This window comes from Blastococcus tunisiensis, from assembly GCF_900112815.1.
GTDB lineage: Bacteria > Actinomycetota > Actinomycetes > Mycobacteriales > Geodermatophilaceae > Blastococcus_B > Blastococcus_B tunisiensis.
The window spans coordinates 1-50502 of record NZ_FOND01000024.1 but is presented as its reverse complement, the minus strand read 5'-3'; the positions used below and the strand labels follow the sequence as shown (position 1 = coordinate 50502).

Here is a 50502-nt window from a genome sequence, read left to right as displayed (position 1 = left end):
CGGCGTCCTCCCCCACCGCACGGCGTCCTCCCCCACCGCACGGCGTCCTCCCTCACCGTGCACCGTGGGGGAGGACGCTCGATGATCAGGTTCCCTGATCATGGCCGGGTCGGGTCAGCGGCCCCGCCAGACGGGCGGACGGCGCTCGGCGAACGCGGCGGACCCCTCGCGGGCGTCCTCCGACGCGAACACCGGACCCACGATCTCGTCCTGCCGGTCCCAGATCTCCTGCGGGGCCCACGAGGGAGCGGACTGCACGATCGCCTTCGTGGCGGCCACCGCGAGCGGCCCGTTGGCCGCGACGACGCCGGCCAGCTCGACGGCCGCGTCCAGCGCCGTCCCGTCGTCGACGGCGCGGTTGACCAGCCCGACGGCCGCAGCCCGCTCGGCGTCCACGGGCTCCCCGGTCAGCAGCAGCTCCAGTGCCAGCGCCCGGGGCACCCGCTCGGGCAGCAGCAGTGCCGCCCCACCGGCCGCGACCAGCGAGCGCTTCACCTCCGGCACCCCGAAGCGCGCCGTCCGGCCCGCCACCACCAGGTCGCACGCCAGGACCAGCTCGAACCCGCCGGCGAGCGCGCCGCCCTCGACAGCGGCGATCAGCGGCTTGCGCGGTGGTGTGCGGGTGATCCCGCACAGGCCGCGCCCGGCGATCGCCGGGGTCTCGCCCCGCAGGAAGGCCTTGAGGTCCATGCCGGCGGAGAAGAAGCCGCCCGCGCCGGTGAGCACACCGGCCCGCAGGTCGTCGTCGGCGTCCAGCTCGTCGACGGCGTCGGCCACCCCGCGGGCCACGGCCGCGTCCAGGGCATTGCGTGCCTGCGGCCGGTTGATCGTGACCACCTGCACCGCACCGCGGCGCTCGACCAGGACGACGTCGTCGGACATGCGCTCTCCTCGGGGTGGAACGGGCTGGGGCCCGGGCGCCGCGCGGGCGTCCCGGGCCCCAGTGGCTGCTACGCCTTCGGGCCGCCGGCGGCGTAGACGACCTGGCCGGACACGAAGCCGGCGCCCTCGCTGACGAAGAAGGACACCAGGTGGGCGATGTCCTCGGGCTTGCCCGTGCGGGCCACCGGGATCTGCGCGGCGGCACCCTTGACGAAGTCGTCGAACGGGATGCCCATGCGCTCGGCGGTCGCCTTGGTCATCTCGGTCTCGATGAAGCCGGGGGCGATGGCGTTGGCGGTGACGCCGAACTTGCCCAGCTCGATCGCCAGGGTCTTGGTGAAGCCCTGCAGGCCGGCCTTCGCCGTGGAGTAGTTGGCCTGGCCGCGGTTGCCCAGCGCCGAGGTGCTCGACAGGTTGACGACCCGGCCCCACTTGGCCTCGATCATGTGCTTCTGGGCCGCCCGCGTCATGAGGAAGGCGCCGCGCAGGTGCACGTTCATGACGATGTCCCAGTCGCTGTCGGACATCTTGAAGAGCATGTTGTCGCGCAGGACGCCGGCGTTGTTCACCAGCACCGTGGGGCCGCCCAGCTCGCTCGCGATCCGCTCGACGGCGGCCTCGACCTGCGCCGAGTCGCTCACGTCGGCGCCCACGGCCAGGGCACGCCCGCCGGCGGCCTCGATGGTCTCGACGGTGCCCTTGGCCGCGGCCTCGTCCAGGTCCAGGACGGCGACGGCGAACCCGTCCTGCGCCAGGCGCACGGCCGTGGCCGCACCGATGCCGCGCGCGGCCCCGGTCACGATGGCCACCCGGGTGGCGCTTGCCTCGCTCATGAATGTTCCCCTCACGTCGGATGCGGCAGCCGTCCGCGGGTCCTCCCCGCGACGGACCGAGAGCTGCCCCCGACACGTTACTGGCGGGTACCGCGCCGGCCGTCACACGGTCCGGGTGACGCCGTCCCTCCGCGCGCCCACGGCGTCGGTCAGGGCCAGATCGAGGCGACGATGATCGCGGCCACCGCCAGCTGGACGGCCGCGCTCACCAGGCTGGCCGGGTGGAAGTCGCGGTCGGTCAGGTGCGCGCCCAGCCGGCCGGGGGTGATCAGGTCGAGCACCAGGAACGCCACCGCCTGCAGCAGGACGCCGAGGACGCCGAACACGACGGTGTAGAGCAGCGCCTCCCCGAAGCCGCTGGTGGCGTTCGTCCAGATGCTGGCGAAGACGATGGCTCCCTGGCCGAGGAACCCGGCGGCGAGGGTGAGGGCGGCGTTGACCGACCGGTCCTCGTAGATGTGCCGGCCGAGGTGGCCCGGGGTGAGCAGGTCGAGGGCGTAGAAGCCCAGGACCAGCAGCGCGATGCCGACCCCGGTGTAGGCGCCTGCATAGCCGATGCTCTCCAGCACGGGGAGGACCTCCTGGTGGGAACGGGATCGGGCCTGCCAGGTCTACCGCACGGCACGGGCCGGTGCACGGACCGGGGGCGCTCACCCGCCCGGCGCCGCCCCGTCCGTACCGGCGTCCCCACGGACGACGTCCACCCGGTCGAGCCCCTCGTCCGCTGCGGGCGGCACGAACCACCCGGTGCTGGCGGGCCTCCCGGCGCCGGTCAGTCCGGATCGGTGCCCGACGGCGTCACCGGGCGACGGGGGTGGTGCGCCCGGCGGACCGAGGCGAGCGCGGCGCGGCGGGCGTGCATGCGGCGCTTGGCCCGCATCGTGCGTGGGGCCCGCGGCTCCTCCCGCAGCAGCGCGTCCAGCCAGTGCCCGCGCGGGTCGACGTCCACCAGCAGCGCCTTGACCAGCAGGGTCAGCGGGATGGCGAGCAGGGCGCCGAGGGCACCCAGCACCCACCCCCAGAACAGCAGCGCGAGGAAGGTGACCGTCATCGACAGCCCGACCGAGTCGCCGACGAACCGCGGCTGGATGAGCGTCTGGACGACGAAGTTCAGCAGCGAGTACACGACCACGATGGCGACCAGCTCGCCCCACCCGCCGGCCAGCAGCCCGAGGATCGCCGGCGGCACCACGCCGAGGACGAAGCCGATGTTGGGCACGTAGTTGGTGAGGAAGGCCAGCAGCCCCCAGAGCCCGGCCGCCGGCACGCCGATGATCGCCAGCGCGATCCAGTCGCCGACGGCCACGATGGCGCCGAACACCGTGCTGACCAGCAGGTAGCTGCGGGTGCCCTGGCTGAACAGCGTCATCGCGACCGGCAGGTGCGGGCGGTCCTCCCCCACCAGCGCCATCCGCCGCGGGAAGCCGCTGGACTCGATGGCCATGAACACCAGCGCCGACAGCAGCAGCACCAGTGTGCTCGCGGCGCTGGTCAGCCGGCCCAGCAGGTCGGTGGCCAGGCCGACGAACTGGCCGTAGTCGATCTGGCGCACCAGGTCGGAGAGCTGCCCGGAGACGATGCCCGCGTCGTTGAGCTCCCGGACGACGTCGTTGATCAGGATCTCCGCGCGGTCGGCGTAGTCCGGCAGCAGCGCGGCGAACTGGGCGACGGAGACGATGAGCATCGTCACGAAGGCCAGCAGCACCGTCCAGACGAGCAGCAGCAGCACCGTCGTGGCCAGCCACCGGGGCACGCCCAGCCGGCGCAGCCAGCTCTGCACCGGAGCGAGGGCGACGACCACGACGAGGGCGAGGAGCACCGGTGCGACCAGCCAGGCGATCGCCCGCACCCCCGCGACGGCGATGGTGGCCGCGGCGAGGCCGGCGAGCAGGAGGAACCAGCGCGGGATGCCCGACGGGGTGAGCGGGGACTCGATCGGCGCGGCCCCACCGGCGCCCGGAGCGCGGTCCCCGGTCGGCGCGGCGTCGCGGTCCCCCTCGACGGGCAGGTCGTCGGCCGGCAGCTGCCGCTCGGAGTGCTCCGTCGTCCGCGGGTGGGCAGGACCGGCGTCCGGTCGTACCGCCATGCCGCCTCCCCTCCGGTCGCCCCCGACCACGCCGTCCACCGTCCCCATGCTGCCGGGTGCGCACACCCGGGCGGCGCAGGTGCTACGTCGCGTCGAGCAGCTCCGCCATCGCCGGGAGCTCGAAGAACTGTGCCGTCGCCCGGGCACTGGGACCGCCGGCGTCGGGATCGGCGCCCGCCGCCAGCAGCCGGGTCACCGTCCCGGCGGACTGCCGGAAGACGGCGGCGGCCAGCGCGGTCTGCCCGCGGTCGTTGGCGCGGGAGTGGTCGGCCCCGCGGTCGAGCAACGCTCCCACCGTCTCTGGGTGCCCGTGGTAGGCGGCCAGGATCAGCAGGGTGTCGCCCTTGTCGTTGGTGAGGTTCACCGGGACCCCGGCGTCGAGGTAGCCGGCCAGCTCCTCGGTGTGCCCGCCCCGGCCCAGGTCGAACACCCGCCCGGCCAGTTCGATGACACCCGGATCGATCGGCTCACCAGTCACCGCTCCAGCCTAGGTCGGGCGGGGCGGTCGGCTGCCGCCCGCGGTCACGGGCGCTGCGCGACGCGGTCGGTCAGGGCCAGCACGTGCTCCCAGGCGTCCCGGCAGGCATCGGCCCACTCGCCGTACGCCCGGTCGAAGAACGAGTGCGGTGCGCCGTCGTAGACGACCGCGTCGACGTCCGCCCCGCCCGAGCGCATCGCGTCGGCCAGAGCGAGCTGGTCGGCCACCGGCGTCGCCGCGTCGTCCCCGGCGATCACCATCACCGTGGGCAGGTGCGCCCGGCCCGCGGCGTCCCCGACGAGCGAGGGCCGGCCGTAGAAGCCGACGCAGCCGGCCAGGTCGAGGTCTCCGCCGGCCTGCCGCCAGGAGATGCTGCCGCCGAGGCAGAAGCCCACGGTGACCACGGGGAGCCCGGCGCCGGCCCGCTCGCGCAGGTAGCCGATCGCCGCCGCCAGGTCGGCGTCCACCCCTTCGGGGGTCATCGCCTCGACGTGCGGCTGCCACTCGAAGCCGGCCTCCCGGACGCCGCTGTCCGCCACCCCCGCCGTGCGGCCGAAGTAGTCGATCGCGACGGTGGGCAGCCCCGCCCGGGCGAACTCGCCGGCGAGGGCCACGTAGAACGGGTGCAGCCCCCGGACGTCCGGGAGCAGCACCACGCCGGCACCGGCGGGTGCGGCGGGTGCGGCGTAGGCCGCGGAGAAGGACGTGCCGTCGGCGGCGGTCAGCGACAGGACGCCCCGTTCGGCGACGTCACCGCCGCGCGGTGGTGGGGGCGGGCGGCTGTCGTGGTCGTGGCACATGGCTCGTTCCTAGCGGTAGCGCGCGTGGTCCGCGTCCCGGTCTCAGTCGTGGGCCGCCTCGTCGGCGGCCTGCGGCCGGCCACCGAACACGTCGGCGGCCACCTCGCGGCGGGCGTGGGTCAGCCACTCGTGCTGCCGGTTGGCCTGGTCCACCAGCCGGTCGACCAGCTCGCGATCGATCCGGTGGTCGATGTCGGCGACCTCGCGCAGGGTCTCGAAGCCGCTGCGCTTGGCCCGCACCGCGGACGCCAGGAACTCGAACTCGACCAGCGAGCTCAGCGGCGAGCGCGAGATCAGCCGGCCGTTGAGCTTGAGCCGGGAGATCTTCTCCCCCACCCAGAGGCCCAGCTGCTTGTACCGGCGGACCGGCATGCCCATCCCGGCCATCTGGCCGGCCAGGGCGTCGTTCTCCTCGTGCAGCTCGGCCAGCAGTGCGCGGAGGGGCTCCTCGTAGCGGGACCCCCGGTGCAGGCCGAGCATCCGCTTGACCAGCTGGATCCCCCCGACGGACGCCGCCAGGTGGTCGTTGCAGTAGATCGTCAGCAGATCGCGGTTGCGGATGCCACCGCCGGCGGACGACTCGGACACGGGGCCTCCCAGAACGGCGTCGGAACTGCCGGTGATTCTGCGGGTCCGCTGCCGGTCCCGCTCGGCGTACCCGCGCTCAGGTGCGGACCAGCACGGCGACGCCGACGCAGGCCGCCGCCCAGAGGGCGCTGGCCAGCGTGCCGAGGATGAACCTCTCGGACGCCGCCGGGCTGCGCAGTTCCGCGTACCGCCCGAGCCCCTTGACGGCCAGGACGACGACCAGTCCCTCCGCCGAACCGGCCAGCAGAGAGGCGGCGACGGCGGCCCGCTCCAGGATGCCGATCCATGCGCCGCCGCGGAGGATCTCCGGGTCCTGCGGGCCGCCGCGGACACCGGCTTCCGCCGGATCGGCCAGCTGGAGGACCGCGGTGGCGACCGGACCGCCGCCCCCCACGGCGGCGAGGACGCCCGCGACGGCCGCCGCCTCGGACAGGCCGGCGGAGGCGTCCCCTCCCGCCCACGCGAGCGCGCCGGCCAGCGCCAGCAGGGCGCCCGGGACGACGGCGACCCACGCGGGCCGGGCACGCTCGCCCCAGGCGGTGAGCAGGAGTCCGGCGGCGGCGGTGAGGCCGAGCAGCACGACGACGGCGGCATTCATGGCCGGTTCATCCTGCCGCGCGGGTCAACAACCGGGCCGCCGTCGGGCGCAGGTCACGTTCGAGGTCCCACAGGCCGGCGGCCAGCCGCTGGCCGACCGCCTGCCGTGAGATGCCGAGCTCCGTCGCCGCCTGGGCCTGGGTGCGCCCGTCGCTCACCAGCCCGATCGCCTCCCAGGCCTGGTCGCTGCGCCGGTCGACGACGACGGCGAGGGCGCTGAGCACCGCCTGGGCGTCACCGGCGTCGCCCGGCTCGGCTCCCCGGACGGCCAGCCGGGCGGACCGCTGCTTCGCGGCGTCGACCGCTCGCCGGGCGGACAGGAAGGCCGGACCGGCACCGGCCCGGGTGGTGGGCGGCAGCGGTGTCTGCACCGGGCCCGCTCCGATCCCGATGCTCCACCCGCCGGCGCGGACCAGCCGGAGCACCACGTCGACGACCTCGTCCGGGTCCGCCAGGACGCCCTGGAACTCGTCCCCCGCCGTCCGCTCGAAGCCGAGGAGCGCCGGGACGGCGTCGTTCAGCTCGCGCAGTGTCTCGCCGACGCGGTCGGGACTGCGCCGGCTGGCCTTCTGGTCCACGGTCAGCACGTACGGCATGCGTAAAGTCTGGCACCTTTCCCGGGTCCGAGCAAGGCTCACACCTTGTCGACCACCTCGGGAGGGAAACCACCCGTCGCGATCGGGCCCCACCCGGTGATCGTCACCCGGATCAGGGACTTCCCCTGCCGGCTCATCGCCGCCCGGTACTCGTCCCAGTCCGGGTGCTCCCCGCTGATGGAGCGGTAGTACTCGACCAGCGGCTCCACCGAGTCGGGCAGGTCGAGCACCTCCGCCTCGCCGTCCACCTGCACCCAGGCGTCGTTCCAGTCCGGCGACAGCACGCAGAGCGAGACGGCGGGATCCCGGCGCACGTTGGCCACCTTCGCCCGCTGTGGATAGCTGGAGATGACGATCCGCCCCTCGCCGTCCACCCCGCAGCTCACCGGGGAGAGCTGGACGCCCCCCGACCGGCGACGGGTGACCAGCACCGCCTGGTGGCGGGGGCGCAGGAACTCGAGGAGGGCGTCGCGGTCCACCCGGTCGGCGGTTGCTGTCTTCGGCATGCCGCGACGCTACGACTTCCTCACAGTGATCGTTTCCGACCGGTCCGCCCGCACCTTCTGTGCTGGAATCGGCCCATGAGGCTCCGCATCCCCGGCCGTCCCCCCGCAGAGCCCGAACGCCCCGGAGCCCGCGAGGACGACGTCTCGGAACCCGAGCCGCGCGCGAGCGCCCCCGCTCCGACCTTCCAGCGCGCCGACCGCATGCGGTCGGCCTCGCGGACCCTGGCCCTCGCCTCGGCGCAGCTGCTCCTCATCGCCGCGGCGCTGGTCCTGATCGGGTACGTGCTGGGCAAGCTGTGGGCCATCCTGCTGCCGATCGTCCTCGGCCTGCTCATCGCGACGGTGCTCTGGCCGCTGACCCGGTTCCTGCGCAACCACGGCTGGCCGCCGGCACTGGCCGCCGTCACGGTCCTCGTGGCCTTCCTCGCCGCCCTGGGCGGTCTCGTGGCGGCGATCGCCCCGCAGGTGGCCGACCAGGTGACCGAGCTGGCCGACGCCGCCACCGCGGCGCTGCAGGACGTGCAGGAGTGGCTCAGCGGGCCGCCGTTCAACCTGCAGGAGGGCCAGTTCGACGACGCCGTCGACTCGGTGATCGACTCGATCCAGGGCAACGCGCAGAACATCGCGTCCTACGCCCTCACCGGCGCCTCGGCCGTGGGCAACGGCCTGATCACCCTGGTGCTGGCCCTGGTGCTGGTCTTCTTCTTCCTCAAGGACGGGCCGCGCTGGGTCCCGTGGCTGGCGGCCCAGACCGGCCCCCGCGCGGCACCGCACGTGGCGGCGCTGTCCTACAAGACCTGGGCGACCCTCTCGGAGTTCATCCGCCAGCAGGCGCTGGTCGGGTTCATCGACGCGTTCTTCATCGGCATCGGCCTGTGGATCCTCGGCGTCCCGCTGATGATCCCCCTGGCGGTCCTCACGTTCTTCGGCGCGTTCATCCCGATCATCGGTGCCTTCGTGGCGGGCGCGTTCGCGGTCCTCATCGCGCTGGTCAGCAACGGCTTCACGACGGCGCTGATCGTGCTGGGGATCGTCATCCTCGTGCAGCAGATCGAGGGCAACGTGCTGCAGCCGATCATCCAGGGCCGCGGGTTCAACCTGCACGCCGCCGTCGTCATCCTGGCCGTCACCGCCGGCAGCAGCCTGGCCGGCATCATCGGCGCCTTCCTCGCGGTGCCGGTCGCGGCCCTGATCGCCGTCATCTACCGGTACGTGCGTGACGAGTTCGACGGCAAGTCGCCGGAGGTGTTCGACGACGGCACCCGGGCGAAGCTCGCCGACGACGAGGAGGGCACCACGGTGGTCCGCGAGCAGGTGGCACCTGCCGAGGAGCCGGACGCCTGACCCCCTCGGGGGAACCATGGAATGCCGGAGCGTCCTCCGGGGCTGAACCGGCCAGCAGCGGCCGCACCGGCCGCCCGAACGCGCCAGGAGGTCCGACCGTGCCGCAACGACCGGAGGAGCTCGTCGAGCTGCTCCCCGGGGCCGAGCCCTTCCTCGCCCGCGAGGCCGCGGTCGGCGCGCCCGAGGAGCGCGCCGGACTGGTGCTCGTGCACGACCTGGCCGGCGACTTCGACGCCGCGCACGCCGGGACGCTGGCCGGCGCCCACCTGCTGGCCAGCCTGCCGCACGAGGTGATCGCGCGCTTCGACGCCGACAGCCTGGTCGACTACCGGGCGCACCGGCCCCGGATGACCTTCAACAGCGACCGGTACGAGGGGTTCGCCGCGCCGGAGATCCTGCTGCACGCCGTCGAGGACGACGCCGGCAGCACGTTCCTGCTGCTGCACGGCGCCGAGCCGGACTACGCCTGGGAGCGGTTCGTCGCCGCCGTCGCCGGACTGGTGGAGCGGCTCGGGGTGACCAGCGTGGTCGCGCTGCAGGCGATCCCCATGCCCGTGCCGCACACCCGGCCGGTCACCGTCACCGCGCACGCGACCCGGCGGCAGCTGATCGAGAAGTACCCGGTGTACTGGGGCGAGATGCGCATCCCCGGCAGCGTCTCGGCGCTGCTGGAGCTGCGGCTGGGCGAGGCCGGCGTCGACGCGCTCGGGGTCGCCGCGCACGTGCCGCACTACCTCGCGCAGGCCACCTACCCGGCGGCGTCGCTCACCCTGATCGAGCACCTCGGGGAGCTGACCGGCCTGCACCTGCCGGGCGAGGCGCTCCGCGAGGCAGCGGAGGCCAACCGGACCGAGATCGACGAGCAGATCGCCCGGTCGCCGGAGAACACCGCGGTCGTGGCGGCGCTGGAGCAGCAGTACGACTCCTTCGCCGCCGCCCGCGAGGGCACCGACCTGCTCTCCGGCGGCGAGGTGCCCAGCGCCGAGGAGATCGGCGCGGAGTTCGAGCGCTTCCTGGCCGACCAGGACCGCAAGCGCCCCCGCGACTAGGCGATCGGGCCGACCCCCCCGATCGCCCTCGTGCGCAGGAACGCGGTCCTGCCGAGCCCACAACCGCGCTCGTACGCATCCGGGCGGATTCGACGGGCTCCACACAGCTCGAAGAGCGCGGGGGCGACGGCGGGCTCGATCCGGCGGCCGGGTCTGCCGGTGCTCGACGTCCTCTCCGGACACCCCCACGGGTGTTCTTGGACTAGTCACGACAACGACCTTCGACGTCCCCCTTCCGGGCCCGGCCACGATCAGCCTCCCTGATCGTCGGGCGTCCTCCCTCACGGTGGGCGGTGAGGGAGGACGCCCGATGATCAGGTCAGCTGATCATCGCGGCGGCGGGGGTCAGAAGGCGGCGAAGAGGCGGTCCACGATCTCGACGCCCAGCAGACCGAGCGGGACGACGGCGACGAGCAGCCCCGCCACGACCAGCCGCTCCCGCCACGACCGGCCGAGGACGACGACCAGCGCCACACCGGCAGCTGCCATGAGGACGCCCGAGGGGCCCTGCCACGGGAAGCGGACCGCCCGCACCAGGCCCTCGCTCACCAGCACGCCGGCGAGCACCGCCACCGACGCGGTGCTGCGCGGGGGGCCCGACGCCCGCCACCACGCACCGGCCACGCCGAACACGATGCCCGCCACGATCCCCGCGAGCGCCCACCCGACCGCCGTCGCGGTCGCGTGCGGCACCCCCTGCGCCGACTGGGTGACGTAGTAGCCGATCACCAGCAGCAGTTCGACGACGACCCCCGCGACCGCCGCGACCCGCGGACGCACCGCCAGCGCCCCCACGGCGAACGCGACCAGGCACCAGGCCGCCACCGAGTTCGCCCACATGGCCCACGGGTCGTCGAGCACCCCCTGCAGGTGCTCGGTGAGGGCTCCGCCGCCCAGCCCGACCACCAGCACGACGCCGGCGAGCGCCCACCACGGCAGCGGTTCGGGACGACGGAGGGACGGCGACGCGGCGACCGGCTCGGCGAGCATGTCCCCAGGGTGGCCCCGTGGGGCGGCCCCGTCGTCGGACCTGCGTCGGATCCGTGGGTCAGCCTGCGGGAGGACTCAGGCCTCCGGCAGCGGGGCGCGGGTGGCACCGGCGACGTCGAACAGGTCCCCGTACTCCTCGACCCGCGCCAGGACGTCGTCCGTGCTGAAGCGCAGCTCCGCCGGGTCCAGCGACCCGTCGCGCACCGCGTCCACCTCGTCCCAGCCGATCGGCGTCGACACGGTGGCGCCCGCGCGGGCCCGCAACGAATAGGGCGCCACGGTCGTCTTGGCGGGGTTGTTCTGGCTCCAGTCGATGAGCACCTTGCCCGGCCGCAGCGCCTTCTCCATCCGCCAGACGACGTCGTCGGGCGTCTCGGCCGAGAGCTCCTGGGCCAGCTGCCTGGCGTATCGGCTGGGGTGCTCGCGGTCGATCGGGGCATCGATGGGGGCGTAGACCTGCATGCCCTTCGAGCCCGACGTCTTGACCACCGGGTCCAGCCCGTCGGCCTGCAGCCGCTCCCCCAGCCGCTCGGCCACCAGGCAGCACTCGAGGATCCCGGTCTCCGGCCCCGGGTCCAGGTCCAGCACCAGCAGGTCGGGCAGCTGCGGCACGCCGTCGTCGTCCACCTGCCACTGGGGCACGTGCACCTCCAGCGCGGCGAGGTTGGCCGCCCAGGCCAGGTCCGCGGTCGACTCGAGGACGACCATGTCCAGGGTCTCGCGGCCGCGCGAGCTCCCGGGGCTGGGGATGGTCACCCGCCGGACCCACTCCGGCGCGTGCCGGGCACTGTTCTTCTCGAAGAAGGTCTGCCCCTCGACGCCGTCGGGCCAGCGGGTGAACGTGACCGGGCGGCCGGCCAGGTGCGGCAGGAGGACGGGCGCGACCCGGACGTAGTAGTCGATGACCTGCGCCTTGGTGAACGACACCTCCGGGAACAGCACCTTCTCCAGGTTCGAGACCTGCAGCGTCCGCCCCTCGATCTCGACCCGCTGCTTCGCCGGGCTCATCGGGTCACCGGTCCGCTCCCGCGGTGCGCCGGTTCCTCGCTGCGATGCTCACACCCCTGTCCGCTCACGGCTCGACCACCACGTCGTCGGGCTCCAGGTCCTCCCGCACGCCCCGCCACACCGGGTGCCGCAGCCGGTTCTCCGCCGTCCGGACCGAATAGGCCACCTCGCCGACGAGGTCGGGCTCGACCCACTGCGCGTCGCGGGTGATGTCGCGCGGCAGCGTGCCGTGGAACGGGGACGTCGTCCGCGTGGTCAGCGTCCGCTGCAGCTCGCGCAGGTCGGAGTCGCTGAACCCCGTCCCGACGTGGCCCACGTAGACCAACCCGCCCGCGTCGTCGGGCACACCGACGAGCAGCGAGCCGATGGTCCCGGCCCGCCGGCCCTGGCCGGGCCGCCAGCCGCCGACCACGACCGACTGGGTGCGGAACGTCTTGATCTTGCGCCAGTCCGGGCTGCGCAGGCCCGGCCGGTACGGCGACGCCAGCCGCTTGGCGACGACGCCCTCGAGCCCGTTCTCCTCGCTGGCGGCGAGCACGCCGGTGCCCACCCCGGACCCGTCGCCCTGGAACCAGGGCGTGGACACCCAGCGGTGCCCCGCGATGCCGAGGGCGTCCAGCCGCCGGCGGCGCTCCGCGTAGGGCGTGTCGAGCAGGTCCTCGCCGTCCCAGGCCAGCAGGTCGAACACCAGGTAGGTGACCGGCTTGGCCGCGGCCAGCCGCGGCACCTCCGGCCCGGTGCGGTGCATCCGGTTCTGCAGCGCGCCGAAGTCGGGGCGGCCGTGGGGGTCCATGGCCACGATCTCGCCGTCGACCACGGCGTCGTGCCCTGCCAGCGCGGCGGGCAGCGCCGCCAGCTCCGGGTACCGGACGGTGATGTCGGTGCCCTTGCGCGAGGTGAGGCCGAGTTCCCCGCCGTGGACGGCGGCCACGGCGCGCACGCCGTCCCACTTGAACTCGTAGCCCCAGCGGTCGTCCTCGGCCGCCGGCGGCAGCTCCCCGGCGGTGGCCAGCATGGGCAGCGGCACCTCGACGGCGGCGCGGTCGTCATCGGCAGCGACGGCGGCGGGCGGCTGCGTGGCGTCGAGCTTGCGGATGTTCCAGGCGCCGTCGCCGACCGGGAACATCGCGTACCGCCCGGCCAGCCGGCGTCCGTCGAAGGTCACGATGATGTGCCGGTCGTCCCACTTCTCGGTCGCGTACCGGCCGGCGTCCCAGATGGTCACGTGCCCGCCGCCGTACTCGCCGGCGGCGATCGTGCCGCTGAACGACGCGTACTCGAGGGGGTGGTCCTCGGTCGGGACGGCGAGCCGGCTGGGCCCCCGCTCCGTCGGGGGACCCTTGGGCACCGCCCAGCTCTTCAGGACGCCGTCGCGTTCCAGCCGCAGGTCCCAGTGCACCCGCTCCCCCGTCGCCCCGCGCGGGGTGTGGTGCTCCTGGACGACGAAGGTGTCGTCGTTCCCCTCCGGCAGCGGGCTGCCGGCCGGCGGGACGGGCTCGGCCGTGCGCTCCGGGTCGCGCTTGGCGCGGTACTCGGCGAGCGGGTCCTCCTGCCGGCCGCGCGGACGCGCGGGCACGTCAGGCGCTGCGGCGGGCGCGCTTGGCCGGCGGCTTGTCGGCAGCCTTCTTCGCCGCGGGCTTGTCCGACGCCGCCGTCTTCTTCGCCGTGGTCGCCTTCTTCGCCGCCGGGGCCGCCTTCTTGGCGGGGGCCTTCTTCGCCGGTGCCGCCTTCTTCGCCGGCGCCCGTTCGGCGGATGCCTCGGCGGCCGGCTCCGCGTCGGCCGAGGCGTCGTCCGCCGAGGCGTCGTCCGCGCCGCCGCCGCGGGCCCGCTCGACGCTGCGTCGCAGCGCGCTCATCAGGTCGACGACCGCGCCGCCGGTGTCCTCCACCTCGGGCACCTGCGCGACCTCGCCGCCGCTCTGCTTGGCCTCCAGCAGCGCGGTCATGGCCTCGCGGTAGTCGTCGGTGAACTCGCCCGGCTCGAACTCCCCGGTCATGGACCCGATCAGCGCCTCGGCCATCTTCAGCTCCTGCGGCCGGACGCTGATGTCCTCGTCGAGGAAGCCGAAGTCGGGACGGCGGATCTCGTCGGGCCAGCGCATCGTGTGCAGGACCAGGACCCCGTCCCGGACCCGGAGCGCAGCCAGCGACTCCCGCTGCCGGATGGCGATCTTGGTGATGGCCACCTGCCCGGCGTTCTCCAGCGCGTCGCGCAGCAGCACGTAGGGACGGGCTGCCGGCCCGTCGGGCTCCAGGTAGTAGGTCTTCTCGAACATGATCGGGTCGATCTCGTCCTGGGCGACGAACTGCAGGACCTCGATCTCGCGCCGGGTGCTGAGCGGCAGGTCGTCGAAGTCCTCGTCGGTGAGGATGACGACCTGGCCGTCGGGCAGCTCGTAGCCCTTGGCGATGTCGCTGTACTCGACCTCCTCGCCGTCGATCGAGCAGACCCGCTTGTACTTGACCCGGCCACCGTCGGCCGCGTGCACCTGGTGGAAGCGGATGTCCTTGTCCTCGGTGGCCGAGTACAGCTTCACGCCGATGCTGACGAGACCGAACGAGACGGCCCCGCGCCAGATCGATCGCATGCCTGCCCCTTACCCGTCCGGCCCCCCGGACCTGCGTGAGAACCCGCGAACGGGCCAAGATCGCCAGGATAGGACCGAGCCGGTACCCACGGCAGGTCGACGGACACGGCTCCTCCCCCGGACGGGCGAAGGACCCCTCCGGGAGAGCCTCTACGAGGAGGCCTGCTCGACGCCCTCGGTCTGCTGCTCCAGGCCGCCGTTCTGGATGGCGTCGTAGACGAACTGGAGCACGTCGGAGCCGGCCACCATCGTCATCGTCAGGGCGGCCAGCCTGGTGGCCCGCGGTGCGGCGACGTAGCCGAGCACGAACCCGGTCCCCACCCACTGGGCCAGGCAGAACGGGCAGGTCAGCAGCTCCCCCACCGCGTGCTTCGCACCGCCGTGCTCGCGCACCTCCTCGGCGACCTCCGCGTGCCCCGACGCCCCCTCGAAGCGCACGAACGGTGCCCGCAGCGGTGCGGTGACCGGATCCTTGGCGATCCGGCGGGCGAGCCGGAAGGTGGCCACCGTCAGCAGGAACCCGTCCCCCACCGGGATCCGCTCGGGCAGCTCGCGTCCCGACGCCCGGACGGCGGCGGATGCGGCCGCGACCAGCCCGGCGTACACGCCCATCGCGCCGAGGTCGCCGGCCAGCGGACGTTCCTCGCCGTTGGTGTACTCCCGCTTCTGCGTGCGGGCCCACCGCCGGACCGGGGCACCGATCCGCTGGACCTCGTCTGCGAACGCCATGCCGCCGCGCTACCCCCGCGGCTGTGCGCGCATGCCCGCCGGACCCGAGAGGTGCCCCGTCCCACAGCCGCGCATGCCGCGGCAGGCGACGGGTAGGGCCGCACCAGACGCCGGTCGCCGACCGGTTCCCCGTCCCGCCGAGCCGCGCACGACCCGGCGGCCGGTGCGGATCCCGCCGGACAAGGAGGCAGAACGATGACGCAGCCCGAGGGCCAGACCGCCCGCGACGTGTTCCCCGAGGACGACGGCATCCCCGAGGTGGCGCAGGACGACTCCCCGACCATGGACCGTGCCGAGGACCCGGAGTTCGCGCCGATGCCCGGCGAGCGCGCCAACGCGACCGTCGACTTCGGCACCACCTCGACGGAGCAGGCCGCGGGCGAGTCGCTCACCGGCCGCCTGGAGCGCGAGCTGCCCGACGACGCCCTCGACGTCCGCCCGGCCGAGGACCCCGACCGCACGGTGGGTCAGCTGGAGCAGGACACCTCCACCACTCCCGATACCGATTCGGGCACCAACCGCACGGCCGACGACGTCGAGGCCGCCGCCGACGTCTCCGCCGGCGGCGAGGGCCCCGAGGAGGGGGCCGTGCACCTCAGCGGCGACTGAGCCTCCCTGCCGCTCCCGACCCCGCCTCCAGACGTCCACCCGGGGGGCGGGGTTGGCGCGTCCGCGATCGGTTGTCTACGTTGTAATCGCGGTTCAGCAGGCAGCCGCGACGTGCCGACCGGGAAGATCGCCGGCACGAGACTCGTTCACCACCTGCGGGATCGGGGCCGACGAGCCTCGGACCGCACAGCGGTAGATTGTCGGTGCGGCCACCGCCGCCGGGAACTGCCGCCGAGAGGAGCCACTGTCCGTGACCACTTCCGACCTGCCCGCCGAGGGGCAGCCCGACGTGTCGACCGAGGGCACCGAGGCACCCTTCGACGACGTGATCACGCTCTCGACCTCCACCAGTGAGGACGGCGTGGTGACGGTGACGGTCGTCGGTGAGGTGGACACGTTCACCGCTCCGGTGCTCCGTTCGACCCTGGACGCCCAGCTCGAGCAGCAGCCGCGCGAGCTGGTCATCGATCTCTCCGGTGTCCAGTTCCTCGGCTCCGCCGGGCTGGCCGTGCTGGTCGAGACGCAGAAGTCCTCCCGTGCCCGCGAGGTCGCGCTGCGGCTGATCGCCACCACGCGTGCCGTCACCCGCCCGCTCGAGGTGACCGGTCTGATCGACCTCTTCACGATCGCCGACAGCACCGCCCGCTGACGAAGGACCTCGTTCCTCTCACCCTTCGCACGCTCAGGGTGAGCCTCCGAACGAGACCGCACGAAGGGCCCCCGCCGGACGGCGGGGGCCCTTCGTCGTCTCACGCGGACAGCAACCGGCAGACCGCCTGCTCCAGGACCTTCTGGGTGTCCCGGTCGGCCCCTCCCCCGGACGTCACAGCCGCATCGGCGTCCCGGAGGGCATCGGCGACCGTCTCGCCGTGCTCGAACCGGTCGACCACCCGGGGGTCGACGTAGCTGGCCCTGCACACCGCCGGCGTGTTCCCCAGCTGCTCGCTCACCTGCCTGTAGGCGGCGTTGATGACCTTCTTGCGCGCCGTCCTCGACGCGGGCGGCGTCGCTTCCGCCAGCGCGGCGGCCATGAGCACCGTCGCCGTCCACGTGCGGAAGTCCTTGGCGGTGATCTCGGCGCCGCTGATCTCCTTGAGGTAGGAGTTGATCTCGGCGCTGGTGACGTCCCGCCACTCGCCGTCCTCGGTCCGGTAGGCCAGCAGGTCCTCACCCGCGTCCGCGGGCCGCTCCAGGAGCTGCCGGACGACGGTGGCCGTGGGCCGGTCGGTGATCTCCACCTCGCGCTCGACCCCGCCCTTGGCGGTGTAGGAGTAGAACGTCCGCTCCCCGCGGACCGACACGTGGTCCCGCTTCAACGTGGCCAGGCCGTACGTGCCGTTCTCCTCCTCGTACTGCTCGCTGCCGACCCGGAACGCCCCCAGGTCGAGCATGCGGACGGCCGCGGCGAGGACCCGCTCCCGGTTGAGCCCACGGGTGCGCAGGCCGGCGTGGACCGCGTCCCGGACGTCGGGCAGCTCGCGGGCGATCTCCAGGACCCGCTCGTGCTTCTCCGCATCGCGCCTCGTGCGCCACTCGTCGTGGTAGCGGTACTGCCGACGACCGGCCGCATCGACGCCGGTGGCCTGGATGTGGCCGTTGGGCCAGGGGCAGATCCAGACGTCCTTCCACGCGGGCGGCACGGCCAGGCCCCGGATGCGGTCCAGCCGGTCGTCGCGGATCAGGCTGCCGTCGAGGTCGTAGTACGCGAAGCCGCGGCCGGCCCGGCGACGTCGGTACCCGGGGCCGTTGACGTCGCTGCGCCGAAGTCTCACGACCGGAGGATGGGCACGGGGGCGCCTCCGCAAACGAGACGCGCACCGCATGTCACCCGGGCGGGCTCAGCGCAGGTCGACCAGACCGCCGAGACCGCTGATCTCCAGGACGTGGCGGGTGATCCCGCCCTCCGGAGCGTGCACGACCAGCCGCCATCCCTCGTCGCGCCCGATGCGGGCGACGGCGAGTACCACGCGCACCCCGGCGCTGCTGAACAGCGAGACCCCCACGAGGTCGAGCTCGACCCGTCCGGTGCCACCGTGGCTGGCCTCCAGGAGGCGGATCCGCATCTGCTCGGCGCCGAACTCGTCGACCGCCCCGCTCACGCGGACCACCGGTCGTGGCCCCTCCCGGTCCACCGTCACGGTGGCCGAGCTGGACGCGGAGGGCCGCTCCTCGTCGGTCTCGGGGCTGCGCCGCAGCCGGACGTTGAGGGTGACCGTCGTGCCCTTCGCCTGCTCCTCGAGGACGACCCGGTCGACGAGCTGGCGCATGATCAGCAGCCCCCGGCCCCGGTCGCCGGGATCCCGGTCGGGCGGCCGCCACGTGCCCTCGTCCCGGACGGTCACGGTCAGGACGCCGTCGACGTCCACGCGGGCGGTCACCGACATGGGGCCCGGCTCCGAGCCGCGGTAGGCGTGCTCGGCGGCGTTCGCGCACGCCTCCCCCACCGCGACCATGACCCCCACCCGGTCCTGCTCGCCCATCCCGAGCGCGGTCAGCCAGCGGCTGAGCCGGCGGCGCACCCCCGGCAGGGCGGCCGGGTCCGCGGTCAGGTCCAGCTGCAGCGGCTCCTGGGCGTCGTCGCGACGGTGGGCGACCAGCACCGCCACGTCGTCCACCCATCCCTCGGGGTTGCGGACCCCCTGGGCGATGGCCGCGGCCGGCTCCGCCGGGCCCTCGGCCTGCAGCGCGCCAGGGGCGGCGACCACCGCGGCTGCCACGTGGGCCAGCCGGTCGAGCGGGTCCGAGGCCTCCGGCGCGGGGCCGGCGACGGCACCGTTGGAGAACAGCACCAGCGTCGCGCCACGCTCCAGCACGAACCGGGTCACCGTCGTGGCCGCCTCCGGGAGGCTGCCCAGCGGGGGCCGCGGTGGCACCGCGAGGAACCGCGTCGCCCCGTCCGGCTCCACCACCAGTGGCGGGGGGTGCCCCGCCGCGGCGTAGACCAGCTCGCCGGTTCCGGCGTCGAGCACGCCGTAGAAGACGGAGGCGCCCTCGACGTCCTCCATCTGCGCGGCGAAGGCGTCCAGCGACGCGAGGACGGCGGCCGGGGCCGCGTCGCGCAGCGCCGAGGAGCGCATGGCCCCCCGCAACCGGCTCATCGCCCCCGCCGCCGGCACCCCGTGCCCGACGGCGTCGCCGACGACCAGCGCCACCCGCCCGGCGCCGAGCGGGACGGTGTCGAACCAGTCCCCGCCGGCCCGTTGCTCGGTCGAGGCGCGGTGGTAGCTGCCGGACAGGTGCAGGTCGGGGAGCAACGGCAGGGACGGCGGGAGCAGGGAGAGCTGGGCCTGCTCCACCCCGTCGGCCGGCGGGGTGGGCCACAGCGAGGTGTCGGTCGCCGCGTCCTCCGGCTCGACCACCACCATCGCCCCGCTGGCGTCCCGGACCCGCAGCGGGCGCACCATCACCGTCGTCGGGGGCCCCCCGGGACCCAGCGGGCCGCAGATCGTGCTGGGCTTCCCGGTCCGGAGGACCGCCTCGAGCAGGTCCGCGACCGGCGTGCCGTCGACGACCGGGAGCCCGGCGCGTCCCGCCCCCAGCTCCCGCGCCCGCGCGTTGACCCACACGGGTTCGGGGGCCGCGGCGCTGAAGACGTACATCGCCGCCGGCGCCGTCTCCATGGCCGCGACCAGCACGGCTATCCCCTCGTCCCCGACGGGCCCAGGGAGGGGTGGCGGACTGCCGAGGCTCGAGGTCATCTCGGGCCAGCCAATACCAGCCTGCCCGCCCCGGCAACCGCGACGACGCCTACGGTTGGGGGGTGGCATGCGCCACGTTTGGACCGCCGCGGATCTCGGGTAACGCGCTGCGGTTGGGCGTCTGCCGGTACGACCGGATGCGCCCGCCGGGCTCGGACCAGGGGCCCGGCAGGATGGAACGCCACGGCCCGACGGACGGGCGCCGGCGACGAAGGAGCGGACGACGGATGGACTCGAGGGGTGCCCTCGCGCAGGACGGACGACGCGCGGAGCGACTGGAGCTACGGGTGCCCACCACGGCGACCCAGCTGCCCGCGGTGCGCGCGATGGCCGGTGACCTGGCGATCCGGATGGACTACGACCTGGACGCGGTCGAGGACCTCCGCCTCGCCGTCGACGAGGCGTGCGCGACCCTCAGCCAGATCGGTGCGGACGACGCCCCCCTGACGGTCATCTTCGAGACCACGCGGGCGGGGCTGCACATCGAGGCCTGGGTGCCCACCGCCGAGGGCGTCGAGGTGCCCCGTGACGGCTTCGGCTGGGCGATCCTCGCCACGCTCGTCGACGGTGTCGACGCCCGGCGCTCGACCCAGGACGCCGTCCCCGGTGGCGACGGCACACCGACCCCGGTCGGCCTCATCGCCCTGGACAAGTACCTGCCGGGCCACCACCCGGACGGGCTGGGAAGCGGGGCTGGCCACGACCTCTCGGTCGCCCAGTGAGCCGTTCGCCCTCGACCGACGAGATCCCCGTCGTGGAGGTTCCCCTGCCCGACCAGAGGTCCGAGGCCCCGGTCCCGGCCACCGAGCCCTCCGCGGCGGAGGAGGCGGTGGCGGCTGCCGGTCCGCCCGCCGACCCCGAGGCCGTGCCCGACCCGCGCCCGGAGGAGGGTGCGGCCGACGCTGCCGACGCCCCGCCGATGTCGGACAACCGGCGCCGTGCCGAGCGGACCGCTCCGCTGTTCGCCGAGCTGGCGTCCCTGGAGAAGGACGATCCGCGTCGCGAGCGGCTGCGGGAGATCCTCGTCGAGGAGCACCTGCCGCTCGTGCGGCACTTCGCCCGGCGGTTCAGCAACCGCGGCGAGCCGTTCGACGACCTGCTCCAGGTGGGCACGCTGGGGCTGATCGCCGCGATCGACCGGTTCGACCCGACCCGCGGCGTGGAGTTCCTCTCCTTCGCCGTGCCGACCATCACCGGCGAGATCAAGCGCCACTTCCGCGACCAGGGCTGGTCGGTGCGCGTGCCGCGCCGGCTGCAGGAGCTGCACCTGTCGCTCAACGCCGCCGTCGGCGAGCTGGCGCAGAAGAACGGCCGGGCACCGACGCCCTCGGAGCTGGCCGAGCACCTCGGCATCCCGCGCGCGGAGGTGCTGGAGGGGCTCGCCGTCGCCAACGCCTACCGGAGCAGCTCGCTGGACGAGCGGCTCAGCGGCGAGGACGACTCCCCCACCCTGGCGGCCACGCTGGGCGAGGAGGACGCCGCGCTGGAGGGCGTGGAGTACCGCGAGTCGCTGCAGCCGCTGCTGGCCACCATCCCGGCCCGCGAGCGCCGCATCCTGATCCTGCGGTTCTTCGGCAACATGACCCAGTCGCAGATCGCGGCCGACATCGGCATCTCCCAGATGCACGTCTCCCGGCTGCTCAGCCAGACCCTGGCCAAGCTCCGAGAGGGCCTGCTCAAGGACTGAGCCGACGGGCCTCGAACCACCAGGGCCCAGAACTCGACGAGTTCTGGGCTCTGGTGGTTCACCCGATCAGGACGGCGGTAGCTGCGGGGGCCCGGCCGGATCGTCGGGGTCCTCGCTCCCCGCCCGGTTGCGCGGGTCGGCCGCGGGTCCCGATTCCTGCACGTCCTGCTTCACCTGCGACAGCGGCGGCGGGGTCGGCATCGCCGGGGCGGTGTCGGTGATCGACGACAGCTCGATCTTGGCCTCCGGCTGGTCGGCCGCGCGCGGCAGCTGCGACTCGAACCAGCTGCTGGTGTCCAGCCCGCCGTCCCTGGCGCCGCCACCGTTGCCGGACGGCTCGACGTCCATCCAGGACGACCCGCCGCCCTCGGCGCCGCCGAGGTTGGCCAGCCCCTCCAGCGCCTTGCTGAACTCGCTGGGCACGATCCACATCTTGTTGGCGTCGCCCTGGGCGATCTTCGGCAGCGTCTGCAGGTACTGGTAGGCCAGCAGCCCCTGGTCGGGCTTGCCGTCGTGGATCGCCTGGAAGACCGTCTCGATCGACTTCGCCTGGCCCTGCGCCTGCAGGAACAGCGCGGCCCGCTCACCCTCGGCCCGCAGGATCCGGCTCTGCCGCTCGGCCTCCGCCTCGAGGATCGCCGCCTGCTTCTTGCCTTCGGCGGAGAGGATGGCCGACGCCTTCTCACCCTCGGCCGTGGTGATCGCCGACTGCCGGGCGCCCTCGGCGGTCAAGATGATCGCGCGCTTGTCACGGTCGGCGCGCATCTGCTTCTCCATCGAGTCCTGGATCGACGGCGGCGGGTCGATCGCCTTGATCTCCACCCGCGCCACCCGCAGGCCCCACGGTCCGGTCGTCCCGTCGAGGACCCCGCGCAGCTGGCTGTTGATGCCGTCGCGGCCGGTCAGCGCTTCCTCCAGGTTCAACCCGCCGACGACGTTGCGCAGCGTCGTGGTGGTCAGCTGCTCCATGCCGGTGATGTAGTTCGCGATGCCGTAGACGGCCAGCCGCGGGTCGGTCACCTGGAAGTAGAGGACGGTGTCGATCCCGACCTGCAGGTTGTCGGAGGTGATCACCGGCTGCGGCGGGAAGGAGATGACCTGCTCGCGCAGGTCCACCGTGGCGCGCACGCGGTCGACGAACGGCACCAGGAGCGATAGCCCGGGCGAGAGCGTCCGGCTGTAGCGGCCGAGTCGTTCGATCACCTTCGCCTGGGCCTGGGGAACGATCGTCACGCTCTTGGCCAGCACGACGATCACCAGCAGCGCGACGACGATCAGTGCGATGAGTGCCGCATCCACAGCGGTCTCCCTTCGTCGGGGGTCACCGTCGATCCTCCCCCGCCGTGTCCCCCCAGGTCAGCACCCGTGGCGCGATCTCACTCCAGCGCGTCGCCGACGACGGCCGTGGCGCCCTCGACCTGCAGGATGCGGACGGTCGCGCCGACGGCGAAGGACTCCCCGCTGTGCTGGCTGCGGGCGGTCCACTCGTCGGCCCCCATCCGGATGCGGCCACCCGAGACGTCCACGTCCTGGGTGACCTTCGCGGTCCGTCCGATGAGCGTGTCGACGCCGTCGAGCTGCAGCGGGCTGCGTTCGGTCAGGTGGCGCTGCGCGATGGGCCGCACCAGTGCCAGCAGCACACCGGACACGGCGATGAACGCGACGAGCTGCAGCACCGTGGCGCCGCCGAGCAGCGCGACGGTCATGCCACCCAGGGCTCCGCCGGCGAACATCAACAGCACCAGATCCAGGCTCACCACCTCGCCGGCCGCGAACAGGCCGGCGGCGATGAGCCAGAGCAACCACGCAGCCATGTCCGGAGTCTCGCAGAACCGGCGCCCTCCGTGGGAGAAGGCCGGCGGCCCCCGGCCACCCGGACGGCGGGCCGTTCTAGCCTCGGGAGGTGCACGACTTCCCTGCCGGCCGGTTCGCCGTCTGGGCCACGGCCTGGCTCAGCGGCCGCACCTCCTACGACCAGGCCCTGGACGCGCTCTCCGGGACCAGTGCCCACCGCGTGGCCGGCGTGCCGGGCACCGGGGAGGCGGTGTCCCTGGGCCGGGCGCTGACCGAGCTGCGCGGCCTCGGCGAGCGCCGATTCCGTCTGGTGCTCCCCGTGGCCGGCGACGTCCGGGGGCTGCCCCGGGTGCCGGGGCTCGCTCCCCTGGCCCTCGAGTCCGGGCAGGCGGCCGTGGGCGAGCACCTCGTGCTGGTGCCCGAGCCGCTCGGGCCCGAGGTGGTCCAGTGGACGGCGTTCCCGCTGGCCGGCGCACCCCCGGTCCCGCCCCCACCGGAGGGGAACCTCCGGGCGGTGTCCGGCGCGCTCGACCTCGCCGTCGCGGACGCCGCCCGGATCCTCGCCGGGCTCGACGTGGCGAAGTGGAACCCGGAGGTGCCCGCGCGGCTGTCCGACCCGGCCACGGCCCGGGCGCCGGAGCTGCCCGGCGACCACGAGCCGCTGGCCCTGTCGGTGCTCGTCCGGGCCCGGCGGCTGGCCACGGTGCTCGACCTCGCGACGGCGGACGCACCGGGTGCCGCGGTGAACCACGCCCAGGCGGCCGCCCGGGACGAGGCGCTGCGTCCGCTGGCCACGGCCGTCCGCGAGGCGGTCACCGCCGCGTTCAACGCCGTTCCGCGGTAGGGCGGGCGTCGCTAGCGTCGCCGGGCATGACCGGGCCGCCCCTGACCATGAACCGCGTGATCCACGCCGCCGTCCGCCGCGACCTCGAGCGCCTGTCGACCGCGCTCGGCAGGATGCAGGACGGGGACCGGGACCGCGCCCGGGCCCTGGAACGGGCCTTCGCGAACCTCCGGACGGAGCTCACCCACCACCACGAGGGCGAGGACACCCACATCTGGCCGATGCTGGCCCGGGTGGGCGTCGACGGGGCGCTCCTCGAGGCCATGGAGGGCGAGCACCACGCCATGGCCGACGCGCTCGCCGTGACCTCGCTCGACATGGCGACCGTCGCGCGCAGCGGATCGGCCGCCGACGCCGCGGCCGCCCGGGCGAGCATCGAGCGGACCCGTCTCGTGGTGGAGCGCCACCTGCAGCACGAGGAGAACGAGCTGGAGCCACGGCTGACCCCGCACCTCGGGACGCCGGAGTGGGAAGCCGTCGAGAAGAAGCTGAGCCGCCAGCCGCCCCGGGTCGCGGGACGGTTCTTCGCCTGGCTGACCGACGGCATCAGCGACGAACACCGCGCCTTCCTCCGGACCGCGGTCCCCGCACCGGTGGTGGTCGTGCTGGCCCGCACCTTCGGGCGCCGCTACTACCGGGACGTCGCGCCCGTGTGGCGGGCATGACCCACCTGCGTGCCGCCGGGCTTGCCGATCGCCGGCTCCGGACCTAGCCTGTCGCCGTGGCCGGGCGACTGATTAGGTGCGGGCTCGTCGGCGGATGATTCTCGAGCCGGCGGGTCCGTGAGCAACGCTCTCGAGGGCGCCCCGACTCGGACCAGAGCCTGCCCAGGCTCGGAGGCACCATGTTCCCCCGCCACGGACACATCCCTAACGCCGCACGACTGCACATCACCGTCACCGACGTCGACGGCGTCCAACGGGTCCTGACCCTGCTGGCCGGACGCCGGCACGCGTTCACCCGCTTCGAGGCCGAGGAGGCCGGCGCCGGCCGCTGGGCCCTCCGGCTAGACCTGATCACCGACCCCGAGCGGCTCGCGCTGCTCGCGACCCGCCTGCACCGGCTGCCCAGCGTGCTCGACGTCGACACCCACTGGGGTGCGGCACTCAGCGCCACCGCCTGACCGCCCACCCCCACGATGATCGCCGTCGTCCGGCTGACTCCGCGGGCCGCGGAGTCAGCCGCCGATGATCAGCTCGATGCGGGACGGGCCGGTCGCGGTGGCACGAAGCAGCAGGACGCCGGGCAGTTGGTGCCCAGCCGCGGCAGGCCCCCGGCGCGCCGCTCCTGCAGCAGCATCCGGACCGACTCCACGAAGGCCGGGTGGGTCCCGGCCGTCGCGGCGCGGGCGAAGGCCAGCCCGACCTCCTCTGCGGTCTCCCTGGCCTCGTTGTCCAGGTCCCAGATGACCTCGAGGTGGTCGCTGATGAAGCCGACCGGGAAGAGGACGACGGCGTGCTCGCCGGCGGCCGCCAGCGCGCGCAGGTGGTCGTTGACGTCCGGCTCCAGCCAGGGCACCGACGGGGGGCCGCTGCGGCTCTGCCAGACGAGGTCGAACGGCCGGCCCGGCGCCGCCTCGGCGACCACCCGCTCGGCGGCGGCCAGCAGCTCCGCCTCGTAGGCGTGGCCGTCCGGCCCGGCGACGGCGGCCATGCTGTCCGGGATGCTGTGCGCCGTTGCGACGAGCCGGGCGGTGCTCCGCACGTCCTCCGGCAGCGAGGCGAGGGCCGCCGCCAGCGCGTCGGCGTTGGCCTGCACGAAGCCGGGGGTGTCGAAGTAGTGCGGCAGCTTCTCCGCCGTCGGGCCCCCGCCGTAGGACACCCGCGCCCGGGCGATGTCCTCGTGGTACTGCCGGCACCCGGAGAAGGAGGCGTAGGCCGAGGTCGCGAAGACGTAGACGTGCTCGATGCCGTCCTCCGCCAGCTGCGCCCAGGTGTCCTCGACGTAGGGCGCCCAGTTGCGGTTGCCCCAGTAGACCGGCAGGTCGATCCCGGCGGCCGCCAGCTCCTTCTCGACCGCCGCGATCAGCGCCTTGTTCTGGTCGTTGATCGGGCTCACGCCGCCGAAGTGGTGGTAGTGCTCGGCCACCTCCTCCAGCCGCTCCCGCGGGATGCCGCGACCGCGGGTGACGTTCTCGAGGAACGGCATCACGTCGTCGTGCCCCTCGGGCCCGCCGAAGGAGAGGACGAGCAGCGCCTCGCGGCGCCCGGCGGGGGCCGGCTCGGTGGAGGGTTCGGCACCGCCGTTGTTGCGGACGGCGAGCGAGGGATCCTCGTCCGGTCGCTGACCTGCGGGCGTGATGTCGACGGTTGCGCGGGGCACGGTGCTTCTTCTTCCTGAGGTGGTCGGACGGATGCGCTCACACGCCCACGGCGTGGCTCCATGACCGTTCACACGCCGACGGCGTGGAACCCTCCGTCGACGTGCACGATCTCGCCGGTGGTGGCGGGGAACCAGTCCGACAGCAGGGCGACGACGGCCTTCCCGGCGGGCTCGGTGTCGGTGACCGACCAACCGAGCGGGGCGCGCCCCTCCCAGGCCTCCTCGAACTGCGCGCTGCCCGGGATGGACTTCATCGCCATGCTGCGCAACGGGCCGGCGGCGACGATGTTGCTCCGCACGCCCTCGGGGCCGAGCTCGCGGGCCACGTAGCGGGAGGTGGACTCCAGCGCCGCCTTGGCCGCCCCCATCCAGCCGTAGACGGGCCAGGCGACGGACGCGTCGAAGGTGAGGCCCACGACCGAGGAGGGGTTGGCCAGCAGCGGCCGGCAGGCCTGGGTGAGCGAGGCGTAGGACCACGCCGACACCTGGAACGCCGTCGCGGCGTGCTCCCAGGCGACCTCGGGGAAGCCCTCGCCCATCGCCTCCTGCGGCGCGAAGCCGATCGAGTGCACGACGCCGTCGAGGGCGTCGACGCCCTGCTCGCGGAGCCGGTCGGCCAGCGTCGCGAGGTGCTCCGGGTCGGTGACGTCGAGCTCGACGACGCCCGCCTCCTGCGGCAGCCGCTTGGCGATCCGCTGGCACAGCGACAGGGCCCGGCCGAAGTTGGAGAGCACGACGGTCGCGCCCTGCTCCTGGGCGATCCGGGCGGTCGCGTAGGCGATCGACGCCTCCGTCAGCACGCCGGTCACCAACACGCTCTTGCCGGCCAGGATCCCGGTTTCGGCCATCCCCATCAGTGCCCCATCCCCAGTCCGCCGTCGACCGGGACGACGGCCCCGGTGATGTAGCCCGCCGCGTCGCTGGCCAGGAAGCGCACGACGCCGGCGATCTCGTCCGTGGAGGCGTACCGGCCCAGTGGCACCTGCCCCAGGATCTCCTGCTGCCGCTTCTCCGGCAGTTCCGCGGTCATGTCGGTCTCGACGAAGCCGGGGGCGACGACGTTCGCGGTGATGCCACGGCTGCCGAGCTCGCGGGCGATCGAGCGGGCCAGGCCGACGAGCCCGGCCTTGCTGGCCGCGTAGTTGGTCTGGCCGGCCGAGCCCAGCAGCCCCACGACCGACGACACGAAGACCATCCGGCCCGAGCGAGCCCGGACCATCTTCGCGGCGGCCCGCTTGGACACCCGGTAGGCGGCGGTGAGGTTGGCGTCGAGGACGTCGGTGAAGTCGTCCTCCTTCATCCGCATCAGCAGCCCGTCACGGGTGATGCCGGCGTTGCTGACCAGCACCTCGACCGGCCCCTGGTGCTCCTCGATCTCGCCGAAGGCGCGGTCGACGTCCTCGGCGCTGGTGACGTCGCACTGCACGCCGAACAGCCCCTCGGGGGCGCCGCTGCCGCGGTGGGTCACCGCCACCGCGTCGCCCTGCTCGGCGAACGAGCGGGCGATGGCCAGCCCGATCCCCCGGTTGCCGCCGGTCACCAGCACCGATCTGCCCACGTGCCCTCCTCGCCGCCGACGTCCCCTGCTGCACCGAACCTAACGCGTGGCCCCCGCCGCCGCGTCCGACGCGTTCGCCGTGCCGGCCGTCACCGGACCTTGCAATGCGCGCTCGGCCCCGGAAGAGTCACCCGGGTCGCGGTGTCGCGGCCGCGAGCCGTGGGCGAGGGATGACGCAGGACGACGCAGGGTCGACGACGTATGCACCGGGCTCGGCCACCGGTTCCCTCACCGGGCTGGGCTTCGCCGACCCCGACGGCCGGAAGCGCGAGGAGAGCCTCGGCGAGCGCCTCCTCGGCTCACTTCTCGACCGGGCCCACCTGATGCCGCCCCGGCTCGTCGGTCCGCTGGTCTCCCAGGAGATCGCGGCCATGGGTGGCCGCGACGTCGCGATCTACCTCCAGGACTTCGAGCACGCCGTCCTCCGGCCGCTGCAGGGCGAGGGGCTGGTCGGATCCCCGGAGCCGATCGACTCCAGTCCCGCGGGGAACGCGTTCCGGACCGACAGCCCGTGCGAGGTCCCCCAGCCCGACGGCGCCGTCCGGATGTTCGTGCCCATGCTCGACGGGTCCGACCGGGTCGGGGTCCTGGGACTGACCCTGCCCCGTGCCGACGACAACGACCGGCGCCTCGCCCAGCGGATCGCCGGCCTCACCGCCGACCTCGTCGTCACCAAGTCCGGCTACACCGACACCTTCGCCCGGACGCGGATGACCTCCCCCATGAGCCTGTCGGCCCACCTGCAGTGGCAGATGCTGCCGCCGCTGGTCATGACCACCCCCGACCTCGCGCTCGCAGGGGCGCTGGAACCGGCCTACGACGTCGGCGGCGACAGCTTCGACTACTCCCTCGACGAGAACACGCTGCACCTGGCGGTCTTCGATGCGATGGGCCACGGGGTGGAGGCGGCGACGATGGCGACCCTGCTCATCGCCGCCTACCGGCACGGCCGGGTGAACGGCAACGACCTGCCCGACATGTACGCCGAGATGGACTCGGTGATGGCCACGTCCTTCCCGGGCCGCTTCGCGACGGCCCTGATCGGACGCCTCGACACCACTTCCGGCGTGCTCACCTGGATCAACGCCGGGCACCCCGCGGGCCTGCTCATCCGCGACGGCCGCGTCGTCGAGGAGCTGACCGGGCCGGTCAGCCGCCCCGTCGGCCTGGGCGACGGCACGCCGCACGTCCACACGACCCGCCTGCGTCGGCGCGACCGGGTGCTCGTCTTCACCGACGGCGTGGTGGAGGAACGGCTGGCGGACGGTGCCCAGTTCGGCGAGCAACGGCTCCGTGAGTTCATCGAGGACAACGCGGTGCACGGCCTGCCGCCCGCCGAGACGGTCCGGTTGCTGTCGCAGTCGCTGCTGCGTGGCCGCGGCGGCCGGACCACGGACGACGCGTCGCTCCTCATGGTCGAGTGGACCGGGCCACCCCGCGACGACGAGCTGGCCCGCGGCATCCGCGGCGGCATGCCGGCGGGCACCGTTCTGGCCTGACGCGCCCGGCCGCCCGGCTCAGAGGTTCCGGCCGCAGGTGGGCCACGCGCCCCGCCCCTGGCCGGCCAGGACCTTCTCCGCGACGGCGATCTGCTGCTCGCGGGTGGCCAGGTCCGCCCGCGGTGCGTAGCTGCCCCCGCCGTATCCGAGCCAGGTGGAGGAGCTGAACTGCAGACCGCCGTAGTAGCCGTTGCCGGTGTTGATGCTCCAGTTGCCGCCGGACTCGCACTGCGCGACCGCGTCCCAGTTCCGCGCCGAGGAAACGGGTGGGGGCGCCGGGGAGCTCGTGCCGCCGGACGGCGGCGGGGAGGCCGGCGGCGGGGACGACGCCCGGGAGGCCCGTTCGGCGGCGTCCCGCTGCTGCTGCAGGTCCAGCAGCGCGGCCCGCACCTGGGCGAGTTCCTGCTCGGCGGCGGCCTGCTGCTCCCGGAGCCCGGCCACCACCCGGTCGGCCTCCGCCCGGGCGTCCGCGGCCGCCTCGACCGCGGCCCGGGCCGCCTGCTGCAGCCGGTCGGCCTCCGTCACCGCGCGCTGGGCGGCGGTCCGTGCCTCGACGGCGCGCTGCCGGGCGTTCGCCGCGCCGGCCACGGCGCTGCCGCGGTGGTCGCCCGCCGCGGCGAGGAGGGCGGCGCGCTCCATCATCTGCGCCGGGCCGTCGGCGGTGAGCAGGCCCTCGAGCAGCGGCGACGAGGACCCGCTCATGTAGCTGGAGCGGGCGAACCGGGCGACGGCATCCCGGGCGGCGGCGAGCTCCGCCTGCGCCCGCTGCGCCGCGTCGGCCGCTCCCCGGGCCTCGGCCCGCGCATCGGCCGAGGCCTGCCGCATCGCCGCCAGCTCGTCCTCGGCCCGTGCGGCGCGGGCGTCCGCCTCGTCGGCGGCGGCCTGCGCGGCGCCCGTCTGCTCCAGGAGCCGGCTCACCTCGGCGGCGGCGTCCTCGGCGTCCTGCGCCACGGCACCGACCTCGTCCCCCGGAGCCGCCGATGCGGTGCCGGGGACGACGAGCAGCCCGATCCCGACGGCCAGTCCCGCCGCCCGCAGCCGGCCCAGGCGCCGCCGGCGGAGCATCGCTGTTCCCTCCATTGCTCCCACCCTCCCCTCGGCAGCGCGATCAGGCCACCCCGAGAAACCGGTATCGGCCCGTCGCCACGGCGACGTGAGCGGCCTCCCGCGCACGGGTGAGGGCGCAGGGCCCGGCGTCGAGTGCGCATTCCCGGGGTCGACCGAGGGGTCAGGCCGGGCCGCCGCCGGACATCCGCTGGCAGCGCGTGAAGGTCGCGGCCGTGAGCTGCGCAGCGGTCAGGCCGTCGCTCGGGAGACTCGGCCCGCCGGGGCGCAGGCCGGGGAGGAGCAGCGCGAGGAAGCGCCGCCACACGGTGGGGGCGGTCCCCTCGGTCAGGTCGGCGACCGCGCAGAGCATCACGGTCAGCAGCGCGAAGTCCGCCATGGTGACGTCGGCGCGGACCTCCCCCGCGGCCTGGGCGCGCTCGACCAGGGCGACGAACGGCTCCATCAGGCGGTCCTGCAGCTGCTGCAGGTTGCGCGGGTCGGTGCTGCTCATCAGCACCTCCCGCAGGCCGCGGTTGACGCTCTGCAGGTCCATCGCGGACTCGAGGAAGCCCACCAGCCCGCGCCACGCGTCCTCGTCGGCCAGCGCCGCATCGGCGTGTGCGGACATCGTCGCGAACACCTCGTCCAGCACCGCGGAGGCCAGCTCGTGCTTGTTGGCGAAGTGCCGGTAGGCCGTGCCGACCCCGACGCCGGCCTCGCGGGCCACGTCGTCCAGCGTGGCCTCCAGCCCGCGGCGGGCGAACACGTCGCGGGCCGCGGCGAGCAGCAGCTCGCGGTTGCGGGCGGCGTCGCGGCGCAGCGGCCGGGCCGAGGTCTCCGAGGTGCTGGTCACGCCGGGTCCTCCGTCCGCTGCGCCGGTGCAGCTCGTACCCAGGATGTCACCCTGGCCTCGCGTCGTCGCCGTTCAGAGTGCCACGACCGGGGCCCCCTCCTCGACCTGCGGCACACCCGGCCGGATGAGCAGGCCGGAGAGCGCCGCCCCGGTGGCGAAGATGGCCGCGGCCCACCAGAAGGCCGTGGCGTAGCTGTGCACGGCCGCCTCGGCCACCAGCGTCGGGCCCGCGGCGTGCCCGGCGACCCAGTCGGCGGCGGCGGTCGCCGCGATCGTGTTGAGCAGCGCGGCACCTATGGCGCCGCCCACCTGCTGGGTCGTGTTGATCATCGCCGAGGCGACACCCGCGTCGCGCTCGTCGACGCCGGCCGTCCCCAGGTTCAGCGCCGAGGCGAAGACCAGCCCGAGGCCGACGCCGATCAGCAGGATGCCGGGCAGGATCGTCGAGGTGTAGGCCGACTCGATGCCGATCCGGGTGAGAACCACCATGCCGAGCGCCGACACCAGCATGCCGCCGGGCACGAGCAGCCGGGGCGACACCCGCGGCACCAGCAGCACGCTCGAGGCGCCCGCGGTGAGGACCAGCGCGCCGGTGACCGGGAGGAACGCCACGCCCGCCCCGACGGCGGTGTAGCCGAGGACGGTCACCAGGTAGTAGGTGAGGAAGAGGAAGACGGCGAACATGCCGGCCGACGCAGTCAGCATGGCCAGGTAGGAACCGCCCCGGTTGCCGTCCAGCACGACCCGCAGGGGCAGCAGCGGGGCGGCCACCCGCGACTCCAGGACGACGAAGGACACCAGCAGCACCGCGGCGGTGACCAGCAGCGCCACCGTGCCGCCGTCGGACCAGCCGTCGCTCTCCGCGCGGGAGAAGCCGAAGACCAGGGCGAACAGACCGGCGGGGACCAGCACCGTGCCGGGCAGGTCGAGCCGCGGGCGGTGCTCGGAGGGGCGGTGCGCCATGAGGACCGCCGCGCCCGCGATGGCCGCCGCCGCGAAGAAGAGGTTCACGTACATGGTCCAGCGCCAGGACGCGTACTCGGTGAGGACGCCGCCGAGCAGCAGCCCGATCGAGGCGCCGGCACCGGCGATCCCGCCGAAGATCCCGAAGGCCCGGGCGCGCTCCCGCGGCTCCGTGAACGTCGTCGTCAGCAGGGAGAGCGCGGCCGGGGCGAGCAGCGCCCCGAAGACGCCCTGCCCGGCGCGCGCCGCGACCAGCATCTCGAAGCTGACGGCCGCACCCCCGGCGGCGGAGGCGACGGCGAAGCCGGCCAGCCCGACGAGGAACACCCGCTTGCGGCCGAAGAGGTCGGCCACCCGGCCGCCGATGAGCAGCAGGCTGCCGAACGCCAGTGCGTAGGCGGTCACCACCCACTGGCGGTCCGCGTCGAGGAAGCCGAGGTCGGCCTGGGCGGCGGGCAGCGCGATGGTCACCACGGTCGCGTCCAGCACGACCATCAGCTGGGCGATCCCGAGCACGACGAGGGCCCACCACCTCCGGTCATGGCGGACGACGGGCAGGACCGCCCGGACGGCGGCCTCCGGTGGAGGTGGCGGTCCGGCCAGGGTCTGGGTCATGATTCCTCCGATCCGATGCGGAGACATGCTCTCCGCTTCACGGAGGAACCTAGAGCACAAACGGAGCCGCTGTCTCCGCTTTTCTGCCGACGGCCGGAGAATTCCTGCCGAACCGTGCGGGAACGGCAGCCGTCGTCGGTCTGCGCGGCGCACAGCTCGCCGCGCCTCCCAGGGGGCGGTCGGCCTCGCTCACCGGCCGAGCCGACCAGTCGGGCGCCGGCACGCTCCGACGGGGGCCGTGGCGGGCTCGCCCCGCGACCCGGCCCCGACGTCGATCCGCTCAGGCCCGCGCGAGGACCTCGCGCCGGGCTCGGGTGGCTGCCGCGAGCTCGGCGAACATCACCTCGGTGGTGTCGAGGTCGACGCACGCATCGGTGACGCTGCAGCCGTAGGTCAGCCGCTCGGGGTGGCTCTGGTCGAGGTCCTGCCGCCCTGCGACGAGGTTGCTCTCCACCATCACCCCGCGGATCGCCCGCTGTCCGTCCGCGACCTGCCCGGCGAGGTCACGCACCACGTCGAGCTGGCGCCGGTGGTCCTTCTGGCTGTTGCCGTGCGAGGCGTCGACCACGACGACCTCCGGCAGGCCCCGTGCGGCCAGCTTCCGCGTCGTCGCGGCGACGTGCTCGGCGGAGTAGTTCGGCCCGGACCGGTCACCCCGCAGGATCACGTGGCCGGTGTCGTTGCCCGTCGTGGACAGCTGGGCGCTGACGCCGTGGTGGTCGACACCCAGGAACTCGTGCGGTGCCCGTGCGGCCACGATCGCCTGGATCGCGGCGTCGATGCTGCCCTCCGGGGAGTTCTTGAAGCCGACGACCGAGGAGAACCCGGACACCCGTTCCCGGGCCGTCTGGTCGGTGACGTTGCGCGCACCGACGCCGTTGTAGGTGATCAGCCCGTCGACGTACTGCGGCGTCAGCGCGTTGAGCGGCTCGGCCGCCACGGGGACGCCCAGCTCGGCGATGGCGCACATGAGCATGCGGGTGGCGACCAGCCCGACGCTGATCCGGCTGGAACCGTCGAGGAAGGGGTCGTAGGCGAACCCCTTCCAGTCGACCTCGGTCCGCGGCTTCTCGGTGTAGGTCCGCATGAGGATCTCGAGGTGGTCACCGTGCCGGTCCCGCATGCGGGCGAGGAAGGCGGCGTACTCCAGCGCGGCGGCCGGGTCGTGGATGGAGCAGGGGCCGGCGATGACGGCCAGCCGGTCGTCGGCACCGGTCACGATGGCGGTGGCCGCCCGGCGGCCGGCCCGCGTCGTCGCGGCCGAGGCCGCCGGGATCGGGACGACGGTGGCCACCGAGGCGGGCGTGACGACGACGCTGAGCCCGGTGATGCGGGTGTTCACCAGCCCCCCGAGGTCGACGGGGCCGGCCGGCCCGAGCCCCAGCCGCTGCCGGACGTCCGGGAGCAGGTCGGTCAGCGTGGCGTCGATCTGGGTGTTGACCCGGGTCTGGACGTCGATCAGGAGGTCGGCGATCCGCGTCGCGTCCGCCAGGATCCGGTCGGTGGGGATGGGAGCCTCCTCGATCGGTCGCGTCCGGTCGGTCCGCGAACCCCGGCCGGCTCCGGCGGCCGGCCCCGGCCAGTGTGCCGCGCTGCCCCCGGGCGGCGGCTCAGGGGCCCTCTCGGGGCTCGGCCGCGGCCGCGGAGACCACCAGGAGCGCGGCCGCGGCGAGGAAGGCCGCCGGCGCGCCGGCGGCCCCGGTGGCCAGGCCGAGCGCGACCGACCCGACGGCCTGACCGACGGTGAGCCCGATGAACAGGATGGCCGCCGCGGCGGCCGCGACGTCGGGCGTCCGGTGCGCACCCCAGGCGATCAGCACGCCGCTGAGGGCGACGAAGGCACTGCCGAAGCAGGCCAGGGCCAGCGCCGCGGGGACGACGGACCCGGGCAGTGCACCCAGCAGCGCCGTGCCGGCGGCGGCCGCCACCACGGTGCCCCGCCACGCGGCCCGCAGGCCGACCCGCCGGACCAGCACCCCGCTGAGGCCACCCACCAGTCCGGCGGCACCGAGCAGGCACCACAGCAGGCCGGTGACCGCCGCGGAGAGGCCCCCGTCGGTGGTGAGCAGGTCCCGAGCGAACGTCCAGACACCGGCGCAGCCGGCGCCGGCGAGCAGGGCGGCGACCAGCGGGCGGCCGAGCCGCCCGATCTGCGCGCGCCCCTCCGGGCCGAGCAGCCCGCTCCCGCCCGGACCGTCCGGCACCGAAGCCCACCGGGTCCGGCGGTCCGCCCACGCGGTGGCCAGGAGCGCCACGACGGCGAACCCGGCCCACGACCAGCGCCAGGCTTCGGGGATCGACAGCACCAGCAGGCCGCCGACGACCACGCCGGCCCCGGTGCCGCTGTTCACCAGTCCCTGAGCCCGCGCCTGCTCCGGGAGCACGACGGTTCCCGCCACGGCGGCGACCAGCGCCGGGGTGGCGGCGCCCGCGCCGCTCCCGGCGATCAGTGCTCCGGCGGCGAGGGACCAGCCGTTCCAGGCGACGGCCACGAGCAGCGAGCCGAGCGCCGCGCTGCCACCGGCCACCCACAGGGCCCGGCGGGCGCGCCCCGTCCCGACGAGCCCGCTCGCCACGACGGCGGCGGCGCAGTAGCCGAGGTAGCTGCCCGCGGCGACCGCGCCGGCCGTGCCCGCCGAGAGCCCGAACGCCGTCCGGAACTGGGGCAGGTAGAGGCCGTAGCCGTAGCGGGCCAGGCCGTAGGTGACCGCGATGACGGCCAGCCCGGGGACGACGAGGGCGGCGGTCGGCGGGAGCTCGGTATCGGGACGTAACGATCGTTTCGGCATAACGGTCGTTACGATAGGGCGATGACGACGGCGTCCGCCACTCCACCGGCCCCCGAGCGGCTGCTGGCGGCGGCCGGCGAACTCTTCTACGAATCGGGCATCGCCGCCACCGGCGTCGATGCGGTCCTGGCCCGCGCCGGCGTCTCCCCCGCCACGATGTACGCGCACTTCGCCGGCAAGGACGCCCTGGTGGCGGCCTACCTCGAGCGACGCCACGAGACGTGGCGGCGGACCTGGGACGACGTGCTGGCCGAGCGCGACGACCCGGTCGACCGGCTGCTGTCGCTCTTCGACGCGGTCGCCCGGTACCGGTCCCGGGCGGGCAACCGGCGCGGCTGCGCGTTCCTGGCCGCGGGCACCGAGCTGCCGGCCGACCACCCGGGGCAACGGTGGCTGGAGGCCGACACCCGCCTGCTCGTGGACCGGCTGCGCGACCTCGCGGCGGACGCCGGCCTCGCCGACCCGGAGGATGCGGCGGCCACGCTGCTGCTGCTCTACGACGGCGCGATGAACCGGTTCGCCCGTGCCGCCACGACACCGAGCCTGCCCGTCGGCGACCCGCTGGGCCGGGCCCGCGACCTCGCCGCGGAGTGGGTCGGCACGCACGGCCGGACGGGGTGACCCGTCCGCCGGGACCGGCGGGCCGGACGGGGTGACCCGTCCGCCGGGACCGGCGCCTCTGCCGTTTGACCGGGGTGTGGACCGGGGCCACGATGGCCGCACCGTCCCGGCTCCGGCTCCCGCCGCGCGCCGGCCGCGAGCACCCGGAGGACGCATGAGCAGCGCAGAGACCATTCCGGTGCCGCACCTGGGCTCCTCCACCGTCGGCCAGCGGTTCGCCCGGCCCTACGACGCCTCGCTCCCGACGCTGGTCCTGGTCAACTCGTTCACCACGACCGTCGACCTGTACCGCCCCCAGTTCGCCGACGACGCCCTCGCGTCCGCGGCCAACCTGCTCGCGATCGAGCCGTACGGCCACGGCCGGACCCGCGCCTCCTACGACCAGTTCACCTACTGGGACTCGGCGATCGCGAACCTGCAGGTGCTGGACGCGCTGGGCATTCCCGAGGCCTTCGTCCTCGGCACGTCGCAGGGCGGGTGGATCGCGGCCCGCATGGCGATGCTCGCCCCGGGCACCGTGCGGGGCATCATCCCGCTCGGCACGTCGATGGACTTCGAGAGCCCGCGCAGCCGCAACCTCGGCTGCTGGGACGGCGTCGGCTTCTGCGCACCGGCCCTCGGGGCGCTGGCCGACCCCGTCGGCGAGGACTGGACGATCCCGACCGAGCTGGTCGACGCCGTCCTCGCCGAGGGCCTCGGCGAGGACGTGTCCGCCGACGAGCGGGCCTTCTGGCACGAGACGCACCAGCGGAACTACGCCGGCGACGCCGGCCGGGAGCGGCTGCGCCTCGCCACCGTCAACCTGAGCGCCCGCGACGGCCTGCACGACCGGCTGTACGGCGTCCGGTGCCCGGTGCTCTGGATGCACGGCACCGCCGACACCGTCTACTCGGTGGCCAACGCGGAGGAGGAGATCGCGCTCTTCGTCAGCAGCCCCGGTGCCGAGCTGCGCGTCGTCGAGGGGGGCCGGCACTTCCTGAGCGCCTCGCACCCGGCCGACGTCGACGCGGCCGCGATCGAATTCCTCGACCGCTGGGCGTGAGGCCCTCGCTCAGGCGGGCGGGGGGAAGGTCAGCAGGCGGACCGTCTCGGGCAGCCCGGCCAGGGCGGCCAGCAGCGCCGGGGGCAGCTCGCCGTTGACGTCGGTGACGACGTAGCCGAGCTCACCGCGGGTGGCGAGCACCTGGCCGTCCACGTTCAGGCCGTGCTCGCCGACCAGCGCGTCGACCCGGGCCAGGACCCCGGGCACGTTGCGGTGCAGCAGGGCGAAGCGGGCCGCCGAGGAGCCGTGCAGGGCCACCGCGGGCAGGCTCACGCTGAGCGTCGTCGTCCCGGCGCGGGTGTAGTCGGCCAGCTTCCCGGCGACGAACCGCCCGATGTCGTACTGCGCCTCCTGCGTCGACCCGCCGACGTGCGGGGTGAGGATGACGTTGGGCAGCCCGCGCAGCACCGAGGTGAACTCGTCGCCCTGCTTCTTCGGCTCCTCGGGGAACACGTCGACGGCGGCGCCGGCGATGTGACCGCTCAGGATGTGGTCGCGCAGGGCCTCGTGGTCGACGAGGAAGCCGCGGGAGAGGTTGAGAAACAGGCTGCGCGGGCGCATCCGCGCGAACTGCTCGGCACCGAACAGGCCGGCGTTCCCGGCCCGGCCGTCGACGTGCAGCGTCACGGTCTCCGCCCGCTCGAGCAGCTCCTCGAGGCTGCGGCACACCTCGGCGTTGCCCAGCGCCAGCTTCTCGTCGAGGTCGTAGTAGAGGACCCGCATACCCAGGGACTCGGCCAGCACCGACAGCTGGCTGCCGATGTTCCCGTAGCCCACGATGCCCAGCGTCCGGCCCCGGATCTCGTGGCTGCCGGTGGCCGACTTGTCCCAGACGCCGGCGTGCAACGCACGGTCGCGGTCGGTCAGCCGCCGGGCGAGGCTGATGATCTCCGCGATGGCCAGCTCGACGACGCTGCGGGTGTTCGAGTAGGGCGCGTTGAACACCGCCACGCCGGCCGCGGCGGCTGCCGGGAGGTCGATCTGGTTGACGCCGATGCAGAAGGCGCCCACCGCGGTCAGCTGCGGCCGGTGCGCGAGCACATCCGCGGTGACCTGCGTCTTGGACCGGATGCCGAGGAGGTCGATGCCGTCCAGCGCGGCGATCAGGTCGGCCTCGTCCAGCGCCCCCTTCTGCGACTCGACGTCGAAACCCGCCGAGGTCAGCAGCTCCACCGCCACCGGGTCGATGTTCTCCAGCAGCAGTGCTCTGGGCATGTCTGGTTCGTCTCCCTCGAGGATCGCGGTGCACCCATCCTCGCAGCCGCCGTCGGAGCGGCGGACAGGACGGGGGGCTATCAGCCGGCGCCCACCGGGTGCGGACGACGTCCCTGCCGGCCGGACACGGCGCGCAGGGCCTCCCCCAGGATCGCGACGTCGGCCAGGTCGGTGGCCGAGCTGCAGCTGACCCGCACCGCTCCGGGGAGCCTGTCGTCGCGGTCCGCCCGGGCGTCGGCGTGGAACCGCGCGACCTCGTCGTCGCCGAGGGCGAGCAGCCGGCTGAGGTAGGGGTGGGCGCAGAAGCACCCGCTTCGCACCCCGATGCCGTGCTCCTCGGCCAGCCGGCCGGCGACCTCTCCGTAGGGCATCCCGTCGATCACGAAGGCGGCGAGGGGCAGCCGGTCGCCGGCTGCCGGTCCCAGGCGGCGCAGCCCCGGAACGGTGGCGAGCTCCTCGTCGAGGGCCCGGACGAGCACGTCCTCGTGGCTGCGGCTCGCACCACGGGTGGCGTGCAGCTCCTCGGCGGCGGCGGCCAGGGCGACGACGCCGACGACGTTGGGCGAGCCCGCGTCGTCCCGGTCGGGCGGATCGGCCCACACCACCTCGTCGTAGGAGACCGCCCGCACCGCGCCACCGCCGACGAGGAACGGCTCCCCCTCGACGAGCAGCCGCCGGTCCACGACCAGGCAGCCCGCGCCGAAGGGCGCGAACATCTTGTGCCCGGACCAGGCGAGCGCGTCGATGCCGAGTGCCGCCATGTCGACCGGGCGGTGCGGCACGAGCTGCGCCCCGTCGACCACCACCAGCACGCCGCGCTCCCGGGCCGCCGCCGCGATCGCGCTCAGCTCGGGCAGCCAGCCGGTGACGTTGGACGCCCCCGACACCGCCAGCACGCGCGGGGTGGGGCGCGCGTCGAGGGCGGCGACCACGGCGCCGACGTCGAACGTCCCGGACCGGGCGACGTCGACGATCCGCAGCCGGGCGTGCCGCCGCCAGGGCAGCAGGTTGGCGTGGTGCTCCACCGCGGTGGTGACGACGACGTCGTCCCGGGTCAGCCCCAGCCGGAAGGCGAGCAGGTTGAGGCCCTCGGTGGTGTTCCTCGGGAACAGGGCCACGTGGGTGGCCAGGTCGGCGCCCACGAACCGGACGAGGCTCTCGCGCGCCTCCTCGTACCGGGCGCTGGAGAACCGGGACTTCGCACCGGCTCCCCGGTGGACGCTGGAGTACCACGGCAGGAACTCCTGCACGGCGCGGACGACCGCCTCCGACGCGGACGTGGTGGCCGCGGCGTCGAGGTCCACGTAGCGCCGGGGCACGCCGCCGACGGGGACGAGCAGGTCGCCGCCGACGAGGCGCTCCCGAGCGGGGAGGGTGGGTGTCCCGGACGAGGACGTCGCTGCCATGTCTCGCTCCAGTCCTGACCCCGCTGGGCATCTGGTCGACCGCGAGCAGAGCGTCCCACCGGAACCGGCATCGGTCGCCGTCCGCACGCACGGGACGGGCGCCGGCCGATCCGGTCCACCCCCTCTCCTGCCGCCACGCCGGGCACACGGGCAACATGTGACGAAGGGGACCGGTCCGTCTCGTCCCTGTTGCCCCTCGTCCGCCTCACTGCGGGCCATTACTTTCGGTAGCAGAACGGGCGCGCAACGTCGTCGACTGCGAGCCGGTCCCGCGATCCGAGCACCACACCGAGGAGAACCCCGTGACCCTTCCCCAGCGCTCCCCTGCTCCGGCTCACCCCCGCCCGGTCGCGTACGGCCAGCGTCCCCTCGGCCGTCCGGTCGTGCCGGCCGCCCGTCCTCCGGCTCAGCACCTCGCGGCTCAGCACGCGGCAGGCGTACGGACCGCGGGCGGCCACCCGGGGACCGGGCACCCGATGCCGTCCGGTGCGGTGCTGCAGCGGCCGGCTCCGCGCGCCGTCTCGTTCCTGACGGTGACCGAGGTGGCGGCCATCATGCGGGTCTCGAAGATGACCGTGTACCGCCTCGTGCACGCTGGCGAACTGGCCGCCGTCCGGGTCGGGCGGTCCTTCCGGGTCCCCGAGCCGGCCGTGCGCGACTACCTGTCCGGCGCCCGCACCGACGTCGCCTGACGACCGGGCACCCGTCGTCCGGTCCTACCCTCGCCGGTCGGCCCGAGCCGGCCGGCGTCCGGTCCCGCCCGGTTCGGCCCCCGTCACCCCGTCGATGAGCCGATCAGCCGGCGGTGGACGGCCGCGTCCGGGCTGAGTGCGAGCAGGCCGTCGGTGAGGGCATCGGCCGCCGCCTGCAGCTCGTCGTCGGTCATCGGATCGAGGGCGTCGAGGATGAAGACGGCGCTGCTCGTCGCGTCGGTGATCCGGGTGCGGGTCCCCTGGCGCCAGTTCCAGCGGCGGCACGTGACGCCCTGCTCGTCGCACCAGACCACCTCCCCGGTCTCCGGGTGCTCGACGACGGCCTCGCCGCCGGCGGTGGTGTCGAAGGGCTCGGCGCCTCCGGCGCGGATCAGCCGGGGCGGTCCGGCGTAGGCGGCGCGGTCCTCCCCGCCGAGCGGGAGCAGGTGGGCGATGGAGACGGCGTTGTAGACGTCGGTGATCCGGTCGATGCGCGGGAGGCCGTCCGGCTCGACCCGCCGCAGGAGCGCTTCGACGCTGGGCCGGGTGCGCTGCGGTTTCGCGCCGAAGGCCCGGTAGGCCTCCCGCCAGGCCGCCGGGTGCGGCAGCTGCTCCGGCGGCTGCCCGGCGAGCAGCCGCCGGGCCGTGCCCTCGCCGTTCGCCAGGATCCGCTCGCTGATCTCGTCGCTCGGCCCCCCGCGGAGCCCGTCGGCGGCCATCAGCATCGCCCGGTAGTCCGGCCTCAGGGCGAACACCGACGGATCGACGCGGGCGCCGGCCAGCCACCCGGCTGCCTGGCCGGCCGGCGTCCCCGTGTCCTGCATGGTGGTCACTGTGCCGGACTCCCCGACCCCGCCGTGACCAGCCCCTCCCCCGCGTCGACCGGCCGGGCGGCACCGGTCGGCCGCGACCGGGCTACGCCCCGGGCCCCTTCCGGAACCGGACCCGGTCGGTGAACTCGATCTCCGCCACGGAGCCACGGGCGCCGGTGGCGACGGCGATCACCCCGGTGGACCCGTCCGGCGCGAGCCGCGGGACGTCGCCGGTCATCAGGGTGATCCGCACCCGGTGCCCCTCGGCGAAGCGCCAGTGCGCCGGCTGGGTCTCGATGACGAACGTGGTCTCCTTGCCCGGTGTCACCGGCACGCTCTGCTCGTGCCCGAACCGGTGGCCGGCCCGGAGCCAGCCGGCGGCGACCTCGGTGACCCGGCCGTCGGGGGCGACGTCCATCACCTTGGCCACCAGGTTGCCGTCGCTGTTCGGCAGGGTCGCCTCCAGCGTGACCTCGGCCCGCCCGGCCAGCACCGCGTCGTGCACCAACGGGCCGGACGTGAACGTCAGCCGCCCCGCGTCCGCTGCGGCGTTGTCCGCGGACGGGTCCGTCGGCCGCGGGCAGCCGACCAGGCAGGTGGTGGCCGGACCGTCGTCCGGGGCGATCGGCAGGTCGAGGGAGCCCGGCGTGCCGGGACGCCGGTCCAGCACCCGGTCGGTCCCGAGGGCCAGCTCCGTGCCCTCCCCGTCCGCCGGCCAGTCGGCCAGCCCGACCCAGCGGCCTCCGGCGCCCGCCACCTCGTAGCTGGTCACCCGGGCCGCCGGGAGAGGAGCGTCGGGGTTCTCGCCCAGCCAGTGGTCGAACCAGGCGAGGGTGGCGCCGATCGGCATCGGCTCGGTCTCCTGCTCCCACGGGTCCGCGTGGGTCCACGGCCCCATGACCAGGTGGACGTCGTCGTTCCCGGCGTCGCGCAGGCCCTCGTAGTTGCCGATGGCCCCGGCTCGGAAGACGTCGAACCAGCCGCCGGTGAGCAGCACCGGCACCTCGATGTCCTCGTGCTTGTTCGCGACGTTCTGGACGTCCCAGTACTCGTCGTAGGTGGGATGGGCCGCGAAGGCGTCGAGTTGCCGCTGGTCGAAGGCCGGGTCCGCCACGTCGGGCGCGCCCACCCAGAGCCAGTCGGCGCCGGCCCGCGCTCCGCCCGGGTAGAAGATCTCCGAGTAGTTCTCCATCGGCGAGACGTTGGGCGCGATCGCTGCCAGGTGCGGCGGTTGCTCGGCCGCGATCTCGAGGGTCGTCTGCCCGCCGTAGCTCGTGCCGGAGGCCCCTACCTTCCCCGTGGAGTACGGCTGGTCGGCCAGCCACTCCACCGCGTCGTGGCCGTCCCGGCCCTGGATCGGCCACCGGGCCTCGAAGCCCGGCGCCGGGGAGATCCCGGTCCCGCGGATGTCACAGGACATGACGTTGTAGCCCCGCTGGCTGAAGTACGTGGCGAACTCGCCGTCCGCCTCCGCCACGGCCATGCCGTACGGCGTGTAGCTCCGGAGGATCCCGGGGAACTGCCCCGCCACCGGCGCGTCCCCGACGGCAGGTCTCGCGATGGTGCAACCGAGCTCGAACCCGTCGCGCATCGGCACCTGGAGCCGTTCCACGGCCGTGCCGTAGGTGGCCGGCCGGTCGTAGTCGAACCAGTCGAGCTGGGCGGCCGGGGCCGGATCGGTGGGGTGCGCGGCAGCCGGTGGGGCCAGCACCCCCGCCACGACCGCGCCGGTGATGGTGCCGATCACGCCGAGTCGGCGGGTCTGCCTGCTGAGCACGTGTCCTCCACGGGAACTGGGCGAGCAACGGGACGGCGACGGGCCGGCGCGGGTCGGGCACGCGAGGTGCCCGGCCCGACGCCGGATACCGGACGGATCAGAAGCGCGGCCGGCCGAACAGGCCGCCGCGGTCGCCCAGCCACTCCGCCGGCCGGTAGCGGGGCAGGATCTCCGACTCGCCCAGGCCGAGCGCCTCCGCCGCGGCATCCAGCTTCCGGGGGTGGGCCGCCGATCCCCAGCGGCCGGTGGCGACCCGCTCGTCGAGGGCCTCCACGGAGGCGACCAGCTCCGCCGGGGTGAACGCGCAGTGGCCCAGCCGCTGCACGAAGGCCTGGCGCAGCAGGCCCCCCGCGCCGGCGTGCCGCACGGTCTCCGCGTACTCCTCCTCGACCTGCACCGGCGCCAGGACGTCGTGCGTGGTGTGCAGGCTCAGCACCGGCACCTGCAGGTCGCCGGTGAGCTCGGAGGTGGCGTAGGCGGTCCGCAGCGCGTCCTCGTCCGGGGTCACCGACGCCGTCTCGGTGAGCCGGGCCAGGTCGGCGCGGAGGTCGAGTCCGGCCGCCCGGTACAGGGCCACCACCTGCGCGCGCTCGTCGGCGTGCTGCAGCAGCGCCCGGTAGTCGACGCCGGCGTTCCAGGACGGATTGCCGCCGACCGTGGTCTCGATGTCGACCCGGGCCGGGTAGGTGAACCCGAGGGCGACGGTGAACTGGGCGATCTGCGCGTCCACCTGCGCCTGGTAGTCCCGCGGGTCCGGCGCGGGCTGGCCCTCGGCCCAGCGGGGCAGGTGGTAGAGGGCGGCGGCGAGCGCGATACGCGCCCGGCCCGCGGGGTCGTCCTGCGCGGCCACGACGGCGTCGGTGAGCGTGCTCGCCGCGGCATTGACGGCGGCCAGGTCACCCCCGTAGTCGGCCAGCCGGACGTCGGAGCCCTCGGGGACGAGCAGCTGCGCGATCGCGTGGGCGCCGTCGAGCTGGTAGTTGAGCAGGTCGACACCGCCGTGCATCAGCCCGCAGGTGGGCAGCGCCCCGTCGATCGGCGCGCCCGGCATCTCGGCCAGCTGCCCGGTCACCAGGCCGCCCATGGAGGTTCCGACGGCGAGCACGCGGGAGGGCTCCCCGACCGCGGCGCGGAACGCGTCCAGGGTCTGCAGCTGGTCCTCGGCGGCGGTGTCCAGCGTCCAGCCGCCACGCTCGTAGGAGGAGCCGACCAGGGCGTACCCGCGGTCCAGCAGGGCCTGCCGGGTCGCGTCGTCCGGGGCGTTCTCGGGGGTGGGCGGGATGGGGAAGAAGCTGGGCCGGTAGCCGTGGCCGTACAGGAGCACGGTGCCGTTCCAGTCGGCGGGGACGTCGGCGACCCAGGCGGTGGCTCCGTCGTCGACCGTCCCCTCGATGTGCCGCGGACCCGAGGGTTCCTCGGCGGCGGCGGACGGGATGGAGACGAACGCGATGGCAAGGGCGCAGGTCATGGCGGTGGCGAGGGATCGGGGGGACATCGGCTTCCTCACGACGGTTCCGGGGATGCCGGTGACGCTAGGAGTCCACCAGACGCGCGTCAACGAATTGCCGAACATCTGTGTGAGCCAGACCACGGCTCACCGTCGGGCCCGCGCGTCCTGCACGAGGTCGGCGAAGGCCGCCCGCGCCCGCGGCTCCAGGGACGCGAAGGCGGCGCGGTGCGCGCGCGCCGATCGGTGAGCGGGCCAGTCCTCGCCCAGGTACCGCTCGGGCAGCACCGGGTCGAGCCGCAGCAGCCGGATCCAGTGGGCGCCGAGGAGGGTGAACGAGGTGAGCGGGTCCCCCTCCCGCGGCGCAGGTCGCTCCCACCGGTGGAGGAACTCCTCGTGCTCCCGGCGCAGCGCGTCGAGGTCCCAGGCCCGGGCGACGAACCGGGCGACGTCCGTGCCGGCGGCGGGAGCGGCCAGGAACCCGTCGACCTGCAGGCCCTCGACCTCGGTGTCGACACCGATGATCGAGTCGAGGGCGACGCGACCGGGAGCGATCCACAGCCCGTCGCGCAGGCAGCCGAAGCGGGCCCAGGTCAGCCGGGACCGCAGCCGGTTCCGGACGTGCCGCTGGGTCTCGGGGAGGGAGAAGCTCAGCAGCGTCCAGTCGGTGCTCGTCTGGTCGAACGGATCGACCGCCTCCACGCGCTCGCGCCCCTCGCGCAGGAGCCGCCGGGACCTGACGGTCAGGCCGTAGCTGACCACTCTCCCGTCCTGGTGCCGGGTGAGCAGACCGCGCCCGGCGAGCCGGGTCAGGACCGACCTGGTGGCGTCGTCACCGACCCCCAGGGGCCGGAGCACGTCCAGGAAGACCCGCGTCGGAAGGGGGTCCTCGTACTCGTCGAGGATCAGTGCGCCCCCCAGTGCGAGCAGGAGATCCTGCGGCTTGAAGCGCACCTCGGCGGCGCCGTCCGTCATCCACCCTCCCAGGGCCGACGCGGCGGGCCCTGCCGCCGACCCTCGAGAGTCTTCTTCCCCGTGCCCGGAATCGGCTACAGGCGCCGCCCCGGTTCCCCCATCGGCGTCACCCAACCCTCGGTCAGCCCTGGATGAAGGCCAGCAGATCCGCGTTGATCGTGTCGGCGTGCGTGGTCGGCATGCCGTGGGGGAAGCCGGCGTAGGTCGTCAGCGTCCCGTTCGGCAGCAGCTCGGCCGAGAGCGGTCCGGAGTCGGCATAGGGCACGACCTGGTCGTCGTCGCCGTGCATGACGAGTACGGGCACGGTGATCTTCTTCAGGTCGTCGGTGAAGTCGGTCTGGGAGAACGCGACGACGCCGTCGTAGTGCGCCTTGGCGCCGCCCATCATCCCCTGGCGCCACCAGTTCTGGATGACCGCTTCGATCGGTTCCGCACCCGGCCGGTTGAACCCGTAGAACGCGGTCGCGGCGAGGTCGCGGTAGAACGCCGACCGGTTGGTGGCCACCTGGTCCTGGATGCCGTCGAAGACGCTCTTGGGCAGCCCGCCCGGATTGGCGTCGGTCTGCACCATGATCGGCGGCACCGCACTGATCAGGACCGCCTTCGCCACGCGGTCCTCCCCGTGCCGGGCGAGGTAGTGCGCGACCTCACCACCGCCGGTCGAGTGCCCGACGTGCACCGCGTCGTGCAGGTCGAGGTGTGCGGTCAGTGCCGCGAGGTCGTCGGCGTAATGGTCCATGTCGTGCCCCTCGCTCACCTGCGCCGAGCGACCGTGCCCTCGCCGGTCGTGCGCGACGACGCGGTAGCCGTGCCGGAGGAAGAACATCATCTGGCTGTCCCAGTCGTCGGCCGACAGCGGCCAGCCGTGGCTGAAGACGATGGGTCGCCCGGTGCCCCAGTCCTTGTAGAAGATCTCCGTGCCGTCGGCCGTCGCGATGGTGGGCATGGGTGAGTGCCTCCTGGTTGCGGTTGCGTGGATGTGGTCAGCCGTGCCCGACGCCCGTCGACGTGGCGACGTCGTGACGGGTGAGGAACTCCAGGGCGGTGTCGGCGATCTCCCGCCAACCCGCATCCGCGCCCATGGAGTGCCCCCGGTCGGGGAACACCCTCAGCTCGGTGACGCCCGGGTTGCGGGACTGGATCCGGTAGGCGGCCCGGACGGTGGCCTCGGGCACCGTCCGGTCCTTGCCGGCGGCGATGAGCAGCACCGGGCCGCGCTCCCGCCGGGTGTCGACCGAGGCCTCGCTGCGCAAGCTGACGTTCGCCACGCTCGCCTGGAAGAGCGGCCGGGCGGGCGAGGGGATGCCGTAGGCGGCATACAGCGCGTCGGACTCCGGACGGGGGACGGCGTTGGCGAAGGTCCTGGCGAAGCTGTCGGCGCTGTGCGACCAGGTCTTCTTCCGCAGCCCGGGGCGGGAGAGCACCGGCCAGGCGGTGCGCAGTTGCGTCGGCGGCAGGGCCAGATTGCCCTTGAACTGAGCCGGGGACAGGACGACGCAGGCGCGGCTGACGCCCATGCCGTGCAGCCGCTGCGCGACCAGGCCGCCGAAGGAGTGGCCGATGACCACCGGTGGGGAGGCGAGCCCGGAGATGATCTCCGAGTAGTGGTCGGCGATGTCGCCGATGCCGTAGCCGGCGACCGTGTCCGGATTCGCCCGGGCCTCCTCGGCGGTGGGCGGTTCACCCGGCCAGCCCGGAGCGATGGGCTCGTAGCCCCGAGCGGCGAAGTACTCGACCCACGGCTCCCAGCTCGTGGCGTGCAACCAGAGTCCGTGCACGAAGACGACGGGTGTGCCGGCGGGAGCGTTCACGGGACCTCCCCGAGGGGTCGCGGCCGGGCGGGTCGCGAACTGGTCCGGACGCTAGGGCCGCCGCCGGCCCGCGGATGTGCCCTCGCTGACGATCTGCGGACCCTGGCTGCCGGCCCGAGCGCGACGTGGATGTCTTCACATCCGGTCCGGCGCAGGCCAGGATCGCTCTCGTTCGCACGTCGTGGGGTCCTCGCGCAGGGAGCACCCGTGGTCACCCTCCTCGACACCGACCGTCTGGACCCCGCCGGACGCCGCCCCGCTCGGGTGGCCGAGCGGCTCGAGGCCGCCCTGGTGTCCCGCATCCACTTCGCCGACCCACGGGAGCCCGCCCGGGCCCGGCTCGACGCCTGGGACCTCGGCGGCATCTCGGTGCTGCGGTTGGAGCTCTCCGGCGAGCTGACCCTGAGCCGCTCGCGTCGCCAGATCGGCGCGGACGCCGCGCCGACGGTCTCCTTCGCCGTCCAGGAACGGGGCGTCGCCCTGCACGAGCACCTCGGCCGTCAGCGCGTGGTGCCGCGCGGCGGCCTGGCCGTGACCGAGGTCGCCTCCCCCTACGGGTACCACTGCTCGGGGCCCGGGATCTGCCGGGCGGTGCAGGTGCCCGTCGGCCGGCTCGGCCTGCCCGTCGACGTGGTCCGACGGGCCCTCCCCCGGATCCACCGCAGCCCCCTCTTCGGCCTGGTGCGCGGGCACCTGGAGCACCTGAGCCGGGATGCGCAGCTGCTCGCGACCGACCCGACCGCGCCGTCGGTCGCCGGCGCGACGGTGGACCTCGTCCGCGCACTCCTCGCCTCGGCGGGCGCCACCGGCCGGTCCGTCGACGACGTCGTCGAGGAGACACTGCTGACCCAGGTACGCGGCTACGTCCGCCGGCACCTCACCGAGCCGGGCCTCGACGTCGAGCAGATCGCGGCGGCGCACGCCATCTCGGTCCGTCAGCTCTACCGGCTGTGCGCGGCGGCCGGCTTCAGTCTCGAGCAGTGGATGATCCACCAGCGGCTGGAGGGAGCGCGCCGGGATCTGTCCGATCTCGCCCACCGCGACCGCTCGATCGCGGTGGTCGCGCGGCGCTGGGGATTCACCGATGCCTCGTACTTCAGCCGCCGCTTCCGGCAGGCCTTCGGGACGACGCCTCGCGAGTGGCGCCATGCTGCCTCGCCCCGCGGGCCGGTGGCCCGGAAGCTGCGGAACCGCCGACCGGACGTCGGCGAGCGGGCTGTGACGCCCACGCATCCGTAGCCCACGTCTCGGTCACGGCGGCGACCCCTCGCCGAGCGTGGACGTTCCCCACCGCCGGCGTGACGAGCGGTGCGGGCTCGCGCGGAAACACACGGGCCGGTCGCCGTGTTCTCCTGAGGCGTCCATCGGAGAGAAGAGGCAGACGATGACCACTGAGACGGCGATCCTGGCCGGCGGTTGCTTCTGGGGTGCGCAGGACCTGCTGCGCAAGCGCCCGGGAGTGATCAGCAGCCGCGTCGGCTATTCGGGAGGCGACACCCCGAACGCCACCTACCGGAACCATGGTGACCACGCGGAGGCGGTCGAGATCGTCTTCGACCCCGCCGTGATCTCCTTCCGGGAGCTGCTCGAGTTCTTCTTCCAGATCCACGACCCGTCGACGAAGGACCGGCAGGGCAACGACGTGGGTCGCAGCTACCGCTCGGCGATCTTCTACACCAGCGACGAGCAGAAGCGCGTCGCCGAGGACACCATCGCCGACGTCGACGCGTCCGGGCTGTGGCCGGGGAAGGTCGTGACCGAGGTGACGGCGGCCGGCCCGTTCTGGGAGGCCGAGGAGGAGCACCAGGACTACCTGCAGAAGTACCCGTACGGCTACACGTGCCACGTCGTGCGGCCCGACTGGGTGCTGCCGCGCCGCGAGGCGCAGACCGCCTGAGGACCTGAGCCCGGAACGGCGGGCACCGCTGCGAGGGGTGGGCGATCCGACGGGTCGCCCACCCGTTCAGCGATCCAGGCGCTGGGTTTCGACGCGCGCGAGCTGCGGTCCCGCTGGGCCGAGGATCTGGACCACCGGACGACGACCGCGGGCCACCTCATGGCCGAGGAAGCGCCGGCCGAGGTGCTCACCGTGGTGCGCGACCTGCTGACCCGTGCGCCGGCGCCGGCCCGCGCCCGGCGTGACCTGAGCCGCGCCGTGCACGGCAGCGGACCCGAAAACGCCCGCACCATGCACCGCCCCGGCCCTCCCGCCATGAGTGCCGTGCCTCGTCGGACAACGCCTGCATTCTCGCGCGGGAATGCGGTCGAGTTCGTTTCGCAACACCTTCTGCTCGCCTGCTGGCCGGTCTAGCGTCGACCGCAGCGACCTGGGGGTGGGTGCGATGCGTCCGTCGACACACGAGCCACGAAATCGTCCTCGACCCCTGGTCGCCCTGTTCGCTCTCGGAGGGCTGGTCATCGCCACGGGACTGGCCGTGGTGGCGATCGGGGTCATGGACCTCGTCGCGGCCAACTCACTCCCCGACCCGTTTCACGGGGAGGGCCCCCAGGCCCTGGCGGACGGCGCCAGCCGGGTCACGTGGGGGGCAGTGGTGTTCACGATCGGCTGCTACATCTGGCGCGCAGCACGCCGCCGCGGCGGGCGGGACCGGCTGGGCAGGGCGCTCATCATCGCGGGATACGTACTTCTCGGTGTGGGACTGGATCGGACTCTTCATTCGGTCGTCGGGATCTGGGCCGTCCCGACCGACGAGGGAACCGACGTCCTGGTGGAGGCCATGCTGAACTTCCTCGGGTGGGGAGTCCCGGCAGCCTTCCTCGTCTGGCTCGGTGTTGATCTGGCCGACGAGGAAGTGATCATGACGGCCTCGTTCGAGGCGAGAAGAGGCTAGGCCTGGCTGCTGGCCTCCCAGCCCCGGCTCGTGGTCGGTTGCCTCGATGCCGGCACGCGGCGGCTGTCGCGGAGCGGCCACACGCAGCTCACCTGCGGCACCCCGTGCCCTGGCACTGGTCCGCAAGGTCACCGACGAGCGGTTCGTCTGTCTCGCCCCGAGTTCAGTGGAGACTCGGAACTGACGCGGCGACGGTAGTCGCCACGGGGTTGTGCCGGTAGAAGTGGTCCTCGTGCTCGGCCGGTGGGATCAGGCCGATCTCGCCGTGTAGGCGTCGGTGGTTGAACCAGTCGACGTACTCGGCGACGGCGATCTCGAGGTCGTCGATGCCCTTCCAGGGGCCGCGGTTGCGCACGAGTTCGGCCTTGAAGAGGGAGTTGAAGGCCTCGGCGAGGGCGTTGTCGTAGGAGTCGCCGGTGGAGCCGACCGACGCGACCGCGCCGGCCTCGGCGAGGCGCTGGGTGTAGCGCACGGCGACGTATTGAACGCCCTTGTCCGAG

The 50502-nt window shown here is 74.1% G+C and carries 52 protein-coding genes; 16 read left to right on the top strand and 36 right to left on the bottom strand.

What is annotated here, in order from left to right:
• Nucleotides 1–114: 114 nt before the first annotated feature.
• The 10 genes from BM142_RS21470 to BM142_RS21425 form a co-directional block, all read right to left on the bottom strand.
• Nucleotides 115–882, bottom strand: coding sequence for a crotonase/enoyl-CoA hydratase family protein (locus tag BM142_RS21470; protein ID WP_092203113.1), 768 nt, complete (start codon nt 880–882; stop codon nt 115–117).
• 68 nt (nt 883–950) lie between these two features.
• Nucleotides 951–1715 carry a 3-oxoacyl-ACP reductase FabG gene (gene fabG / locus BM142_RS21465; RefSeq protein WP_092203111.1) on the bottom strand — a complete coding sequence of 255 codons (765 nt, stop codon included), beginning with the start codon at nt 1713–1715 and terminating at the stop codon, nt 951–953.
• Between the two features lie 149 nt (nt 1716–1864).
• Complete coding sequence (locus tag BM142_RS21460; protein WP_092203109.1) at nt 1865–2284, bottom strand: DUF350 domain-containing protein; 420 nt, start codon at nt 2282–2284, stop codon at nt 1865–1867.
• A gap of 203 nt (nt 2285–2487) precedes the next feature.
• Nucleotides 2488–3801: an AI-2E family transporter gene (locus tag BM142_RS21455; RefSeq protein ID WP_092203107.1), complete on the bottom strand. Its 1314-nt coding sequence runs from the start codon at nt 3799–3801 to the stop codon at nt 2488–2490.
• A gap of 82 nt (nt 3802–3883) precedes the next feature.
• The gene (locus BM142_RS21450) at nt 3884–4279 is read right to left on the bottom strand and encodes an ankyrin repeat domain-containing protein (RefSeq protein ID WP_092203105.1); all 396 of its coding nucleotides are present in this window, start codon (nt 4277–4279) and stop codon (nt 3884–3886) included.
• A gap of 44 nt (nt 4280–4323) precedes the next feature.
• Nucleotides 4324–5079 carry a dienelactone hydrolase family protein gene (locus BM142_RS21445; RefSeq protein ID WP_092203103.1) on the bottom strand — a complete coding sequence of 252 codons (756 nt, stop codon included), beginning with the start codon at nt 5077–5079 and terminating at the stop codon, nt 4324–4326.
• 42 nt (nt 5080–5121) lie between these two features.
• A complete protein-coding gene (locus tag BM142_RS21440; RefSeq protein ID WP_092203101.1) occupies nt 5122–5667 on the bottom strand; it encodes a hypothetical protein in 546 nt (181 codons plus the stop codon).
• A gap of 76 nt (nt 5668–5743) precedes the next feature.
• The gene (locus BM142_RS21435; protein WP_092203099.1) at nt 5744–6265 is read right to left on the bottom strand and encodes a hypothetical protein; all 522 of its coding nucleotides are present in this window, start codon (nt 6263–6265) and stop codon (nt 5744–5746) included.
• A gap of 7 nt (nt 6266–6272) precedes the next feature.
• A complete protein-coding gene (locus tag BM142_RS21430) occupies nt 6273–6860 on the bottom strand; it encodes a hypothetical protein (RefSeq protein WP_092203096.1) in 588 nt (195 codons plus the stop codon).
• 38 nt (nt 6861–6898) lie between these two features.
• Nucleotides 6899–7366 (bottom strand): PPOX class F420-dependent oxidoreductase, encoded by a 468-nt coding sequence (locus BM142_RS21425; RefSeq protein WP_092203094.1) that lies wholly within the window; start codon nt 7364–7366, stop codon nt 6899–6901.
• 75 nt (nt 7367–7441) lie between these two features.
• Here BM142_RS21425 and BM142_RS21420 point away from each other — a divergent pair, with 75 nt between their 5' ends.
• Together BM142_RS21420 and BM142_RS21415 are read left to right on the top strand one after the other, a co-directional pair.
• Complete coding sequence (locus BM142_RS21420) at nt 7442–8710, top strand: AI-2E family transporter (protein ID WP_092203092.1); 1269 nt, start codon at nt 7442–7444, stop codon at nt 8708–8710.
• Nucleotides 8711–8808: 98 nt separating this feature from the next.
• Nucleotides 8809–9759 carry a proteasome assembly chaperone family protein gene (locus BM142_RS21415; protein WP_092203090.1) on the top strand — a complete coding sequence of 317 codons (951 nt, stop codon included), beginning with the start codon at nt 8809–8811 and terminating at the stop codon, nt 9757–9759.
• A gap of 345 nt (nt 9760–10104) precedes the next feature.
• Here BM142_RS21415 and BM142_RS21410 read toward each other — a convergent pair whose 3' ends face one another.
• From BM142_RS21410 to BM142_RS21390, 5 genes are all read right to left on the bottom strand, one after another.
• Nucleotides 10105–10749, bottom strand: a complete 645-nt coding sequence (locus BM142_RS21410; RefSeq protein WP_092203088.1) for a DUF6518 family protein — start codon at nt 10747–10749, stop codon at nt 10105–10107.
• A gap of 75 nt (nt 10750–10824) precedes the next feature.
• The gene (gene ligD / locus BM142_RS21405) at nt 10825–11757 is read right to left on the bottom strand and encodes a non-homologous end-joining DNA ligase (protein ID WP_092203086.1); all 933 of its coding nucleotides are present in this window, start codon (nt 11755–11757) and stop codon (nt 10825–10827) included.
• A 64-nt stretch (nt 11758–11821) separates the two neighbouring features.
• A complete protein-coding gene (gene ligD, locus BM142_RS21400; protein WP_092203084.1) occupies nt 11822–13333 on the bottom strand; it encodes a non-homologous end-joining DNA ligase in 1512 nt (503 codons plus the stop codon).
• Nucleotide 13334: 1 nt separating this feature from the next.
• Nucleotides 13335–14345: a non-homologous end joining protein Ku gene (gene ku / locus BM142_RS21395; RefSeq protein ID WP_092203082.1), complete on the bottom strand. Its 1011-nt coding sequence runs from the start codon at nt 14343–14345 to the stop codon at nt 13335–13337.
• Nucleotides 14346–14495: 150 nt separating this feature from the next.
• Nucleotides 14496–15074, bottom strand: coding sequence for a DUF1360 domain-containing protein (locus BM142_RS21390; protein ID WP_092203080.1), 579 nt, complete (start codon nt 15072–15074; stop codon nt 14496–14498).
• Between the two features lie 195 nt (nt 15075–15269).
• Between BM142_RS21390 and BM142_RS21385 the strand changes: the two genes are divergently transcribed.
• Complete coding sequence (locus BM142_RS21385) at nt 15270–15683, top strand: hypothetical protein (protein ID WP_092203078.1); 414 nt, start codon at nt 15270–15272, stop codon at nt 15681–15683.
• A 250-nt stretch (nt 15684–15933) separates the two neighbouring features.
• On the top strand, nt 15934–16332 hold the full coding sequence (locus tag BM142_RS21380; protein WP_092203076.1) for an STAS domain-containing protein: 399 nt from the start codon (nt 15934–15936) through the stop codon (nt 16330–16332).
• A gap of 100 nt (nt 16333–16432) precedes the next feature.
• On the opposite strand, the gene BM142_RS21375 is transcribed toward BM142_RS21380, so the two are convergent.
• Together BM142_RS21375 and BM142_RS21370 are read right to left on the bottom strand one after the other, a co-directional pair.
• Nucleotides 16433–17455, bottom strand: coding sequence for a DNA topoisomerase IB (locus tag BM142_RS21375; RefSeq protein WP_254791130.1), 1023 nt, complete (start codon nt 17453–17455; stop codon nt 16433–16435).
• A gap of 66 nt (nt 17456–17521) precedes the next feature.
• The gene (locus BM142_RS21370) at nt 17522–19318 is read right to left on the bottom strand and encodes a SpoIIE family protein phosphatase (RefSeq protein WP_254791129.1); all 1797 of its coding nucleotides are present in this window, start codon (nt 19316–19318) and stop codon (nt 17522–17524) included.
• Between the two features lie 350 nt (nt 19319–19668).
• Here BM142_RS21370 and BM142_RS21365 point away from each other — a divergent pair, with 350 nt between their 5' ends.
• Nucleotides 19669–20103: an ATP-binding protein gene (locus BM142_RS21365; RefSeq protein ID WP_254791128.1), complete on the top strand. Its 435-nt coding sequence runs from the start codon at nt 19669–19671 to the stop codon at nt 20101–20103.
• Nucleotides 20100–21068 carry an RNA polymerase sigma factor SigF gene (locus BM142_RS21360; RefSeq protein WP_092203069.1) on the top strand — a complete coding sequence of 323 codons (969 nt, stop codon included), beginning with the start codon at nt 20100–20102 and terminating at the stop codon, nt 21066–21068. Before BM142_RS21365 ends, BM142_RS21360 begins: the two co-directional genes overlap by 4 nt.
• Nucleotides 21069–21134: 66 nt before the next feature.
• On the opposite strand, the gene BM142_RS21355 is transcribed toward BM142_RS21360, so the two are convergent.
• Together BM142_RS21355 and BM142_RS21350 are read right to left on the bottom strand one after the other, a co-directional pair.
• On the bottom strand, nt 21135–22367 hold the full coding sequence (locus tag BM142_RS21355; protein ID WP_254791127.1) for an SPFH domain-containing protein: 1233 nt from the start codon (nt 22365–22367) through the stop codon (nt 21135–21137).
• 77 nt (nt 22368–22444) lie between these two features.
• On the bottom strand, nt 22445–22882 hold the full coding sequence (locus BM142_RS21350; RefSeq protein ID WP_092203068.1) for an NfeD family protein: 438 nt from the start codon (nt 22880–22882) through the stop codon (nt 22445–22447).
• Nucleotides 22883–22971: 89 nt separating this feature from the next.
• Between BM142_RS21350 and BM142_RS21345 the strand changes: the two genes are divergently transcribed.
• From BM142_RS21345 to BM142_RS21335, 3 genes are all read left to right on the top strand, one after another.
• On the top strand, nt 22972–23706 hold the full coding sequence (locus BM142_RS21345) for a hypothetical protein (protein WP_092203066.1): 735 nt from the start codon (nt 22972–22974) through the stop codon (nt 23704–23706).
• A gap of 26 nt (nt 23707–23732) precedes the next feature.
• Nucleotides 23733–24371 (top strand): hemerythrin domain-containing protein, encoded by a 639-nt coding sequence (locus tag BM142_RS21340; protein WP_092203064.1) that lies wholly within the window; start codon nt 23733–23735, stop codon nt 24369–24371.
• A gap of 179 nt (nt 24372–24550) precedes the next feature.
• Nucleotides 24551–24829, top strand: a complete 279-nt coding sequence (locus BM142_RS21335) for a hypothetical protein (RefSeq protein WP_092203062.1) — start codon at nt 24551–24553, stop codon at nt 24827–24829.
• A gap of 68 nt (nt 24830–24897) precedes the next feature.
• On the opposite strand, the gene BM142_RS21330 is transcribed toward BM142_RS21335, so the two are convergent.
• The 3 genes from BM142_RS21330 to fabG (BM142_RS21320) all read right to left on the bottom strand — a co-directional run bounded on the left by BM142_RS21330 (nt 24898) and on the right by fabG (BM142_RS21320) (nt 27586).
• Nucleotides 24898–26028: a ferrochelatase gene (locus tag BM142_RS21330; protein ID WP_092203060.1), complete on the bottom strand. Its 1131-nt coding sequence runs from the start codon at nt 26026–26028 to the stop codon at nt 24898–24900.
• Between the two features lie 68 nt (nt 26029–26096).
• Nucleotides 26097–26882 (bottom strand): enoyl-ACP reductase FabI, encoded by a 786-nt coding sequence (gene fabI, locus BM142_RS21325; RefSeq protein WP_254791126.1) that lies wholly within the window; start codon nt 26880–26882, stop codon nt 26097–26099.
• Nucleotides 26882–27586: a beta-ketoacyl-ACP reductase gene (fabG, locus tag BM142_RS21320; RefSeq protein ID WP_092203058.1), complete on the bottom strand. Its 705-nt coding sequence runs from the start codon at nt 27584–27586 to the stop codon at nt 26882–26884. Before fabG (BM142_RS21320) ends, fabI begins: the two co-directional genes overlap by 1 nt.
• Before the next feature lie 170 nt (nt 27587–27756).
• Here fabG (BM142_RS21320) and BM142_RS21315 point away from each other — a divergent pair, with 170 nt between their 5' ends.
• Nucleotides 27757–29085, top strand: a complete 1329-nt coding sequence (locus tag BM142_RS21315; protein ID WP_092203056.1) for a PP2C family protein-serine/threonine phosphatase — start codon at nt 27757–27759, stop codon at nt 29083–29085.
• Between the two features lie 18 nt (nt 29086–29103).
• Here the strand turns inward: BM142_RS21315 and BM142_RS25545 are convergent, their stop codons facing one another.
• The 5 genes from BM142_RS25545 to BM142_RS21290 form a co-directional block, all read right to left on the bottom strand.
• Nucleotides 29104–30165: a transglycosylase family protein gene (locus BM142_RS25545; protein ID WP_305764379.1), complete on the bottom strand. Its 1062-nt coding sequence runs from the start codon at nt 30163–30165 to the stop codon at nt 29104–29106.
• Between the two features lie 148 nt (nt 30166–30313).
• Entirely contained in the window at nt 30314–30985 is a 672-nt protein-coding gene (locus BM142_RS21305; protein WP_092203054.1) for a TetR/AcrR family transcriptional regulator, read from the bottom strand.
• A 72-nt stretch (nt 30986–31057) separates the two neighbouring features.
• On the bottom strand, nt 31058–32563 hold the full coding sequence (locus BM142_RS21300) for an MFS transporter (RefSeq protein WP_092203052.1): 1506 nt from the start codon (nt 32561–32563) through the stop codon (nt 31058–31060).
• A 280-nt stretch (nt 32564–32843) separates the two neighbouring features.
• Nucleotides 32844–33905 (bottom strand): 3-deoxy-7-phosphoheptulonate synthase, encoded by a 1062-nt coding sequence (locus tag BM142_RS21295; protein ID WP_254791125.1) that lies wholly within the window; start codon nt 33903–33905, stop codon nt 32844–32846.
• Between the two features lie 268 nt (nt 33906–34173).
• Nucleotides 34174–35352: an MFS transporter gene (locus BM142_RS21290; RefSeq protein ID WP_092203051.1), complete on the bottom strand. Its 1179-nt coding sequence runs from the start codon at nt 35350–35352 to the stop codon at nt 34174–34176.
• Between the two features lie 21 nt (nt 35353–35373).
• Here BM142_RS21290 and BM142_RS21285 point away from each other — a divergent pair, with 21 nt between their 5' ends.
• Together BM142_RS21285 and BM142_RS21280 are read left to right on the top strand one after the other, a co-directional pair.
• A complete protein-coding gene (locus BM142_RS21285) occupies nt 35374–35973 on the top strand; it encodes a TetR/AcrR family transcriptional regulator (RefSeq protein ID WP_092203049.1) in 600 nt (199 codons plus the stop codon).
• Between the two features lie 154 nt (nt 35974–36127).
• The gene (locus BM142_RS21280; RefSeq protein ID WP_092203047.1) at nt 36128–37015 is read left to right on the top strand and encodes an alpha/beta fold hydrolase; all 888 of its coding nucleotides are present in this window, start codon (nt 36128–36130) and stop codon (nt 37013–37015) included.
• 9 nt (nt 37016–37024) lie between these two features.
• On the opposite strand, the gene serA is transcribed toward BM142_RS21280, so the two are convergent.
• Both serA and BM142_RS21270 read right to left on the bottom strand, forming a co-directional pair.
• Nucleotides 37025–38230, bottom strand: a complete 1206-nt coding sequence (gene serA / locus BM142_RS21275; RefSeq protein ID WP_092203045.1) for a phosphoglycerate dehydrogenase — start codon at nt 38228–38230, stop codon at nt 37025–37027.
• 80 nt (nt 38231–38310) lie between these two features.
• On the bottom strand, nt 38311–39636 hold the full coding sequence (locus BM142_RS21270) for an aminotransferase class V-fold PLP-dependent enzyme (RefSeq protein ID WP_175527397.1): 1326 nt from the start codon (nt 39634–39636) through the stop codon (nt 38311–38313).
• 476 nt (nt 39637–40112) lie between these two features.
• On the opposite strand from BM142_RS21270, the gene BM142_RS21260 reads away from it, so the two are divergent.
• The gene (locus BM142_RS21260; protein ID WP_092203039.1) at nt 40113–40328 is read left to right on the top strand and encodes a helix-turn-helix domain-containing protein; all 216 of its coding nucleotides are present in this window, start codon (nt 40113–40115) and stop codon (nt 40326–40328) included.
• An 83-nt stretch (nt 40329–40411) separates the two neighbouring features.
• Here BM142_RS21260 and BM142_RS21255 read toward each other — a convergent pair whose 3' ends face one another.
• The 6 genes from BM142_RS21255 to BM142_RS21230 all read right to left on the bottom strand — a co-directional run bounded on the left by BM142_RS21255 (nt 40412) and on the right by BM142_RS21230 (nt 47150).
• Nucleotides 40412–41152, bottom strand: a complete 741-nt coding sequence (locus BM142_RS21255) for a B3/B4 domain-containing protein (protein WP_092203125.1) — start codon at nt 41150–41152, stop codon at nt 40412–40414.
• A gap of 91 nt (nt 41153–41243) precedes the next feature.
• Nucleotides 41244–42917, bottom strand: a complete 1674-nt coding sequence (locus tag BM142_RS21250; protein ID WP_175527396.1) for a CocE/NonD family hydrolase — start codon at nt 42915–42917, stop codon at nt 41244–41246.
• Between the two features lie 97 nt (nt 42918–43014).
• Nucleotides 43015–44412, bottom strand: a complete 1398-nt coding sequence (locus BM142_RS21245) for a hypothetical protein (protein WP_092203035.1) — start codon at nt 44410–44412, stop codon at nt 43015–43017.
• Between the two features lie 99 nt (nt 44413–44511).
• Nucleotides 44512–45339, bottom strand: coding sequence for a PaaX family transcriptional regulator C-terminal domain-containing protein (locus tag BM142_RS21240; RefSeq protein WP_092203033.1), 828 nt, complete (start codon nt 45337–45339; stop codon nt 44512–44514).
• A 121-nt stretch (nt 45340–45460) separates the two neighbouring features.
• Nucleotides 45461–46285 (bottom strand): alpha/beta fold hydrolase, encoded by an 825-nt coding sequence (locus tag BM142_RS21235; protein WP_092203031.1) that lies wholly within the window; start codon nt 46283–46285, stop codon nt 45461–45463.
• A 37-nt stretch (nt 46286–46322) separates the two neighbouring features.
• Entirely contained in the window at nt 46323–47150 is an 828-nt protein-coding gene (locus BM142_RS21230; RefSeq protein ID WP_092203029.1) for an alpha/beta hydrolase, read from the bottom strand.
• A gap of 207 nt (nt 47151–47357) precedes the next feature.
• On the opposite strand from BM142_RS21230, the gene BM142_RS21225 reads away from it, so the two are divergent.
• From BM142_RS21225 to BM142_RS21210, 3 genes are all read left to right on the top strand, one after another.
• On the top strand, nt 47358–48389 hold the full coding sequence (locus BM142_RS21225) for a helix-turn-helix domain-containing protein (protein WP_092203027.1): 1032 nt from the start codon (nt 47358–47360) through the stop codon (nt 48387–48389).
• Nucleotides 48390–48534: 145 nt separating this feature from the next.
• On the top strand, nt 48535–49047 hold the full coding sequence (gene msrA, locus BM142_RS21220; protein WP_092203025.1) for a peptide-methionine (S)-S-oxide reductase MsrA: 513 nt from the start codon (nt 48535–48537) through the stop codon (nt 49045–49047).
• Nucleotides 49048–49603: 556 nt separating this feature from the next.
• Nucleotides 49604–50002 carry a hypothetical protein gene (locus BM142_RS21210; protein WP_254791124.1) on the top strand — a complete coding sequence of 133 codons (399 nt, stop codon included), beginning with the start codon at nt 49604–49606 and terminating at the stop codon, nt 50000–50002.
• Between the two features lie 163 nt (nt 50003–50165).
• Here BM142_RS21210 and BM142_RS21205 read toward each other — a convergent pair.
• Nucleotides 50166–50502, bottom strand: a 337-nt coding sequence (locus BM142_RS21205) for an integrase core domain-containing protein (RefSeq protein ID WP_139228977.1), incomplete at its 5' end; no start/stop codon positions are given.

Bases quoted from the DNA above. Each gene is read 5' to 3' on its own strand.
- ku (WP_092203082.1), bottom strand. From the start codon at position 14,345: ATGCGATCGATCTGGCGCGGGGCCGTCTCGTTCGGTCTCGTCAGCATC.
- BM142_RS21455 (WP_092203107.1), bottom strand. From the start codon at position 3,801: ATGGCGGTACGACCGGACGCCGGTCCTGCCCACCCGCGGACGACGGAG.
- BM142_RS21245 (WP_092203035.1), bottom strand. From the start codon at position 44,412: ATGTCCCCCCGATCCCTCGCCACCGCCATGACCTGCGCCCTTGCCATC.
- BM142_RS21260 (WP_092203039.1), top strand. From the start codon at position 40,113: ATGCCGTCCGGTGCGGTGCTGCAGCGGCCGGCTCCGCGCGCCGTCTCG.
- BM142_RS21235 (WP_092203031.1), bottom strand. From the start codon at position 46,285: ATGCCCACCATCGCGACGGCCGACGGCACGGAGATCTTCTACAAGGAC.
- BM142_RS25545 (WP_305764379.1), bottom strand. From the start codon at position 30,165: ATGGAGGGAACAGCGATGCTCCGCCGGCGGCGCCTGGGCCGGCTGCGG.
- BM142_RS21240 (WP_092203033.1), bottom strand. From the start codon at position 45,339: ATGACGGACGGCGCCGCCGAGGTGCGCTTCAAGCCGCAGGATCTCCTG.
- BM142_RS21340 (WP_092203064.1), top strand. From the start codon at position 23,733: ATGACCGGGCCGCCCCTGACCATGAACCGCGTGATCCACGCCGCCGTC.
- serA (WP_092203045.1), bottom strand. From the start codon at position 38,230: ATGCCCAGAGCACTGCTGCTGGAGAACATCGACCCGGTGGCGGTGGAG.
- fabG (WP_092203111.1), bottom strand. From the start codon at position 1,715: ATGAGCGAGGCAAGCGCCACCCGGGTGGCCATCGTGACCGGGGCCGCG.
- BM142_RS21335 (WP_092203062.1), top strand. From the start codon at position 24,551: ATGTTCCCCCGCCACGGACACATCCCTAACGCCGCACGACTGCACATC.
- BM142_RS21470 (WP_092203113.1), bottom strand. From the start codon at position 882: ATGTCCGACGACGTCGTCCTGGTCGAGCGCCGCGGTGCGGTGCAGGTG.
- BM142_RS21270 (WP_175527397.1), bottom strand. From the start codon at position 39,636: ATGGCAGCGACGTCCTCGTCCGGGACACCCACCCTCCCCGCTCGGGAG.
- msrA (WP_092203025.1), top strand. From the start codon at position 48,535: ATGACCACTGAGACGGCGATCCTGGCCGGCGGTTGCTTCTGGGGTGCG.
- BM142_RS21280 (WP_092203047.1), top strand. From the start codon at position 36,128: ATGAGCAGCGCAGAGACCATTCCGGTGCCGCACCTGGGCTCCTCCACC.
- ligD (WP_092203086.1), bottom strand. From the start codon at position 11,757: ATGAGCCCGGCGAAGCAGCGGGTCGAGATCGAGGGGCGGACGCTGCAG.
- BM142_RS21290 (WP_092203051.1), bottom strand. From the start codon at position 35,352: ATGCCGAAACGATCGTTACGTCCCGATACCGAGCTCCCGCCGACCGCC.
- BM142_RS21425 (WP_092203094.1), bottom strand. From the start codon at position 7,366: ATGCCGAAGACAGCAACCGCCGACCGGGTGGACCGCGACGCCCTCCTC.
- BM142_RS21445 (WP_092203103.1), bottom strand. From the start codon at position 5,079: ATGTGCCACGACCACGACAGCCGCCCGCCCCCACCACCGCGCGGCGGT.
- BM142_RS21350 (WP_092203068.1), bottom strand. From the start codon at position 22,882: ATGGCTGCGTGGTTGCTCTGGCTCATCGCCGCCGGCCTGTTCGCGGCC.
- BM142_RS21255 (WP_092203125.1), bottom strand. From the start codon at position 41,152: ATGCAGGACACGGGGACGCCGGCCGGCCAGGCAGCCGGGTGGCTGGCC.
- fabI (WP_254791126.1), bottom strand. From the start codon at position 26,882: ATGGGGATGGCCGAAACCGGGATCCTGGCCGGCAAGAGCGTGTTGGTG.
- BM142_RS21285 (WP_092203049.1), top strand. From the start codon at position 35,374: ATGACGACGGCGTCCGCCACTCCACCGGCCCCCGAGCGGCTGCTGGCG.
- BM142_RS21420 (WP_092203092.1), top strand. From the start codon at position 7,442: ATGAGGCTCCGCATCCCCGGCCGTCCCCCCGCAGAGCCCGAACGCCCC.
- BM142_RS21210 (WP_254791124.1), top strand. From the start codon at position 49,604: ATGGACCTCGTCGCGGCCAACTCACTCCCCGACCCGTTTCACGGGGAG.
- BM142_RS21385 (WP_092203078.1), top strand. From the start codon at position 15,270: ATGACGCAGCCCGAGGGCCAGACCGCCCGCGACGTGTTCCCCGAGGAC.
- BM142_RS21315 (WP_092203056.1), top strand. From the start codon at position 27,757: ATGACGCAGGACGACGCAGGGTCGACGACGTATGCACCGGGCTCGGCC.
- BM142_RS21410 (WP_092203088.1), bottom strand. From the start codon at position 10,749: ATGCTCGCCGAGCCGGTCGCCGCGTCGCCGTCCCTCCGTCGTCCCGAA.
- BM142_RS21300 (WP_092203052.1), bottom strand. From the start codon at position 32,563: ATGACCCAGACCCTGGCCGGACCGCCACCTCCACCGGAGGCCGCCGTC.
- BM142_RS21390 (WP_092203080.1), bottom strand. From the start codon at position 15,074: ATGGCGTTCGCAGACGAGGTCCAGCGGATCGGTGCCCCGGTCCGGCGG.
- BM142_RS21430 (WP_092203096.1), bottom strand. From the start codon at position 6,860: ATGCCGTACGTGCTGACCGTGGACCAGAAGGCCAGCCGGCGCAGTCCC.
- BM142_RS21435 (WP_092203099.1), bottom strand. From the start codon at position 6,265: ATGAATGCCGCCGTCGTCGTGCTGCTCGGCCTCACCGCCGCCGCCGGA.